This is a genomic window from Streptomyces sp. 150FB (assembly GCF_000818195.1).
GTDB lineage: Bacteria > Actinomycetota > Actinomycetes > Streptomycetales > Streptomycetaceae > Streptomyces.
Window position 1 is genome coordinate 8,352,063 of sequence record NZ_JTHL01000001.1, and the last position, 57,316, is coordinate 8,409,378.

51 protein-coding genes (1 of these 51 running past the window's edge) are annotated in these 57,316 nt (G+C 70.6%); 20 read left to right on the top strand and 31 right to left on the bottom strand.

Annotation, left to right across the window (positions count from 1 at the left end):
- Positions 1-48 precede the first annotated feature (48 nt).
- The gene (locus QR77_RS35765; protein ID WP_040029239.1) at positions 49-468 is read right to left on the bottom strand and encodes a hypothetical protein; all 420 of its coding nucleotides are present in this window, start codon (positions 466-468) and stop codon (positions 49-51) included.
- Complete coding sequence (locus tag QR77_RS35770; protein ID WP_040026155.1) at positions 462-920, bottom strand: ATP-binding protein; 459 nt, start codon at positions 918-920, stop codon at positions 462-464. The genes QR77_RS35765 and QR77_RS35770 overlap by 7 nt, the downstream gene beginning before the upstream one ends.
- A gap of 206 nt (positions 921-1,126) precedes the next feature.
- On the opposite strand from QR77_RS35770, the gene QR77_RS35775 reads away from it, so the two are divergent.
- A complete protein-coding gene (locus QR77_RS35775; RefSeq protein ID WP_040026157.1) occupies positions 1,127-1,990 on the top strand; it encodes a helix-turn-helix transcriptional regulator in 864 nt (287 codons plus the stop codon).
- A complete protein-coding gene (locus QR77_RS35780; RefSeq protein WP_040026158.1) occupies positions 1,991-2,227 on the top strand; it encodes a DUF397 domain-containing protein in 237 nt (78 codons plus the stop codon).
- Between the two features lie 234 nt (positions 2,228-2,461).
- Here the strand turns inward: QR77_RS35780 and QR77_RS35785 are convergent, their stop codons facing one another.
- The 7 genes from QR77_RS35785 to QR77_RS35815 form a co-directional block, all read right to left on the bottom strand.
- Positions 2,462-3,832, bottom strand: a complete 1,371-nt coding sequence (locus QR77_RS35785) for a 6-phospho-beta-glucosidase (protein WP_040026159.1) — start codon at positions 3,830-3,832, stop codon at positions 2,462-2,464.
- 76 nt (positions 3,833-3,908) lie between these two features.
- Positions 3,909-5,093, bottom strand: coding sequence for a multiple monosaccharide ABC transporter permease (gene mmsB, locus QR77_RS35790; protein WP_201778851.1), 1,185 nt, complete (start codon positions 5,091-5,093; stop codon positions 3,909-3,911).
- Between the two features lie 5 nt (positions 5,094-5,098).
- The gene (gene mmsA, locus QR77_RS35795) at positions 5,099-6,640 is read right to left on the bottom strand and encodes a multiple monosaccharide ABC transporter ATP-binding protein (RefSeq protein ID WP_040026160.1); all 1,542 of its coding nucleotides are present in this window, start codon (positions 6,638-6,640) and stop codon (positions 5,099-5,101) included.
- Positions 6,637-7,749, bottom strand: coding sequence for a multiple monosaccharide ABC transporter substrate-binding protein (gene chvE, locus QR77_RS35800; protein ID WP_040026161.1), 1,113 nt, complete (start codon positions 7,747-7,749; stop codon positions 6,637-6,639). The genes mmsA and chvE overlap by 4 nt, the downstream gene beginning before the upstream one ends.
- Positions 7,750-7,756: 7 nt before the next feature.
- Positions 7,757-8,773 carry a hypothetical protein gene (locus QR77_RS35805; protein WP_052489305.1) on the bottom strand — a complete coding sequence of 339 codons (1,017 nt, stop codon included), beginning with the start codon at positions 8,771-8,773 and terminating at the stop codon, positions 7,757-7,759.
- Between the two features lie 62 nt (positions 8,774-8,835).
- Entirely contained in the window at positions 8,836-9,876 is a 1,041-nt protein-coding gene (locus QR77_RS35810; RefSeq protein WP_040026162.1) for an alcohol dehydrogenase catalytic domain-containing protein, read from the bottom strand.
- On the bottom strand, positions 9,873-11,036 hold the full coding sequence (locus tag QR77_RS35815; protein ID WP_040029242.1) for a mandelate racemase/muconate lactonizing enzyme family protein: 1,164 nt from the start codon (positions 11,034-11,036) through the stop codon (positions 9,873-9,875). Before QR77_RS35815 ends, QR77_RS35810 begins: the two co-directional genes overlap by 4 nt.
- Before the next feature lie 200 nt (positions 11,037-11,236).
- Here QR77_RS35815 and QR77_RS35820 point away from each other — a divergent pair, with 200 nt between their 5' ends.
- Both QR77_RS35820 and QR77_RS35825 read left to right on the top strand, forming a co-directional pair.
- Entirely contained in the window at positions 11,237-12,007 is a 771-nt protein-coding gene (locus QR77_RS35820) for an IclR family transcriptional regulator (RefSeq protein WP_040026163.1), read from the top strand.
- The gene (locus QR77_RS35825) at positions 12,004-12,858 is read left to right on the top strand and encodes an SMP-30/gluconolactonase/LRE family protein (protein ID WP_040026164.1); all 855 of its coding nucleotides are present in this window, start codon (positions 12,004-12,006) and stop codon (positions 12,856-12,858) included. Before QR77_RS35820 ends, QR77_RS35825 begins: the two co-directional genes overlap by 4 nt.
- Positions 12,859-12,877: 19 nt before the next feature.
- Here QR77_RS35825 and araD read toward each other — a convergent pair whose 3' ends face one another.
- The 4 genes from araD to QR77_RS35845 form a co-directional block, all read right to left on the bottom strand.
- The gene (araD, locus tag QR77_RS35830) at positions 12,878-14,596 is read right to left on the bottom strand and encodes an L-arabinonate dehydratase (protein WP_173476478.1); all 1,719 of its coding nucleotides are present in this window, start codon (positions 14,594-14,596) and stop codon (positions 12,878-12,880) included.
- Entirely contained in the window at positions 14,593-15,504 is a 912-nt protein-coding gene (locus QR77_RS35835) for a dihydrodipicolinate synthase family protein (protein ID WP_040026167.1), read from the bottom strand. Before QR77_RS35835 ends, araD begins: the two co-directional genes overlap by 4 nt.
- Positions 15,501-16,169 (bottom strand): GntR family transcriptional regulator, encoded by a 669-nt coding sequence (locus QR77_RS35840; RefSeq protein WP_040026168.1) that lies wholly within the window; start codon positions 16,167-16,169, stop codon positions 15,501-15,503. The genes QR77_RS35835 and QR77_RS35840 overlap by 4 nt, the downstream gene beginning before the upstream one ends.
- A 143-nt stretch (positions 16,170-16,312) precedes the next feature.
- A complete protein-coding gene (locus tag QR77_RS35845) occupies positions 16,313-16,702 on the bottom strand; it encodes a cupin domain-containing protein (RefSeq protein ID WP_040029243.1) in 390 nt (129 codons plus the stop codon).
- Positions 16,703-16,753: 51 nt separating this feature from the next.
- Here QR77_RS35845 and QR77_RS35850 point away from each other — a divergent pair, with 51 nt between their 5' ends.
- Both QR77_RS35850 and QR77_RS35855 read left to right on the top strand, forming a co-directional pair.
- Complete coding sequence (locus QR77_RS35850; protein WP_078877562.1) at positions 16,754-17,818, top strand: helix-turn-helix domain-containing protein; 1,065 nt, start codon at positions 16,754-16,756, stop codon at positions 17,816-17,818.
- 30 nt (positions 17,819-17,848) lie between these two features.
- Positions 17,849-18,304, top strand: a complete 456-nt coding sequence (locus QR77_RS35855; protein ID WP_040026169.1) for a YchJ family metal-binding protein — start codon at positions 17,849-17,851, stop codon at positions 18,302-18,304.
- A gap of 14 nt (positions 18,305-18,318) precedes the next feature.
- On the opposite strand, the gene QR77_RS35860 is transcribed toward QR77_RS35855, so the two are convergent.
- The 6 genes from QR77_RS35860 to QR77_RS35885 form a co-directional block, all read right to left on the bottom strand.
- Positions 18,319-19,035 (bottom strand): methyltransferase domain-containing protein, encoded by a 717-nt coding sequence (locus tag QR77_RS35860; RefSeq protein ID WP_040026170.1) that lies wholly within the window; start codon positions 19,033-19,035, stop codon positions 18,319-18,321.
- A complete protein-coding gene (locus QR77_RS35865) occupies positions 19,032-19,667 on the bottom strand; it encodes a DUF2064 domain-containing protein (RefSeq protein WP_040026171.1) in 636 nt (211 codons plus the stop codon). The genes QR77_RS35860 and QR77_RS35865 overlap by 4 nt, the downstream gene beginning before the upstream one ends.
- The gene (locus QR77_RS35870; RefSeq protein ID WP_269084346.1) at positions 19,664-20,443 is read right to left on the bottom strand and encodes a glycosyltransferase family 2 protein; all 780 of its coding nucleotides are present in this window, start codon (positions 20,441-20,443) and stop codon (positions 19,664-19,666) included. Before QR77_RS35870 ends, QR77_RS35865 begins: the two co-directional genes overlap by 4 nt.
- Positions 20,444-20,566: 123 nt before the next feature.
- Positions 20,567-21,628, bottom strand: coding sequence for an NAD-dependent epimerase/dehydratase family protein (locus tag QR77_RS35875; RefSeq protein ID WP_040026174.1), 1,062 nt, complete (start codon positions 21,626-21,628; stop codon positions 20,567-20,569).
- A gap of 168 nt (positions 21,629-21,796) precedes the next feature.
- A complete protein-coding gene (locus tag QR77_RS35880) occupies positions 21,797-22,186 on the bottom strand; it encodes an SCP2 sterol-binding domain-containing protein (protein WP_078877930.1) in 390 nt (129 codons plus the stop codon).
- A gap of 281 nt (positions 22,187-22,467) precedes the next feature.
- Complete coding sequence (locus tag QR77_RS35885) at positions 22,468-23,538, bottom strand: ATP-dependent DNA ligase (protein WP_040026176.1); 1,071 nt, start codon at positions 23,536-23,538, stop codon at positions 22,468-22,470.
- A gap of 75 nt (positions 23,539-23,613) precedes the next feature.
- Here QR77_RS35885 and ligD point away from each other — a divergent pair, with 75 nt between their 5' ends.
- Positions 23,614-24,627 (top strand): non-homologous end-joining DNA ligase, encoded by a 1,014-nt coding sequence (ligD, locus tag QR77_RS35890; protein WP_040026177.1) that lies wholly within the window; start codon positions 23,614-23,616, stop codon positions 24,625-24,627.
- Between the two features lie 60 nt (positions 24,628-24,687).
- On the opposite strand, the gene QR77_RS35895 is transcribed toward ligD, so the two are convergent.
- Complete coding sequence (locus QR77_RS35895) at positions 24,688-26,904, bottom strand: family 16 glycoside hydrolase (RefSeq protein WP_040026178.1); 2,217 nt, start codon at positions 26,902-26,904, stop codon at positions 24,688-24,690.
- A complete protein-coding gene (locus QR77_RS35900; RefSeq protein ID WP_052489306.1) occupies positions 26,901-29,339 on the bottom strand; it encodes a ThuA domain-containing protein in 2,439 nt (812 codons plus the stop codon). Before QR77_RS35900 ends, QR77_RS35895 begins: the two co-directional genes overlap by 4 nt.
- A gap of 253 nt (positions 29,340-29,592) precedes the next feature.
- Here QR77_RS35900 and QR77_RS35905 point away from each other — a divergent pair, with 253 nt between their 5' ends.
- The 3 genes from QR77_RS35905 to QR77_RS35915 all read left to right on the top strand — a co-directional run bounded on the left by QR77_RS35905 (position 29,593) and on the right by QR77_RS35915 (position 31,961).
- Positions 29,593-30,678, top strand: coding sequence for a multicopper oxidase domain-containing protein (locus QR77_RS35905; protein ID WP_052489801.1), 1,086 nt, complete (start codon positions 29,593-29,595; stop codon positions 30,676-30,678).
- Between the two features lie 131 nt (positions 30,679-30,809).
- Complete coding sequence (locus QR77_RS35910) at positions 30,810-31,604, top strand: VOC family protein (RefSeq protein WP_040026179.1); 795 nt, start codon at positions 30,810-30,812, stop codon at positions 31,602-31,604.
- An 84-nt stretch (positions 31,605-31,688) separates the two neighbouring features.
- The gene (locus tag QR77_RS35915; RefSeq protein WP_040026180.1) at positions 31,689-31,961 is read left to right on the top strand and encodes a WhiB family transcriptional regulator; all 273 of its coding nucleotides are present in this window, start codon (positions 31,689-31,691) and stop codon (positions 31,959-31,961) included.
- Between the two features lie 70 nt (positions 31,962-32,031).
- On the opposite strand, the gene QR77_RS35920 is transcribed toward QR77_RS35915, so the two are convergent.
- Entirely contained in the window at positions 32,032-32,952 is a 921-nt protein-coding gene (locus QR77_RS35920) for a chitosanase (RefSeq protein ID WP_040026181.1), read from the bottom strand.
- A 56-nt stretch (positions 32,953-33,008) separates the two neighbouring features.
- A complete protein-coding gene (locus tag QR77_RS35925; RefSeq protein ID WP_040026182.1) occupies positions 33,009-33,983 on the bottom strand; it encodes an acyl-ACP desaturase in 975 nt (324 codons plus the stop codon).
- Between the two features lie 200 nt (positions 33,984-34,183).
- Here QR77_RS35925 and QR77_RS35930 point away from each other — a divergent pair, with 200 nt between their 5' ends.
- Positions 34,184-35,047 carry an alpha/beta fold hydrolase gene (locus QR77_RS35930; RefSeq protein WP_040026183.1) on the top strand — a complete coding sequence of 288 codons (864 nt, stop codon included), beginning with the start codon at positions 34,184-34,186 and terminating at the stop codon, positions 35,045-35,047.
- A gap of 20 nt (positions 35,048-35,067) precedes the next feature.
- Here the strand turns inward: QR77_RS35930 and QR77_RS35935 are convergent, their stop codons facing one another.
- Entirely contained in the window at positions 35,068-35,484 is a 417-nt protein-coding gene (locus tag QR77_RS35935) for an SsgA family sporulation/cell division regulator (RefSeq protein ID WP_040026184.1), read from the bottom strand.
- Between the two features lie 196 nt (positions 35,485-35,680).
- Here QR77_RS35935 and QR77_RS35940 point away from each other — a divergent pair, with 196 nt between their 5' ends.
- Positions 35,681-36,814, top strand: coding sequence for an oxidoreductase (locus QR77_RS35940; RefSeq protein ID WP_173476397.1), 1,134 nt, complete (start codon positions 35,681-35,683; stop codon positions 36,812-36,814).
- Positions 36,815-36,863: 49 nt separating this feature from the next.
- On the opposite strand, the gene QR77_RS35945 is transcribed toward QR77_RS35940, so the two are convergent.
- On the bottom strand, positions 36,864-37,163 hold the full coding sequence (locus QR77_RS35945) for a YciI family protein (RefSeq protein WP_040026185.1): 300 nt from the start codon (positions 37,161-37,163) through the stop codon (positions 36,864-36,866).
- A 234-nt stretch (positions 37,164-37,397) separates the two neighbouring features.
- Here QR77_RS35945 and QR77_RS35950 point away from each other — a divergent pair, with 234 nt between their 5' ends.
- On the top strand, positions 37,398-38,078 hold the full coding sequence (locus tag QR77_RS35950) for an endonuclease V (protein ID WP_040026186.1): 681 nt from the start codon (positions 37,398-37,400) through the stop codon (positions 38,076-38,078).
- Between the two features lie 43 nt (positions 38,079-38,121).
- Here the strand turns inward: QR77_RS35950 and QR77_RS35955 are convergent, their stop codons facing one another.
- Positions 38,122-39,312: a saccharopine dehydrogenase NADP-binding domain-containing protein gene (locus QR77_RS35955; protein ID WP_040026187.1), complete on the bottom strand. Its 1,191-nt coding sequence runs from the start codon at positions 39,310-39,312 to the stop codon at positions 38,122-38,124.
- 220 nt (positions 39,313-39,532) lie between these two features.
- Between QR77_RS35955 and QR77_RS35960 the strand changes: the two genes are divergently transcribed.
- The 3 genes from QR77_RS35960 to QR77_RS35970 all read left to right on the top strand — a co-directional run bounded on the left by QR77_RS35960 (position 39,533) and on the right by QR77_RS35970 (position 44,176).
- Positions 39,533-40,657, top strand: coding sequence for a CaiB/BaiF CoA-transferase family protein (locus QR77_RS35960; RefSeq protein WP_052489307.1), 1,125 nt, complete (start codon positions 39,533-39,535; stop codon positions 40,655-40,657).
- A gap of 68 nt (positions 40,658-40,725) precedes the next feature.
- Complete coding sequence (locus tag QR77_RS35965) at positions 40,726-41,940, top strand: acetyl-CoA C-acetyltransferase (RefSeq protein ID WP_040026188.1); 1,215 nt, start codon at positions 40,726-40,728, stop codon at positions 41,938-41,940.
- Between the two features lie 61 nt (positions 41,941-42,001).
- Positions 42,002-44,176 (top strand): 3-hydroxyacyl-CoA dehydrogenase NAD-binding domain-containing protein, encoded by a 2,175-nt coding sequence (locus tag QR77_RS35970; RefSeq protein ID WP_040026189.1) that lies wholly within the window; start codon positions 42,002-42,004, stop codon positions 44,174-44,176.
- Positions 44,177-44,215: 39 nt separating this feature from the next.
- Here the strand turns inward: QR77_RS35970 and QR77_RS35975 are convergent, their stop codons facing one another.
- From QR77_RS35975 to QR77_RS35985, 3 genes are all read right to left on the bottom strand, one after another.
- Positions 44,216-44,611 carry a VOC family protein gene (locus QR77_RS35975; protein WP_040026190.1) on the bottom strand — a complete coding sequence of 132 codons (396 nt, stop codon included), beginning with the start codon at positions 44,609-44,611 and terminating at the stop codon, positions 44,216-44,218.
- 40 nt (positions 44,612-44,651) lie between these two features.
- The gene (locus tag QR77_RS35980; protein WP_040026191.1) at positions 44,652-45,752 is read right to left on the bottom strand and encodes a LacI family DNA-binding transcriptional regulator; all 1,101 of its coding nucleotides are present in this window, start codon (positions 45,750-45,752) and stop codon (positions 44,652-44,654) included.
- A 162-nt stretch (positions 45,753-45,914) separates the two neighbouring features.
- Positions 45,915-47,414, bottom strand: coding sequence for a M1 family metallopeptidase (locus QR77_RS35985; protein WP_040026192.1), 1,500 nt, complete (start codon positions 47,412-47,414; stop codon positions 45,915-45,917).
- A 202-nt stretch (positions 47,415-47,616) separates the two neighbouring features.
- Between QR77_RS35985 and QR77_RS35990 the strand changes: the two genes are divergently transcribed.
- The 4 genes from QR77_RS35990 to QR77_RS36005 all read left to right on the top strand — a co-directional run bounded on the left by QR77_RS35990 (position 47,617) and on the right by QR77_RS36005 (position 54,381).
- Positions 47,617-49,617: a Xaa-Pro dipeptidyl-peptidase gene (locus QR77_RS35990; RefSeq protein WP_040026193.1), complete on the top strand. Its 2,001-nt coding sequence runs from the start codon at positions 47,617-47,619 to the stop codon at positions 49,615-49,617.
- A complete protein-coding gene (locus tag QR77_RS35995; RefSeq protein WP_040026194.1) occupies positions 49,614-50,900 on the top strand; it encodes a M14 family metallocarboxypeptidase in 1,287 nt (428 codons plus the stop codon). The genes QR77_RS35990 and QR77_RS35995 overlap by 4 nt, the downstream gene beginning before the upstream one ends.
- A 186-nt stretch (positions 50,901-51,086) precedes the next feature.
- Positions 51,087-52,730 carry a BCCT family transporter gene (locus QR77_RS36000; protein WP_236711207.1) on the top strand — a complete coding sequence of 548 codons (1,644 nt, stop codon included), beginning with the start codon at positions 51,087-51,089 and terminating at the stop codon, positions 52,728-52,730.
- 13 nt (positions 52,731-52,743) lie between these two features.
- Positions 52,744-54,381, top strand: a complete 1,638-nt coding sequence (locus QR77_RS36005) for an ABC-F family ATP-binding cassette domain-containing protein (RefSeq protein WP_040026195.1) — start codon at positions 52,744-52,746, stop codon at positions 54,379-54,381.
- Between the two features lie 49 nt (positions 54,382-54,430).
- Here QR77_RS36005 and QR77_RS36010 read toward each other — a convergent pair whose 3' ends face one another.
- Positions 54,431-54,724, bottom strand: a complete 294-nt coding sequence (locus tag QR77_RS36010) for a DUF4190 domain-containing protein (RefSeq protein WP_052489309.1) — start codon at positions 54,722-54,724, stop codon at positions 54,431-54,433.
- Positions 54,725-54,880: 156 nt separating this feature from the next.
- A protein-coding gene (locus QR77_RS36015; RefSeq protein WP_040026196.1) for a Tex family protein crosses the window boundary here: on the bottom strand, positions 54,881-57,316 show its 3' portion. Its footprint extends 24 nt past the window's final position; only the last 2,436 of its 2,460 coding nucleotides appear in the window; its start codon lies off the right edge, out of view; the stop codon is at positions 54,881-54,883.

The following is a 57,316-nucleotide window of genomic DNA, read 5'->3' on the forward strand; positions in this document are numbered from 1 at the left end:
GGCAGCGGGGGTACGGCCGTCCTGCTCAGCCGTGGCCGGAGCCACGGCTCAGCGCGCGGGTACGGTTCCGGGCGCTTCGGCCGCCCACGACGGCGCCGTACCCGCCAACTGGCAGACCATCAGATAGAACGGGATCGGCGGCGTGTACGGCGAACGGTCGTCCGGCCAGTGGATCAGCCGGGGCCGCACGGCGGGGACGCTGGTTCCCGCCACGTAACTGGCGGGCGAAGGCCAGTCCAGTTCGAAGTCGGAGCCGGCCGGGACGATCCACCACCACCGGTCGTCGTCCGCGAAGACGCAGCCCGTCCTCGGCAGCCGCGCCATCAGCCGGAAGCCGTGCCGCGCGGGCACGCCGACGGCGTCGCAGCCCAGCGAGGCGCTCAGGGTGGTGGGGAGCGGCAGGCGCACCGTGCGGGTCCCCTCGCCGAGGAGACCGCGGGAGAGACGGTGCAGGGTCGTTCTCAGCACGGGCACTCCGCTCCGTGCGGCAGCTCGGCCCAGACGACACGCCCGCAGCCGTACCCGGATGTGCCGTGCGCTCCCCAGCCGGTGCACATCGAGTCGACGAGGAGCAGTCCCCGGCCGCCCTCGTCGGGCGCCCTGTGGTGCAGCTCGGGCCCGGTCGGACCGTATCCCTGGTCCTCGACCGCTATCCGCAGCCGGCCCTCGCCCTCCCGTATCTCACAGACGACGTGCTCACCCGCCGCGTGGACGATCGCGTTGGTGACCAGTTCCGAGACGATCAGGACGGCGGTCTCGCAGGTGTCGTCGTCGACCCCCCACTTCACCAGCCGGTCGCGGGTCAGCTCTCTCGCACGGCCCACCGATTCCGGGTGGGCGGGCAATTCGAATCCGTAGCGTTGGACAACGTTGCCAAGGCACGCGGTGAGCTGGGGGGTGAGCGCGTTACCAGGTGCCACGACCGATTCCTAACGGTGGGGAAGCGGTTGCGGCACGCAAAACCTCTCCCTGGCAGAGCGTGACAACCGCGTGAACTGGTTCACGGATCCACTGTCCACCCGTCGGGGACACTTGGCAAGTGGCACTCTGAAATTTCCAGAGTGGCGTGTTCTTCGATGTGCGGACATGGCAGACTGCACGCAATCGTGCTTGGGGAGGTCCCAAAGTGAGTGAACCGCGGTCCGCCCCGACCGTGGGTCAGGTCGTACTCGGCAGGCGTCTCCATGACCTGCGTGAGCGCTCCGGCCTGAAACGCGAGGAAGCTGCCAAGCTTCTGAGAGTGGCTCCCGCCACGATCCGACGCATGGAGACCGCCGAGGTCACCCTCAAGATCCCGTACGTTCAGGTGCTGCTCAAGGCCTACGGGGTCGCCGGGGAGGAGTCGGACGCGTTCGTCGAACTCACCGAGGAGGCCAACAAGCCCGGCTGGTGGCAGCGGTTCCACGACGTGCTGCCCGGCTGGTTCAGCGTCCATGTGAGCCTGGAAGGCGCCGCCTCCCTGCTCAGGTCGTACGAGCCGCACTTCGTGCCGGGGCTGCTCCAGACCGAGGAGTACGCCCGCGCCGTCATGCTCGCCGGGGCCGTGGGGCAGTCCTCGCCGGCCGACATCGAGCGGCATGTCGCGCTCCGGATGGAACGCCAGTCGCTGCTCACCCGTGAGGACGCGCCCAGATTCTGGGTGATCATGGACGAGACGGTGCTCCGCCGCCCCGTCGGTAACACCCCGGACGTCATGAGGGACCAGATCGACCGGCTTCTCGAAGCGACGGAACTGCCCCATGTGACGTTGCAGATCGCGGAGTTCTCAAGCGGACACCATCCGGGAACCTACGGACCGTTCGTGATCTTCCGCTTCGCCGTACCCGAGCTGCCGGACATGATCTACAGCGAGTACCTCACCGGCGCGATCTATCTCGACTCGCGCCTGGAAGTGGCCACTCATCTGGAGGTCATGGACCGGATGGCGGCGCAGGCCGCAACTGCACAACGCACGAAGGAGATCCTCCGGGACCTCCGCAAGGAGCTGTGAATGCATCCCATATACAACGGCATGCCCGCCACCGACCTCGGTCACGACGGCTGGCACAAGCCGTGGAGCGGTGGCAACGGCGGCAACTGCATCGAGGCCATGAAGCTGGCCGACGGCAGAGTCGCTGTGCGCCAGTCCGCCGACCCGGGCGGCCCCGCGCTGATCTACACCACCAACGAGATCGCCGCCTTCATCCAGGGCGCCAAGTCGGGCCAGGCGGACTTCCTGCTGACCTGATCGACCGGGCTGACCCTGACGACCTGAACGACCTGAACGACTGATCCGCCTGACCGACCCGGCACGACCCCGATCGCGCCCGTCCCGACCCGCCCCCGGTCGCCGGTCCCGCTCTCCCCACCCGGGGAGCACCCAAGCCATACCGCAGGGGGGCAGGGGGCGCGCGGCGCCGCAGCACTTTTCAGGTGCGCTGCGGCGCCGCGCGCTTTCCGTCTCCGGGCGCCGGCCGCGCGCTTACGCCCGCAGGTAGGCGAGCCCCGGGTGCGCCGCCGTGTAGCCGTCCAGCAGCCGCCTGGCCACCGCCACCGAGTCGACCAGCGGGTGCAGGGCGAACGCCTTCACCGCGCTCGCCCGTGAGCCGCTCTCCGCCGCCGCCAGCACCTCGCGCTCCACCGCCTTGACCGCGGTGACCAGGCCGACCGCGTGGTACGGCAGCGGGTCCACCGCCACCGGCAGCGCGCCGTTCCTGTCGACGTGGCACGGCACCTCGATGACGGCGTCCGCGTCCAGCACCGAGAGCGTGGTGCGGTTGCGTACGTTCAGGATCAGCGTCGTGCGCTCGCCCTTCGCGATCGCCCGCATCAGGGCCAGCGCGACCTTCTCGTAGCCGCCCGACTCCAGGTCGTCGGCGTCCCGCTCGCCGATGCCCGCCGCGTCGCGGTTCGCCGCCATGTAGGTGGCCTCGCGCTCGGCGAGCGTACGGTTCCAGGCGCCGAGCGCGGCCCCCGCACCGGTCCCGGTGCCCGCCCCGCCGTCGCCACGCGTCAGTTCGTCGTAGAAGCCCGCCTGCTGGTCACGGAGGAACGCTCCCCGGGTCCGCTCGGCCCGCTGGTACGCGTCCACCGCTTCCCGGTTGAAGTAGTAGTAGTGCAGGTACTCGTTGGGGATCGCCCCGAGCGAACTCAGCCACTCGGGGCCGAAGAGCCTGCCCTCCTCGAAGGAGCCGAGCGCCACCGGATCGGCCAGCAGGCGCGGGAGTTCGTCGCGCCCGGCGACGCGCAGCCCGCGCAGCCAGCCCAGGTGGTTGAGCCCCACGTAGTCGATCCAGGCGTCGTCCGGGTCCGCCCCGAGCACCCTGGCCACCCGGCGCCCGAGACCCACCGGGGAGTCGCAGATCCCGATGACCCGGTCACCGAGGACATGGGACATGGCCTCGGTGACGAGCCCCGCCGGGTTGGTGAAGTTGATCACCCAGGCGTCGGGGGCCAGCGCGGCGACCCGGCGCGCGATGTGGACGGCGACCGGGACCGTACGCAGCCCGTACGCGATCCCGCCCGCCCCGACCGTCTCCTGGCCGAGCACCCCCTCGGCCAGCGCGACCCGTTCGTCGGCAGCGCGGCCTTCGAGGCCGCCCACCCGGATCGCCGAGAAGACGAAGTCGGCGCCGCGCAGCGCCTCGTCCAGGTCGGTGGTGGCGGTGATCTCCGGCGCGCCTTCGACGCCGGCGGCCTGGTCGGCCAGGACCCGGGCGACGGCCCCGAGCCGGGCCGTGTCCACGTCGTACAGCGTGACGTGGCTGACCCGGCCCTCCCCGCGGTCGCGCAGCAGCGCCCCGTACACCAGTGGCACCCGGAAACCGCCGCCACCCAGAATCGTCAGCCTCATACCCGCTCCGCCTTCGCCTCGGTCGTCCGCATGGAACGATCATCCCCGAGGCGGGGCGGCGCGGGGCAGGCCAGGGTCAGGCACCCACCCTGCGTTTGTTCCAGACGTCGAAGCCGACCGCGGCCAGCAGCACAAGACCCTTGATGACCTGCTGGTAGTCCGTGCCGACCCCCACCAGCGACATGCCGTTGTTGAGGACGCCGAGAACGAGCCCGCCGATGATCGCGCCGAACACCGTGCCGACTCCGCCGCTCATCGATGCGCCACCGATGAACGCGGCGGCGATGGCCTCAAGTTCGAAGTTCACCCCGGCCTGCGGCACGCCCGCGTTGAGCCGGGCCGCGTACACGATTCCGGCGAGAGCCGCGAGCACCCCCATGTTGACGAAGACGAGGAAGGTGACGCGCTTGTCCTTGACCCCGGAGAGCTTCGCCGCCGCCTGGTTGCCGCCGAGCGCGTACACATGCCGGCCGACGACCGCGTTCCGCATGACGAACCCGAAGCCGATGAGCAGCGCGGCGAGCAGCAGCAGGACCACCGGGACACCCCGGTAGCTGGCGAGGGTCATCGTGAAGGCGAGGACGGCCGCCGCCAGCGCCACACACTTGATGAGGAAGAGGTTGCGGGGCAGCACGTCGAGGTCGTACGCCCGCTGCCTGCGCCGGTCCCGCACCTCCTGGAACAGCGCGAAGGCCAGCAGCACGAGACCCAGCACGACGGTCGGGTTGTGGTAGTTGGTGGAAGGGCCGACATCGGGGAGATAGCCGGTCGATATCTTCTGGAACCCCTCGGGGAACGGACCGAGCGAGCGGGAGCCCAGGAAGATCTGGGTGGCGCCCCGGAAGAGCAGCATCCCGGCGAGCGTGACGATGAACGACGGAATGCCCACATACGCGATCCAGAACCCCTGCCAGGCCCCGGCGACGGCCCCGATGATCAGGCCGAGGACCAGGGCGAGGACCCAGGGCACCTTGTGCTCGACCATCATCACCGCGCAGGCGGCGGAGACGAAGGCGGCCAGCGAGCCCACGGAGAGATCGATGTGTCCCGCGATGATGACGATCATCATGCCGATGGCGAGCACCAGGATGTAGCTGTTCTGGAGCACCAGGTTGGTGACGTTGTTCGGCATGAGGAGCACGCCGTCGGTCCAGATCTCGAACAGCACGACGATCAGACAGAGCGCGATGAGCATCCCGTACTGCCGCATGTTGCGGCGGGCGGCTTCCAGGAGCAGCGCCCCGGTGGTTCCCGGACTCATGTCGACTACCTCGTGTTCTTGGTCATATGGCGCATCAGGACTTCCTGGGTCGCTTCCGCCCGGGGGATCTCACCGGTGAGCCGGCCGGCCGCCATCGTGTAGACGCGGTCGCACATGCCCAGCAGCTCGGGGAGTTCGGAGGAGATGAAGACAACGGCCTTGCCCTGCGCGGCGAGTTGGTCGATGACGGTGTAGATCTCGTACTTCGCGCCGACATCGATGCCCCGGGTGGGTTCGTCGAGGAGCAGCACATCGGGGCCCGCGAAGATCCACTTGCTGAGGACGACCTTCTGCTGGTTGCCGCCGGAGAGCCGGCCGACCTGCTCGAAGACCGTCGGTGCCTTGATGTTCATGGACGCGCGGTACGACTCGGCGACCCTGGTCTCCTCGTGCTCGTCGACCACCCCGTGCCGGGACACCTTGGACAGCGCGCCCAGGCTGATGTTCCTGCCGATGGTGTCGATGAGGTTCAGCCCGTAGCGCTTGCGGTCCTCGGTGACGTACGCGATGCCGTGCCCGACCGCCTCGGGCACGGTTCTCGTACGGATCTCCCGGCCGTCCTTGACGACCGTCCCGCTGATGTTGCGGCCGTACGAGCGGCCGAACACACTCATCGCCAACTCCGTGCGGCCCGCGCCCATCAGCCCCGCGATGCCGACGATCTCCCCTCTGCGGACATGGATCGAGACGTTGTCGACGACCTTGCGCTGCTGGTCGATGGGGTGGTGCACGGTCCAGTCGCGGACCTCCAGCGCCGGGTGCTCGCCGGGATCGCCCTCGTACGGGGTGCGTTCGGGGAAGCGGTGGTCGAGGTCGCGGCCGACCATGCCACGGATGATCCGGTCCTCGGTGGTCGTCTCCGCCTTCACGTCGAGGGTCTCGATGGTCCTGCCGTCGCGCAGGATCGTGACGGAGTCGGCGACCTCGGCGATCTCGTTCAGCTTGTGCGAGATGATGATCGAGGTGATGCCCTGTTCCTTCAACTCCAGGATGAGGCGCAGGAGCTGGGCGCTGTCACCGTCGTTGAGCGCGGCGGTCGGCTCGTCCAGGATCAGCAGTTTCACCCGCTTGGCGAGCGCCTTCGCGATCTCCACGAGCTGCTGTTTGCCGACGCCGATGTCGGTGATCCGGGTCTGCGGGTGCTCGGCGAGGCCGACCCGCTTGAGCAGCGCCGCCGCGTGCTGGAGCGTGCTGCTCCAGCTCACGATTCCGCGCCTGGCGTGCTCGTTGCCGAGGAAGATGTTCTCCGCGATCGACAGGAACGGGATCAGCGCCAGCTCCTGATGGATGATCACGATGCCGCGCGACTCGCTGGCCCTGATGTCCTTGAACTCGCAGGGCGAGCCCTCGAAGAGGATCTCACCCTCGTAACTCCCGTGCGGATGCACGCCGCTGAGGACCTTCATCAGGGTGGACTTGCCCGCGCCGTTCTCCCCGCAGATGGCATGCACCTCCCCGGGGGCGACCGTGAGGGTGACGTCGGAGAGCGCCTTGACCCCGGGGAAGGTCTTCACGATGGAGCGCATCTCCAGTACGGGAGCGCTCACTTCAGGTCACTCGCCTTGATGTAACCCGAATCCACCAGCTCCGCCTTGTAGTTGGACTTGTCGACGCTCACCGGCTGCAACAGGTAGGTCGGGACGACCTTGGACTCGTTGTTGTACGTCTTCGTGTCGTTGACGTCGGGCGTCTTGCCGGTCAGGACGGCGTCGGCCATCTGGACGGCCCGCGCGGCCAGCGCCCTGGTGTCCTTGTATATGGTCTGCGTCTGCTGGCCCGCGATGATCGACTTGACCGAGGCGACCTCGGCGTCCTGGCCGGTGACGACCGGGTAGGGCTTGGCGGCCGTACCGTACCCGTCCGACTTGAGCGAGGACAGGATGCCGATGGACATGCCGTCGTACGGGGAGAGGACCGCGTCCAGGTCCTGCGAGCCGTACGCCTTGGTCAGCAGGTCGTCCATCCGCTTCTGCGCGGTGCCGCCGTCCCAGCGGAGCGTGGTGAGCTGGTCGAGCTTGGTCTGGCCGCTCCTGACGACGAGTTGCTTGCTGTCGAGATACGGCTTCAGGGTCTTCATCGCGCCCTGGAAGACGTAACGCGTGTTGTTGTCGTCGGGCGATCCCGCGAACAGCTCGATGTTGAACGGGCCCTTCTTGCTGCCGTCCTTCAGGCCGAGCTTGTCGATGAGGTAGGTCGCCTGGAGCACGCCGACCTTCTCGTTGTCGAAGGACGCGTAGTAGTCGACGTTCTTGGTGCCGAGGATCAGCCGGTCGTAGGAGATGACCTTGATGTTCTTGTCGGCGGCCTGCTGGAGGACGTCGCTGAGCGCCCTGCCGTCGATCGAGGCGATCACCAGGACGTCGACGCCCTTGGTGATCATGTTCTCGACCTGGGAGACCTGCTGGTCGACGTCGTCCTCGCCGTACTGGAGATCGGTCTTGTAACCGAGCTTCTTGAACTGGGCGACCATGTTGTTGCCGTCGGCGATCCAGCGCTCCGACGACTTGGTGGGCATGGCGATGCCGATCGTCGACTGCTCCTTGCCCTTCGCCTTTCCTTCCTGCTTGCTGCCGCCCTCGCTGCTCTGCCCGCAGGCGGCGAGGGAGAGGACGAGGGACGCGGCGGCGACGGTGAGTGCGGCTCGGCGGGTGCGCATGAGGTCATCAGTCCTTGTCGTGGGTGGGAGTGGCGCTGGGTGTGGTGGTGTCTGTGCCGCTGGTGTGGGGGAAGCGGTCGAGCGGGCCCGGCAGCCGTGAGCCGAGCGGCGACATTCCGCCGTCGGCCCCGTGCCGGGCGAGCAGGTCGAGCACGAGGCGCCCCCGGCGTACCCGCTCGCGCGCGCTGCTGAGAGCGGTGTCGCGGAGCTGCGCGCCGTACGGATAGATGCCGGGGGACTTCGACAGGCCGAACTTGAGGTACAGCGGGGCGCCGCGCCGGATCAGCTCGGCCGTCTCGTACATCCGGACGTAGCCGCCGAGGTCGTCGGGCGCCTCGATGTAGAGATCCATCGGGGCGCGGGCGGCGCGCCGGATCTCGGTGAGATGCGCGAGCGAGAGGTCGGAGGGGATGTTCACCGAGTCGGCCCCGAGCCGCTCGATCACCGCGTACGAGGCCGGGTTGACCGGGCCGACGAGGGCGGAGACCTTCAGGGTGGTGTCGGCGGGCAGCACTCCCTGGGCGCGCAGCCGGTGCAGCGACCACAGCACGCCCTCGTCGGCGACGAGCAGGCAGCGCACGCCGAGTTCGGCCGCGCGCAGCGCGTCCTCGACACAGCCGGCCAGCGCGTCGTGGCCCCTGGCGCGCAGGCCGGCGCCGCCGGAGTCCGTACGGGTGGAGCCGCCGGTGTCCCAGGTGCCGCGCGGCCCCGTGAACAGGCACAGCTCGACGGAGTGGGCGGCGCACGCGTCGACCATGTCGGTGATGTCGGTGTCGGTGAGCATCCAGACACCGCTGCCCTGGCTGACGCGGTGGACGGGCACATCGAGGCGCGTGGACTCCTTGAGCACCTCGGCGAGCGCTTCGGGGCCTTCGACGGAGGGGATCTCGGTGCGCCAGCGGCCCCCGTCGGGGAAGGAGTGCGGGGAGGCGTCCGCGGGGTCGGCCTCGGGCGCCGCCAGGCCGAGCGCGGCGAGTGCCCGCTCGCCGGGGCGGCGGAGCGTGAGGGGTGATGCGTCGGTCACGGACGAGTCCTTCGGTCGGGGGCAGGGTGTACGGGGGTGTCGCGCGCCGCTTTCCGTCCCGGTCAGGGGCGCAGCAGGACCTTTCCGGTGCCGGGATCACCGCCGCCGACCAGCGCCACGGCCTCGGCGTAGCGCTCCAGCGGGAACTCATGGGTGATCAGCGGGCCCGGGTCGAGCAGCCCGGTGGTGAAGGCGCGTACGGCGAACGCCCAGGCGCCGGACGAGGCGCCGAAGACGCTGCGCACCGTCAGCTGGCTCAGCGAGAGGTGCGCCGGATCGATGCCGGTGGCGTCGGGCCCGAACATCCCGGCGAGGACGACGCCCCCGCCGCGCCGTGCCAGCAGGCAGGCGGAGGCGGCGGTGGAGGGGGCCCCGGCGCTCTCCACCACCAGGTCGTAGTGGGCGGTCAGCTCCTTGGCCTCCTCGGGGGTGCGGACCCCGGTCGCGCCGAACTGCTCGGCGAGATAGGCCCGTTGGACGCGGGGGTCGATGACGGTCAGCTCGGCGGGGGAGGAGGCCCCGAGGAGCTGGACGGCGAGCAGGCCCAGGGTTCCGGCGCCCACGACGGCGATCCGCATGCCCGGCTCGGGGACTCCGGCCCGTACGGCCGCCGCCGCCACGGCGGCGGGCTCCAGCAGGGCGGCGGACCGCAGGTCGGAATCGTCGGGGAGGAGGTGCAACAGGCGGGCGGGGACCACGACATGGTCGGCGAAACCCCCGGGGCGGGTGAAGCCCGTCTCGTCGTAACCGGCCGAGCACAGCGAGGTCTCACCGGTGCGGCAGCGGTCGCAGGTTCCGCAGGCCCGGAACCCCTCGGCGACGGTCCGGCGGCCGGTCAGCGCGGGGTCGACGCCTTGGCCGACCGCTTCGACGGTGCCCGACCACTCGTGCCCGGGGGTGACGGGGTAGCGGACATAGGCCGCGTCGCGCCGGCCGTCGTACACCTCGCGGTCGCTCATGCAGATACCGGCGGCAGCGACCCGTACGCGCACCTCCCCGGGGCCCGGCTCCGGCGGCTCGCCGCTCACCAGGCGGTGGGCGCCGGGGCGTTCGACGACGATCGACCGGCTGCCACGGGGCGCGGCGTCCGACCGGCCGCTCATCGGGGCGCCTTGGGGTCGCGTTTCTCCCAGCCCTCGGCCCAGAGGTCGAACCGCGCCTGCTGCTGCGGGAATTCGGCCGCCGCCGCCTCGTCGAACTCGACGCCGAGGCCCGGCGCGTGCGACACCTCGAAGCAGCCCGTCGCGGGATCGACCTGGGGAGCGCCCTTGACCACCTTCTTGATCTCGGCGTCCGCGAAGTCGTTGAAGTGCTCAAGGATCTTGAAGTTCGGTGTGCAGGCGGCCAGTTGGAGGCTCGCTGCGGTCAGGACCGAACCGCCGACATTGTGCGGCGCGATCATCATGTAGTGGGTCTCGGCGGTGGCCGCGAGCTTCCTCGCCTCCAGGATGCCGCCGATGTGCCCGACGTCCGGCTGAATGATGTCGGCCGCCTGCGACTCGAAGAGTTCCCTGAACTCGATGCGGTCGTGCAAGCGTTCACCTGTGGCGATGGGCAGTTCGACCTTTTCGGCGACCTTGCGCAGCGCCTTCAGGTTCTCCGGCGGCACCGGCTCCTCCAGCCAGGCCGGCGCGTACGGCGTCATCTCGCGGGCGAGCCGTACGGCGGTGGACGGGCTGAACCGCCCGTGCATCTCCAGCATCAGCTCGGTGTCGGGCCCGATCGCGTCGCGTACGGCCTCGATCAGCGCCACCGCTTCATTGGAGGCGGCGCGGTCCAGCTCGAAGTGCCCGGTGCCGAACGGATCGATCTTCAGGGCCCGGTAGCCGCGCTCGACGACCGCCCGGGCCGCCTTGTGGTAGGCGTCCGGGGTGCGCTCGGTGGTGTACCAGCCGTTGGCGTACGCCTTGACCCGGTCGGTGACCTTGCCGCCGAGCAACTGCCACACGGGTACCCCGAGCGCCTTGCCCTTGATGTCCCAACAGGCCATCTCCACCACGGCGATGCCCGACATGACGATCTCGCCGGCCCGGCCGAAGTCGCCGTACTTCATGCGGCGTACGAGGTCCTCCACCGCGAACGGGTCGGAGCCGGCTATGTGGTTGGTCTCCGCCTCGCGCAGATAGCCGCGCAACGCGTCGGTCCTGCCGAGCATCCGGGTCTCACCGACGCCGGTGAGCCCCTCGTCGGTGTGGACGAGGACGTACGTGAGGTTGCGCCAGGGCGTTCCCACGACGTGTGTGCTGATTCCCGTGATGCGCAACGCGGTTGCTCCCAGCATGTGTTGGCGGCTCGCTCGTCGGTGGTGCCGCGCGTCGTTCGATATCTCGTCACGCGTTCGAAATTGTGGGCGTGACCGTATTCATGCGTTCCAGGGGTGTCAATGGGTTGCGCACGGGCTAGCCTGTGTTCGTCATACCGGTCACCGGCCGAAGCACCGAACAAGAGGGGGGATGGTCGCACATGGGACGGCTTGTTCCCGCGGTCACCCGGGCCCTGGACATCCTGGAACTGTTCCTGGAGGGCGACGGGACGCTGTCGGCCCCGGACGTGATCCGGCGGCTCGGACTGCCCCGCACCACCGTGCACGAACTGCTCACCACACTCGCGGCCCGCTCGTACCTGGTGGCCGTGCCCGCGCGGCCCGGTCACTACCGGCTCGGCGTACGGAACTACCAACTCGGCAGCAGGTACGCGGAACAGCTCGACCTCGCGGCCGAGGGGCAGCAGGTCGCCCGCGAGGTCGCCGAGACCTGCGACGAGACGGTCCATGTCGCCGTCCTGGAGGACGCCGACGTGATCTACATCGCGAAGGTGGACTCCACCCACGCGGTCAGAATGGTCTCGGCCGCCGGCCGCAGGCTGCCGGCACACTGCACCTCGGTCGGCAAGATGCTGCTTGCCTCGCTGCCCGAGACGGAGTTCGAAGCCCGCCTCGCCGGACGGGAGTTGATCGCGATGACACCCGACAGCGTCACCGATTACGCGGTGCTGCGGACGGAACTGACCTCCATCAGGGAGCGCGGTGTCGCCGTCGAGCACCGCGAGTCCAACCCCGATGTGAGCTGCGTCGCCGCGCCGGTGCGCGACAGCGCGGGACGGGTGGTCGCCGCGCTCTCCATCTCCGTACCGATGATCCGCTGGAGCGCCGAGCGCGAGCGGGAGCTCGCACGACTTGCCGTCGAGGGCGCGGGCACGCTCTCCGCCCGTCTCGGGCACCGGGGGCCGGCATGAGAGCGGGCGGTGTGAAACCGGAGGTCGCCGTACCCGAGCAGGCCAGACTCGGCGAAGGGCCCACCTGGGATCCGGCGACCGGCCGGCTGATCTGGGTGGACATCCTCTCCTCCCGCATCCACACCTTCGCCCCCGCCGACGGACGCCGTACGCTCACCCTCGCCGAACAGCACGTCGGTGCGGCCAAGCCCCGGGCGGGCGGGGGTCTGGTGGTCAACCTCCGCGACGGCGTGGGCCTTTACTCGGCCGACGGCGCCTTCTCCTGGCTGGTCCACGACCCGGTGGCGGGACGCAGGGGCAACGACGCGGCGATCGCGCCCGACGGCGCGCTCTGGGCGGGCAGCATGCGCTACGACGAAGCGCCGGGCGGGGGCAGACTGATCCGGGTCGCGCCGGACGGCACGGTCACGGAACACCTCACCGTCGGCGTCGGCAACGGCACGGGCTGGAGCCCCGACCGGCGGACGATGTACTACATCGACACCCCCACCGGCCGCATTGAGCAGTTCGCCTTCGACGGTGAACGCATCACCGGGCGGCGGACGTTGGCCGAGATCGAGCACGGCGCAGGCTCCCCCGACGGACTCACCGTGGACGCCGAGGGCTGCGTCTGGGCCGCCCTGTGGGACGGCGGCCAGATCCGCCGGTACACACCGCGCGGCGCGCTCGACCGTACGATCCACCTGCCCGTACGCCGCCCCACCTCCTGCGCCTTCGGCGGTCCCGGCCTGCGGGACCTCTACATCACCTCGGCCCGCACCGGCCTCGACCGCCCCCACCCGCTCTCCGGCGCACTGCTCGTCCTGCCGGACGCGGGGGAGGGACTGCCCGGCACCCCCTTCGGCGGCTGACCGGGCCGCTCAGGGCCGCTCAGCCGGCGTACGGCTCCGGCACGTCGCCCTCCCTGGCGAGGAAGGTGAAGTCGCAGCCCGTGTCGGCCTGGGTGACCTGGTCGTTGTACAGCGCGCCATAACCCCGCCCGTAACGCTGGGGCGGGGGCGTCCAGTCGGCCTTCCTCCGCGCCAACTCCTCGTCCGGTACGTCGAGTCGAAGCAGCCGCTCCTCGACGTCCAGCGTGATCAGGTCGCCGGTCCGCACGAGTGCGAGCGGGCCCCCGACGTACGACTCCGGCGCGATGTGCAGCACGCACGCGCCGTAACTCGTCCCGCTCATCCGGGCGTCGGAGATCCGCACCATGTCCCTGACGCCCTGCCGCAGCAGATGGTCGGGGATCGGCAGCATGCCGTACTCGGGCATGCCGGGACCGCCCTTGGGCCCGGCGTTGCGCAGCACCAGCACATGGTCGGCCGTGATGCCGAGATCCGGGTCGTTGATGGTGCGCTGCATGGTCCGGTAGTCGTCGAACACCACGGCGGGACCGGTGTGCCGGAGCAGCGCGGGCTCGGCGGCGATGTGCTTGATCACCGCGCCGTCCGGGCAGAGGTTGCCGCGCAGCACGGCGACACCGCCCTCATCGGCCAGCGCGTGGTCACGGTCCCGGATCACATCGGTGTTGTGGACGCGCGCTCCGGCGAGCTGCGCGCGCAGCGTGGGGTGCGCGACGGTGGGCCGGTCGAGATGCAGCAGATCCGTCAACTGGGCGAGGAGACCCGGCAGTCCGCCCGCGAAGTGGAAGTCCTCCATCAGATACCGGCCGCCGGGACGCACATTGGCGAGGACCGGCACCCGCCGGGCCGTGCGGTCGAAGTCGTCCAGCGTCAGCTTGATCCCGCTCCGCCCGGCCATGGCGATCAGATGGATGACGGCGTTCGTCGAACCGCCGAGCGCGAGAACGGTGGTGACGGCGTCCGCGTACGCCTCCCGGGTCAGGATCCGTGACAGCTTCAGGTCCCGGTGTACGAGATCCACCACCAGGCGCCCCGACGCGGCGGCCATCCGCTCATGGCCCGAGTCCACCGCCGGGATCGACGAGGCGCCCGGCACGGTCACCCCCAGCGCCTCGGCCGCCGCCGTCAGGGTGGACGCCGTGCCCATCGTCATGCAGTGGCCGGGGGAGCGGGCGAGCCCGCTCTCCAGCTCGGCCAGCTCGCAGTCACCGATCAGACCGGCGCGCTTGTCGTCCCAGTACTTCCACATGTCCGTGCCGGAGCCGAGGACTTCGTCGCGCCAGTGCCCCGGCAGCATCGGCCCGGCCGGCAGGAACACCGCGGGCAGATCAACGCTCGCCGCGCCCATCAGCAGCGCGGGTGTGGTCTTGTCGCAGCCGCCCATCAGCACCGCGCCGTCCACCGGGTAGGAGCGCAGCAACTCCTCGGTCTCCATGGCGAGAAGGTTCCGGTAGAGCATCGGGGTCGGCTTCTGGAACGTCTCCGACAGGGTGGAGACCGGGAATTCCAGCGGAAAGCCGCCGGCCTGCCACACACCGCGCTTCACCGCCTGGGCCCGCTCCCGCAGATGGACATGGCAGGGGTTGATGTCGCTCCAGGTGTTGAGGATCGCGATCACCGGCTTGCCGAGGTGCTCCTCGGGGAGATAGCCGAGCTGCCGGGTGCGGGCCCGGTGGCTGAACGACCGCAGGCCGTCCGTCCCGTACCACTGATGACTGCGCAGCTCCTCGGGCGTCTTCACAGTCCCCACCCGCGCACCAGCGCGGCGACCTCTTCGCGCACGGGGTCAGGGAGTTGGCGGCTCGGTGGGCGCACCTCGGCGCGGCACAGGCCGAGTTCGGCGAGGGCCGCCTTGACCACCGTCACGTTGTCGGCGGACTGCCGGGCCGCGCGCAGCTCCTCGAACGGGCGGATACGCTCCCACACCCGCATCGCCTCGGCGAAGTCCCCGGCGCGCAGCGCGGCCAGCATGCCGGTCGACACCGAAGGGGCGACATTGACCAGCCCCGAGGTGAATCCGGTGGCGCCGGCCGACCAGTAGGCGGGCGCGTACAGTTCGGCGAGCCCGGCGACCCAGACGAAGCGGTCGAGGCCCGCGTCGCGCGCGAAGGCGGCGAACCGCGCCGCGTCACGGACCGCGTACTTCACCCCCACCACATTGGGGCAGAGCGCCCCGAGCCGATCGAGCGTCCGGCCGTCGAGTGCGGGGTCGCGGATGTACGGGACGACGCCAAGTCCGGGGACGGCGTCGGCGATCGACCGGTGGTAGTCGATCCAGCCGTCCCGCGCGACATAGGGGTGCACCGGCTGATGGATCATGATCATCGAGGCGCCGGTGTCCCTGGCGTGGCGGGCCGAGGCGATCGCCGTGGTCAGGTCGTGGCCGACGCCGGCCAGCACCTCGGCCCGGCCGCCGGCCTCCGCCACCGTCAACTCCGTGACCAGCAGCCGTTCTTCGGGCGAGAGCGCGTAGAACTCGCCGGTGTTGCCGTTCGGTGTGAGCGCCCGGATTCCGCCGTCCAGCAGGCGGCGCAGCAGCATCCGGTAGGCGTCCTGGTCGACGGTCCCGTCCTCGGCGAAGGGCGTCACGGGAATCGCGACGACATCGGCCAGGGCGGAACGGCACGGGTCAAGATCCGGCGCGTTCACGCGGCGGCTCCTTCCGGGAAGGCGCGGCCGACGAAGCCCGCGATGTGGTCGTGCACGGCGCGTGCGGCGCCCTCGCCGTCACCGTCCTCCGCGAGCCGCAGGATCTCCCGGTGCTCCGCCGCCTCCCGGTCCCATGTCGGCGCCGCCGCCCAGGCGACGGCGGCCACCAGGGCCGACTGGTCACGGACCTCGTCCAGCATCCGCACCAGCAGCGGGTTGCCGCAGGGCAGATAGAGCGCGCGGTGGAAGTCCCGGTTCGCCAGGGAGCGGCTCGCCGTGTCGGCCGCCGCCTCGGCGCGTACGAGGGCGTCCGCCGCCTCCCGCACGCCGGTACGGGAGGCGGCGGACGCGCCGGAGGCGACCGTACGCCGTACCGCCTCGGGTTCGAGCAACAGCCGCACGTCGTACACCTCGTGGGCCATCGCCGCGTCCACCGTGCGCACCGTGACGCCCTTGTACTGGCTCGTCACCACCAGACCGCTGCCCGCGAGCGTCTTGAGCGCCTCGCGCACCGGTGTCTTCGACACCCCGAAGTGCGCGGCGAGTTCGGCCTCGACGAGCGGCCGCCCCGGACTCAGCTCACCCGTCAGGATGCCGTGTCTGACCGCGTCCAGCACGTACTGGGTACGGGAAGGGATCGTGGCCGGGGCGGGTGCGAAGGTCATCGGCGTTCCTCTCACGGAAACGGTGCGGGGTCATACTTCATATATGACGTATGAAGTATGACCGAGAGGGACGCTAGGCGCCCGGCACCGAATCCGTCAACGGCGCGTGCCGCCGACGGGTCCGCCCGGCCGATGGGCACGCCTCAGAGGGCGTGCCCGGTCGTGGCGTCGACATGGTCGGGGATCTCGTCGTGCTGATCGCCGACCGACAGCGTCCCGGCCGGCTCGAAGAGCAGCAGCGAGGCGCCCCCCGGTGACGACGGCCGGTGCCAGACGCCGCGCGGGACGACGAACACGGAACCGCGCGCCAGCGTGACGGTCCGCTCGCCGCCGTCCTCGCGCAGGCCGATCGCCAGGTCGCCGTCCAGCACCTGGAAGAACTCGTCGGTGTCCTCGTGCACGTGCCAGATGTGGTCGCCGAGCACCTTGGCGACACGTACGTCGTAATCGTTCACGCGCGTCACGATGCGCGGGCTCCACACGGCGTCGAAGGAGTCGAGGGCCGTGCTCAGGGCGGTGGGTTCTGTAGGCATGTCAGCATCGTCCGCCTGGCGCGCGGCGGAGGCGAGTGCTATGAATCGCATATGTCGCAAGGATCCTCTCACCGTTCCCCCCAGGGCTTCTCCCACCGGGTGGTGATGATCGTCGCCGAGGGCTCCAACCCGTTCGAGATGGGCATCGCGACCGAGCTGTTCGGCCTCGAACGCCCGGAGCTGGACCGGCGCTGGTACGACTTCGAGTTGTGCGCCGCGACCCCGTCGGTCCCCATGCACTCCGGGTTCTTCCAGCTCTCGGGGGTGGCCGGTCTGGACGCGGTGGACCGGGCCGACACCGTGATCGTCCCCAACCGTCCCGACCCCTGGAACGACCCCGAGCCCGCCGTGCTGGACGCGGTGCGCCGCGCCTCGGCACGCGGGGCCAGGATGGTCAGCTTCTGCACGGGGTCCTTCACCCTGGCCGCCGCCGGGGTCCTGGACGGCCGCAGGGCGACCACGCACTGGCGCTGGGCCGAGATGTTCGCCGCCCGCTTCCCCGCCGTACGGCTCGAACCGGACGTGCTCTTCGTCGACGAGGGCGACCTCGTCACGGCGGCGGGCAGCGCGGCCGCCCTCGACACCTGCCTGGAGCTGATCCGCAAGGACCACGGCGCCGCCACGGCCGTCGCTGTCAGCCGCCGACTGGTCTTCGGGCTGCACCGCGAGGGCGGCCAGCGGCAATTCGTCGAACAGCCGCTCCCCGCCGTCCCCGACACCTCGCTCGGACCGCTGCTGGCCTGGGCGGAGGAGCGGCTCGCCGGCCGGCTCTCGGTGCCGGAGCTGGCCGTACGGGCCGGCGTCAGCCAGGCCACGCTGCACCGCCGCTTCCGCGACCGTCTCGGCACCACACCGCTGGCCTGGCTGACCGCGCGGCGGGTCGCGCTCGCCTGCCGGCTGATGGAGCAGGGCGAGGTGCGGCTGGAGCGGGTGGCGCGACTGAGCGGCCTCGGTACGGCGGCGAACCTGCGCGCCCAGCTCCGCCGGCGTACGGGGCTGCCGCCCAGCGCGTACCTCCGCCGCTTCGGACCGGCGGCATCCGAGCCGGAGACACCGTCCGGCGAGCGCTCCGACACGCGGTCCGTTACGCGATCCGGGGCGCGCCCGGGGGCCTGATCGGAGGCCCGTCGGAGGCACAATGGAGGCATGTCACGACGCCCCAAGCGTGCACCGCGCACGACACACCCCGCGCGCTCCGCACCCCCTGCCGACACCCCGGAGTCGCCCTGCCCGTGCGGTCTGCCCGCACCGTACGGCGAGTGCTGCGGGCGCTTCCACGTCGGCCTGGCTGTCGCGCCGACCGCCGTCCTGCTGATGCGCTCCCGCTACAGCGCTTTCGTGGTCCTCGACGAGTCGTATCTGCTGAAGACCTGGGACCCGGCGACCCGCCCCTCCGGCATCGACCTCGACCCGTCGATGCGGTGGACGGGCCTGGAGATCCAGGACACCACGGAAGGCACCGCCTTCCACACCCACGGCACGGTCACCTTCCGGGCGGGCTACACCACCCTGGGGCAACCGGGCGCCCTGCACGAGCGCAGCCGCTTCGCGCGCGACGACAAGGGTGCCTGGGTCTATGTGGAGGGCACCCACCTCGACTGACGGCAGGCAGGTCCCTACCTGCCGAGTACGGCCGTCCGCCGCAGCGCGACAAAGGTGCGTCCGTCCGCCGTCCACTGCTCGGCCGGGCTCCAGCCCGCCGCTCCGGCGTGTCCGAGGAGTGCGCGCGAGCCGACCCGGGCCCAGGGAAAGGCCGCCGCGGCGAACCCGGCTCCGTCGCTCCCGCCGCCATCACCCCTGCCGTTGTCGACCCGGACGTGGACGCGCTCGTCCAGATCCACGCCCATCCCCGCGGGCGCCGCCTCGACGATCAGCGAACCGGCGGGGCCGACGACCCCGGCCATCCTGCTGAGCAGCGCGGGCGGGTCGCCGTCGATACCGATGTTGCCGTCCATCAGCAGCGCGGTGTCCCAGCTCCCCTCGCGCGGCAACGGCTCGAACACCGAACGGACCAGGGCGCTGCCACCCGAGCGCAGCGTGTGCGCCACGGCCGCCGGGCTGACGTCGATGCCCAGCGACATACGGCCGCGCGCGGCCAGCGCCGCGACCAGCCGCCCCGGGCCGCAGCCGATGTCGAGCACCGAGCCGTGGCAGCGGTCGAGCACCGTGAGATCCGCCGGGTCGGGCCCGGCGCACCAGCGCTCCACCTCAAGCGGCAGCAGCCAGCCGTCCGTACGCCGCAGGAACAGCGGACCGCGCCCCGCGCGCAGCGCCTCGGTGTACGGTTCCGCCCCCCAGGGCGCCGGAACTGTCGTTATGTCGACGGTGGTCATCGCACCCCCGCCCAGGCGAGCCGGGAAAGGGCGGCGGCGAACCGGCTGTCCGGCGCCTCGGCCGCGACCAGCCCGGCATCGCGCGCGGTGTCCACATCCCGTACCAGCGGCAGGTTCCGTACGGCGAGCCCAGCGGCGACGAGACGCCCGCGCTGTACGGCACCGGTCCGCGACACCGACATCGGCACCCCGAGCACCAGCGCCGGGTCGGGCTCGGCCAGGCCCAGCGCCCAGAACCCGCCGTCCACGGCCGGACCGAACCACGCGTCGCACCCGTCCCACGCGTCCGGCGCCAGCGCGGGCGCCAGCAGGGCGGGAGCGGTGACCTGGGGGGTGTCCATACCGACCAGCACGGCCGGCCCCGAGCAGAGCGCGAAGGCGGCGGCGATACGTTCGTCGAGGCCGCCGCCCGACTGCGGGACGACCTCGATGCCCGGCGGCAGCCAGGGCCCCGGGGAGCCTTCGAGGACCAGCACCCGACGCCGTACGGGCGCCGCCAGCACGGCTGCGAGCGTGTCGCACAGCGCGGCCTCGGCGAGCAGGGCGGCCTCCTCGGGAAGGAACGGCGGCGTCAGCCGGGTCTTCACCCGGCCCGGCACCGGCGCCTTGGCGATGACGAGCAATGTGGTCATCGGCCGGCCTCCGGGTCCGCGCCGGTCGCGGCCGATGGGGCTGCCGGGGCCGGCTGGCTTGTCGGGGCTGCCTGGGGCGCCGGAGCGGTGGCACCCGCGCCGCCGGCCGGGGCTGTCAGCACGCCGCGCATGTCCCGTACGGCGTGCCAGGTGCCCCGCCAGGTCCCGGTGACCTTGGATTTCCCGGCGCGCGGCAGATACGGCACGTCCCGCTCGGCGACCCGCCAGCCCGCGTCGGCCGCGCGTACGACCATCTCCAGCGGATAGCCGCTGCGCCGGTCGGTCAGGCCCAGCGAGAGCAGCGCGTCGCGGCGCGCCGCCCGCATCGGACCGAGGTCGTGCAGCGCGATGCCCGTCCTGCGCCGCGTCATGCGCGCCAGCGCCAGATTCCCGGCCCTGGCGTGCGCGGGCCACGCCCCGCGCCCCTGCGGGCGCCGCCGCCCCAGCACCAGATCGGCCCGGCCCGCCGCCACCTCCTCGACGAAGGGGACCAGCCCCCCGGGGTCGAGCGTGGCGTCGCAGTCGCAGAAGCAGATGAACTCCGCCTCGGCGGCCAGCAGTCCCGCATGGCAGGCGGCCCCGAAGCCGCGCCGCTCCTCCCGCACCACGTGCGCGCCGAGTCCGGCCGCGATCTCGGCGGAGCCGTCGGAGGAGCCGTTGTCGACGACGATCGCCCGCCATCCGGCGGGCATGCGCTCCAGCACCCAGGGCAGGGCCAAGGCCTCGTCCAGGCAGGGAAGTACGACGTCAACGGTCGTAAGGGTCGAATCAGTCACGTTCATCACCGTATGGACAAAGAAATCGACAGAGGGACTGCGGCGTCGTCGCTGAACACAGGAGAACGCCGCTTCGGCGGGGTGCGGGGCGGCCCGGCCAGGGCACGGGAGCCCGGACGGCGCTCAGGACGCCGCGCCTGCCCGCTGGCCCGATCGGGCGAACTCCGACATCCCCTCGGCGAACCCGACCTCGGGGCGCCAGCCGAGCTGCTCCCCGATCCGCCGGGACGACGCAGTGATGTGGCGGACGTCGCCGAGCCGGTACTCACCCGTGATCACGGGGTCGGGTCCGCCGTGCGCGGCGGCGAGCGCGGTGGCCATCTCGCCGACCGTGTGCGGGTCCCCGCTGCCGGTGTTGAAGACGCTCAGCGCGCCGGGCTCCCGGCCGGACACCGCAGCCAGGGCCAGCGCGTTGGCCGCTGCCACATCCCGTACGTGTACGAAGTCCCGGCGCTGCCCGCCGTCCTCGAAGACCTGCGGGGCCTCGCCCCTGGCCAGCGAGGAACGGAAGAACGACGCGACCCCCGCGTACGGGGTGTCGCGCGGCATACCGGGCCCGTACACGTTGTGGTAGCGCAGCGACACGGCGCGCCCGCCGGTCGCCCGCGCCCAGGAGGCCGCCAGGTGCTCCTGGGCCAGCTTGGTCGTCGCGTACACATTGCGCGGGTCGGTCGGCGCGTCCTCGCCGATCAGCCCGGGCGCCAACTCGGCGCCGCAGCGCGGGCAGCCGGGCTCGAAGCGCCCGGCCGCCAGGTCGGCGGTGGCGCGCGGCCCGGGGGCGACCCGGCCGTGGAGGGGGCAGTCGTAGCGGCCCTCGCCGTAGACGACCATCGAGCCCGCCAGCACCAGATCCCGCACCCCCGCCTCGGCCATGGCCGCCAGCAGGACGGCTGTGCCCAGGTCGTTGCAGCTCACGTACTCGGGAGCGTCGGCGAAGTCCTTGCCGAGGCCGACCATGGCCGCCTGGTGGCAGACCGCGTCCACACCCCGCAGCGCGCCGGCCACCCCCTCCCGGTCCCGTACGTCGCCGTGCGTCCACCCCGCGCCCTCCGGCGGCCGGGGCGGCACCGGATGGGCCGACGGCAGCAGGGCGTCGAGGACAAGAACTTCATGGCCGCCCGAGGTGAGAGCGGTGACGATGTGCGAGCCGATGAAGCCCGACCCTCCGGTGACAAGTACACGCATGCCGGGGACGTTATGCGCTGTAAGGCGCGGGCGTCCCGGTCCGCGCCGGGCTGTCACAGGTACGTAAGATCGCCGGGATCGCCGTCCCCGGGGCACCACCTGTCGAACACGCGTCGAACATCCGGTGAACAGCTCCCGCGCTCCCGTGCACGGACCGGGTGGCCGGCCTCAGGGCCTGGGGATGTCGAAGTACCGGGTCAGCCCGGCGGCGACCGTCAGATCCCCGGTGATCCGGACCTTGCGCCTCAGATACATCACCACCGGGCTCGCGTTGCCGGAGGCCAGCCGCAGGAACTCGACGTCGCCGAGCACGAAGGTCGTACGCGGCCGCTCGTCCCCGGCGTACGCGCGGACCGTGCAGCGGCCGTGGTCGATGACCGTCTCGAAGACCTCGTCCTGCTCGCCGGTGATCCGCCAGCGAATGACCGCGCTGAGCGCCCCCGCGTTCTCCGGGCGGAACTGCTCCCGCATCCGGCCGAAGATCTCCCGCAGCACCCGCTTGCGCAGATCACCCCGCAGGGCGTCGGTCAGCTCCCGGCCCGACAGCCCCTTGACCATCCTCGCGAACTCGCCCGGCGAGACCGCCGAGAAGTCGAGGCCGGCGAGCTGCTCGCGGATGTCCTTCGCCACGCCGGATCCCTGCCGTTGAGCCAACTGACGACCTGACCGCGACAGCGGAGGGGCTTCCGCGGAGCAGGTCGTTACTTGCCAGTAAGGCTAGAACTCGCCGTTCCGCTCGGCAAGTGCGTGATCATCGCCGCGATCTGACGCGGCGATCCGCGGCCGCCGTCCGCGGCCGCCGTCCGCAGCCGCGATCCGCGCACCCACCGGGCGCCCCGTCAGTGGTCCGGCGGCGCGAGCACCTGCCTCAGGTCGTACCGCACGGGCTCCTCCAACTGCTCGTACGTGCAGCTCGCCGGCGTCCGGTCGGGGCGCCACCTGCGGAACTGCGCGGTGTGCCGGAACCGGTCGCCCTCCATATGGTCGTACGCCACCTCGCACACCCGCTCAGGACGCAGCGCCACCCACGACAGGTCCTTCTTCCCGCTCCAGCGGCTCGGCGCGCCCGGCAGCCTGGCCCCCTCGTGCGCCGACTCCTCCGCCCAGGCGGCCCACGGATGGCCCTCGGCCGAGTCCATCCGCAGCGGCGCCAGCTCCTCGGCCAGTTCGGCCCTGCGCTTCATCGGGAACGCGGCGCACACCCCGACATGCTGGAGCGCCCCGTGCGCGTCGTGCAGCCCGAGCAGCAGCGAGCCCACCACGGGGCCGCTCTTGTGCGGGCGGTAGCCGGCGACGACCACATCAGCCGTCCGCTCGTGCTTGATCTTGAACATCAGCCGGGCGTCGGAGCGGTACGGCAGATCCAGCGGCTTGGCGACGATCCCGTCCAGCCCGGCGCCCTCGTACTGCTCGAACCACTCACGCGCCACCTCGATGTCGGTGGTGGCGGGCGCGAGGTACACCGGGGGTCCGGAGCCGATCATGACCGCCTCCAGCGCCTCTCTGCGCGCGGCCTGCGGGGTGTCGAGCAGCGAGGCGTCGCCCTTGGCGAGCAGGTCGAAGACGACAAAGCTCGCCGGGGTCTTCTCGGCGAGCAGCCTCACCCGCGAGTCGGCGGGGTGGATGCGCTCGGTCAGCCGGTCGAAGTCGAGCCGGTTCTCATGGACGATCACGATCTCGCCGTCCACCACACAGCGCTCCGGCAGGTGTCTGAGCAGGGCGGTCACCAGCTCGGGGAAGTAGCGGGTGAGCGGCTTGCCGTTCCTGCTGCCGATCACCACCTCGTCGCCGTCGCGGTGCACGATCGCCCGGAAGCCGTCCCACTTGCCCTCGTACTGCATCCCCGGCGGGATCCTGGCGACGGATTTGGAGAGCATGGGTTTCACGGGTGGCATCACCGGCAGATCCATGTCCCCGATTGTGCTCGGGAATGCCCGGCGGTGCCCGATATGCGCCGCCCGGCCGTGCGGCCTACGGTGACGGACATGGGTGGTGCAGCGGTGGAGCTGGAGGCGGGCGGCAGAACCGTACGGCTGTCCAGCCCCGACAAGGTCTACTTTCCCGAGCCCGGCTACACCAAGCTGGACGTGGCCCGCTACTACCTGGCCGTGGGGGAGGGGATCACCCGGGTCCTGCGCGACCGGCCGACCATGCTGGAGCGCTACCCCGAAGGGGTCGGCGGCGAGTCGTTCTACCAGAAGCGGGCGCCGAAGAACCTGCCCGACTGGATCCCGACGGCCCACATCACCTTCCCCAGCGGGCGCAGCGCCGACGAGATCTGCCCGACCGAGCCCGCAGCCGTGATCTGGGCGGCGAACCTCAGCACGCTCACCTTCCACCCCTGGCCGGTACGGCGCGGACGCCTCGACCACCCCGACGAACTCCGCATCGACCTGGACCCGCAGCCGGGCACCGACTTCGGCGACGCGGTCAGGGCCGCGCACGCACTGCACGCGTTCCTCGACGAACAGGGCCTGCGCGGCTGGCTCAAGACGTCCGGCGGGCGCGGCCTGCACATCTTCGTACCGATCGAACCGCGCTGGACCTTCACCGAGGTGCGCCGCGCCGCCATCACCGTGGGGCGCGAACTGGAGCGGCGGATGCCGGACCAGGTGACCACCGCGTGGTGGAAGGAGGAGCGCGGCGAGAAGATCTTCGTCGACTACAACCAGACGGCCCGCGACCGGACGATGGCCTGCGCCTACTCCGTACGCCCCCGGCCGCACGCGCCGGTCTCCGCGCCGCTGCGCTGGGACGAGCTGGACGCGGTCGACCCGCGCGACTTCGACATCGTCACCATGCCGGTGCGCTTCGCCGAACTCGGCGACGTACACGCGGACATGGAGCTGCATCCGTACAGCCTGGAAGGCCTGCTGGAGCTGGCGGACCGGCACGAGAGCGATCACGGCGTCGGCGACCTGCCGTATCCGCCGGACTATCCGAAGATGCCGGGGGAGCCGAAGAGGGTCTCGCCGAGCCGCGCCAAGAACAAGAAGTGACCGGACACGCGAGGGCCCACCCCTCCGTGCGGAGGGGTGGGCCCCGTAACTGCCTTGCGGTTAAAGCTCCTTGATGCGGACATCCCGGTACGAGACCAGGTCCGACGTGCTGTGGACCTGGAGCCCGACGTAGCCGGACGCCCACCTGCGGCCGTCCGTGCCCGGGTCACCGGCACGCGGGGGATCGAAGACCTGACCCCCGTTGTTGTCGAACTCGTTGATCAGGACACCGTTGCGCAGGATCTTGAAGTGCTGGTCGACCACGCGGATCTCGTAGTCGTTCCAGGTGCCCTTCGGTGTCACCTGCGCGCCGGCCAGACCCACACGGTCGAAGCCGTAGACCGAGCCGGTCTTGTACATGTCGCCGCTCGGGCTGTCGAAGATCTGGATCTCATGCCCGTAGTTGATGGCGACCCACTCGGGGCGGGACTCCTCCGGGTTGTTGTGCGGGTTGGGGAAGCGGACGAACACGCCGCCGTTGGAGTTGTACGTGCCCGCGCCGTCGTCCCGGAACTGGAGCTTCAGGGAGAAGTTCTCGTACGTGCGCTCCGGGTACCACTGCATGCCCAGGCCGTTGCCGACGGTGCTGCTGCTCTTCATCACACCGTCGTCGGTGAGATCGAACGCACCGCCGCCGACATGCTCCCACTTGTCGAAGGACGCCTGGGTGCCGTCGAAGATCGTCTTGTAGCCCTTGGTCTGGCCGGGAAGCCCGATCTTCGACTGCTTGGCAGCCTTGTTGATCTTCTTGAACTCGCGCTGGTCGATGACGTTGCCGGCGAGGAGCTTGTCGGTGACCCCGTCGACGTGCTTGAGGAAGAGGGCCTGTGAGGTCCACTCCTTCTCGTCCTCGATCAGCTCGTTGATGGTGCAGCGGTTGGGCGTGATCCGGTTCGGCACACCCGTGTCGACCGTACCGACGATGACCGTCAGCCGTTCGTCGAACTCCGCGCAGGGCGGCGGGGGAACACCGCCGCCCGAGGCGACGGAGAACGAGACCTCCTTGGCCTCCGAGGTGTTGCCGGCCTTGTCGGTCGCACGGTGGGCGAGCGTGTGCGCGCCGACCCGGTCGACGATGACGGGCGTGGTGTACGCCAGGTAGGGACCGGCGTCGAGCGAGTACTCGACCTTGTCCACACCCGAGTCGTCATCGGTGGCCGCGAGCGTCACCTTGGCGCTGGTGATGTACGCGCCGTTGCTGTTCTTGTCGCCGGTCACGGCCGCCGTGCTGACGGGCGCGGTCGTGTCCTCGGCGGGCGCCTCGACGACGGTGAAGGCGACGGACTTCTCGGCCGCCGCGTTCCCCGCCTTGTCGGTGGCGCGGTAGCGGACGGTCTGCGCCCCGACGTCGTGGACCATCACCGGAGCGGTGTACGGCTGCCACGCGCCGCCGGCGCCGATCGCGTACTCGATGGTGTTGACGCCCGAGCCGGTGTCGGAGGCGGTCACGGTGACCGTGGCCATCGTGAGGTAGTTGCCCGCCTCGTCCTTCTCACCACTGACGGTCGCCGAGGTCTCCGGCGCCGTCGTGTCGTCGGTCGGCGGCGCCACGACGGTGAAGTCGAGTGACTTCTCCGCCGCCACATTGCCGGCGGTGTCGGTGGCCCGGTAGCGGACCGTCTGATCGCCGACCTGGTCGACGACCACCCCGGTGGTGTACGGCTGCCAGGCGCCGTCCGCCCCGACGGCGTACTCGATGCTCTTCACACCGGAGCCGCCCTCTTCGTCGGTCGCCGTGACGGTGACCGTCGCGGCGCCCACGTACGCGCCGTCCGCGTTCTGCTGTCCCTCGGCCTTGGCCGAGGTGACGGGGGCTGTGGTGTCCGTACCGCCGTCACCGCCGTCGGTCACGGTCAGTACGCCGGTCATCATGATGTGGCCCGGCATGGAGCAGAAGAAGCGGTACTTGCCCGGCGTCAGAGTGACCTCGGCGGTGTGCTTGCCGCCCGTGTCGTCACCCGGGTTGGCCAGGATGTTCAGCGGTACGTCGTTGTTGTACTGGGGGTCCGACACGTCGAACGTCAACGTGTGCGGCATCCCCGTGGTGTTGCCGGTGGCCGCGCTGTTCTCGAAGACGATGGTCGTGGCACCGGCCACCGCCGTGGTGGGGAAGCTGAGGAAGTGGTCGGTGGGGTCGCCCGCCGTCCAGGTGAGTGTCTGGGCGGCAGCCGCCTTGCTGTCGTCGGTACGTCCGTAGGCGGCCGTCGAGGTCAGCCCCAGCACCAGCAGCAACGCGCCCACCAGGGACGCCCACAGGCGTAGAGGTCGCTGTCTCACTTCGCTGCCTTCCTGACCAGGTCCTTGGCGGCCGGGGTCGGCGCGCCACCCTTGTACGTCACGCGCCACAGCGCTGACTGGGCGTCGGAGGTGAAGAAGCCGCGCCCGTAGTCGAGGACGTAGAGCGAGCCGTCCGGGGCGAACTTCCAGTCCATCAGGTTGCGGATACCGCCGTCACCGATCGGAATGATCTTCCGCAGTGAGTCGGCGTGGATGGGCAGGCCGCCGGCGCCCGCGTTGGCGGGGTTCATCTGGACGGCGTGGCGCGGGTTGGACGCGTCGTAGAAGTCGGCGACGAACCACTTGCCGTCCCAGTACTCGGGCCACTTGACGTCGCTCTTGACCGTCGGGTCGAACCGGTAGACCGGTCCGTCCATGGTCGCCTGGCCGCCACCCTTGAGCCACGGCAGCAGGTAGGTCGACTGCTTGACGTCGTAGCTCGGAACGCCGTCGGCGTTCCGCGGGTAGTCGGGGGCGCCGCCCTGCGGCGAGTACCAGATGTTGTTGGCCTCGGCCGGCGGGATGTTCACCAGGCCGTCGTTGTTGGGCGACTCGTTCTTCAGGTGGTCGCAGTCGTACCAGCCGAGCGGCTTCGTCGGGTCCGGCAGGTTGCGGTCACGGAAGGGCTGCTTGTTGCCCATGCAGTACGGCCAGCCGCGGTTGCTCGCGTGGTCGATGACCGCGAAGGTGTCGTACTTCGCCGGACCCCACGTGGTGCTGGGGTCGTTGGCGTCCGGGCCGACCCAACCGGCGTACAGCACGTCGGTCTTGGGGTCGATGGAGATACGGGACGGGTTACGGACACCCATCGCGTAGATCTCGCCGCGGGTCTTGCCGCCGCCCTCGGCCGTCTCCTTGCCGGTGAAGAGGTTGCCCTCCGGCAGCGAGTACGTGCCGTCCTGCTCCGGGTGGATGCGCAGGATCTTGCCGTTGAGGTTGTTGGTGTTGCCTGCCGTGCGGCGCGCGTCGGCGAACGAGACACCCTTGTAGTTGGGCTGCGGGTTGTTGCCCGAGTAACCGTCGCTGAAGCCGGACGAGTTGTTGTCGCCGACCGCGACGTACAGGTTGCCCTTCGAGTCGAAGGCCATCCCGCCGCCCGCGTGGCAGCAACTGTGGATCTGCATCGGCCACTGGAGGAGGACCTTCTCGGAGGTCATCTCCACCTTGTTGGTGGTCGAGTTGAGGGTGAAGCGCGAGATGCGCCGCTTGCCCATCTGGGTGTCCCGGTTGATCTCCGAGTGCGGCGACCAGTAGACGTAGATCCAGCCGTTGGACTCGAAGTCGGGGTCGAGCGTGATGCCGAGAAGACCTTCCTCGGTCTTGTTCAGCTCGTCACCGCCGCCCCTGTTGCCGAAGATGGTCAGGGACCCGGCGAGGGCCGTCTTCTTCGTCTTCGGGTCGTAGATGTAGATGGTGCCCTGGCCCTTGCCCACGTTCGGGTCGGCCCAGTCGGTCACCACGGGGTCGGTGTTCGTGCCGCCGCCGCGCCCGATGTAGAGGACACGTCCGTCGGGCGCGATCGTCAGGCCGTGCGGCTCGGCGATCTGGTCCTGCTTGCCCGGCTGGTTCGGCTGGGTGACGCGCTCCGCCGTGTAGTTGGCGTCGATCGTCGCCTTGCAGTCGGCACGCGAGATCCGGGTCGTCCATTCGAGGGCGCCGCGCAGGTGGTCGCGGAAGTCCGCTTCCCCGAACGAGTCGGCCGTACCGCCCATACCGGTGTAGAAGGACCGGCCGCCGTCGTAGTCACGGCACCAGGAGATCGGGTGGTCGGCGCCGTTGGCGCCGGCGCCCGGCTTGTAGGTGCTCTCCCGCACGCTGGCCACGGTGTGCACCGAGCCACTGGGGTTGGTGGCCCAGTTGAACCAGGTGTCGGGCCGCTTCCACTCCAGCGGGAGATTCTTGGTGGCCGGGTTGATCCGGTCGGCGACCTCGACGGTCGCGCGCTGCACGTTCGTCGGACTCGTGTCGGCCGGGCGGGCCCCGATGAGGCCCGTGAACCAGTCGGAGTACGGCTCGGTGCGGGCGGCGTCATGGATGCCGAGGAAGCCGCCGCCCGCCTTGACGTACGACTCCAGGCCGGCTTCCTGGTCGGGGTCGAGCACATCGCCGCCGCCGGTGAGGAAGACGACCGCGTTGTACTTGCCGAGCTTGGTGGCGTTGGTGAAGACCGAGCCGTCGGCCGTGGCCTCGGTCTTGAATCGTTTCGCGGCCGGACCCGACTGGCCGATGGCCTCGATCGCCTCGATGCCGGCGTTGACGGCCGGCGTCTCGTCGGTGTCCGAGGCCGTGAAGACGAGCACCTTGACGTTCTCGCCGCCGGGCGGCGACGGAAGAGCCAGTGCGGTCGCCGAAGGCTCCGGATACGGCTTGGCCACGGCGGCGGTCCCGCCCAGCAGTGACGCGGCCATGGCTCCCGTCACCAGGGCCACGGTCATCCCACGCCTGGATCTCGACCGGTGATGTGGTGCGCGCTGCATGTGTTCACCCACCCCTCTTTGGTCACAGCAACAGCCTGGAAGCTAGACCCCTTTCCGTGACTCGCCAATAGGTATGACTCGAATGGCGCCAACTTTGTCCTGAGTGTGGATAAACGAAGATCTCTGGTCTACCGTGTGGCCGTCCGGGGTGTCATGCACCTTGCAAGGTGCCCCGTAATCTCCGCACGGGACTTGGGGAGTTGGTATGGCCATGGACAGAAGGAGCTTCAACCGGCGCTTGCTGGCCGGTGGCGCCGTCGCGACCGGGGTCACCTCAATGGCGGTCGCCTCGGCCCCTGCGGCGACCTCGGCGGAGGCCCCGCCGAAGACCGCGCCGGCGGGCGGGCAGGTACGCCACATCACCCTGTTCGCCGAGACGCTCGCCGACGGCTCGATGGGCTACGGCCTGGAGAAGGGCAAGGCCAGCACCCCCGGGCCGCTGATCGAGCTGACCGAGGGCGACACCCTCCACATCGACTTCGAGAACACGACCGCCGGCGAGGTCAGCCTCCACGCGCACGGCGTGGACTACGACGTCGCCAGCGACGGCACCAGGATGAACAAGAGCATCGTGGAGCCTGGCGGCAAGCGCACGTATACCTGGCGCACCCACCTCCCCGGCAAGCGGGCCGACGGCACCTGGCAGCCGGGCAGTGCGGGCTACTGGCACTACCACGACCATGTCGTCGGCACGGATCACGGCACCGGAGGCATCCGCAAGGGCCTCTACGGTCCCCTGGTGGTCCGCAGGAAGGGCGACATCCTGCCCGACAAGCAGTTCACCATCGTCTTCAACGATCTCCAGATCAACAACAAGCCGGCCGCCGAGACACCGAATTTCGAAGCCACGGTCGGCGACCGCGTCGAGATCATCATGATCACGCACGGTGAGTACTACCACACGTTCCATGTGCACGGTCACCGCTGGGCGGACAACAGGACGGGCCTGCTCACCGGCCCCGACGACCCCAGCAGGGTCATCGACACCAAGATCGTGGGGCCGGCGGACTCGTTCGGTTTCCAGGTCATCGCGGGCGAACATGTCGGCGCCGGTGCGTGGATGTACCACTGCCATGTGCAGAGCCACTCCGACATGGGCATGGCGGGGCTGCTGCTGGTGGCGAAGCCGGACGGCACCATCCCCGGGTACGAGCCGCATCACCCCGACCCGGCGGCGGCGAAGAAGGCGGAGAAGACGGCCAAGGAGACCGCCAAGCCCATGGGCGCCATGGGCGCGACGGACGACGGCACGGCGGGAATGGACGGCATGGATGGCATGGCCGGCATGAAGCACTGAGGCCGCCCGGCCGAGGGGCATGGGCAGGGGAGCATGGGGGCGGGGCCCTGGCGGGTCTTCTGCGGCGACGCCCTATCCGGTGGAGACTGGTGAGGAGCAGGAGAAAACGGGCTTCCACGAAGGGGCACACCATGCTCACCACCCGTTATGTCACCGGCTCCCCGAACTGGATCGACGTCGGCACACCCGACATGGAGGGGGCCACCGCCTTCTACCAAGGCCTCTTCGGCTGGCAGTTCCAGACAGCCGGGCCCGACGCCGGCGGCTACGGCATGATGCAGAAGGACGGCGGGACCGTCGCCGGCGCCATGACCGTACCGCCCGACCAGTCCTCGGCCGCCTGGTCGGTGTACTTCCAGACCGGGGACGCCGACGCCACCGCCAAGGTTGTCCAACTCGGCGGCGGAAAAGTTGAGTTGGCACCGGTGGACGTCATGGACATGGGCCGGACGGCGGTCTTCGCCGATCCGGAGGGCGCCAGGTTCGCCGTCTGGCAGCCCGGCACCAACAAAGGCCTCGATGTCGTCGGCGACCCGGGCAGCCTCTGCTGGGCCGAGCTGTACACCCCGGACGAGGTCGCGGCGACCGGCTTCTACGGCTCCGTCTTCGGCTGGGAGACGAACACCATGCCGATGCCGGACGGCGAGAGCACGTACCGCTTGGTCAACCCCACCGGACAGGGCCCGGACGGGATGTTCGCCGGGCTCGTACCGATCGGCTCCGATCCGACAGAAACCGGCAGCGCGCCGTACTGGCTCCTGTACTTCGCCGTCGAGGACTGCGACGCTGCTGTGGCAAGGGCGCGGAGTCTGGGCGGGAGCGTACGGGCGGAGCCGGTGCACGTCGAAGGTGTCGGCAGGTTCGCCAAGCTCGCCGATCCCTACGGGGCGCCGTTCGCGGTCATGCAGGGCGAGGATCTCGGCTGAGCGCAGGGGCGCGTGCCAAGCTGTGGCAAGGCCGTTGCAGTCTCATCAATCGAATGTTTATCGCGGCGGGGCACGCTGTCAGGCATGCCGATCAACATCAGCACCCGCATCGCCGAGACGTCCCACCGCACCGAGGACGCGCTCTCCTGGCAGGAGAGCGCGCTGTGCGCCCAGACCGGGCCCGAGTTCTTCTTCCCGGCCCCCGGCTCCTCCACCCGCGAGGCCAAACGGCTGTGCGGCGCCTGCGAGGGGCGGGAGGCGTGCCTCGCCTACGCCCTTGAGCACGACGAGCGCTTCGGCGTGTGGGGCGGGCTTTCGGAGAAGGAGCGGCAGCGTCTGCGGCGCAACGGGAACTGACGCCCGCGTACGCCCCGCGCGCACCGACGTCTCGTGCGTACCGACGTCTCGTGCGTACGTCCCGCGCCGCTCAGAGCGCGGTGATCCGGAAGGTCTCCCCGTACATCTGCCAGGTCAGCGGCAGATCGAGGGCCAGGTTGCCGTCCCGCAGGAAGACCCGCTGAGCGGTGTCGACGCGGGAGGAATCGCGCTGCGCGTTGTTGAGCTTCGTCTTCATCACGGCCCGGCCCGCGTCCAGGAACGCGTTCAGATACGCCTCCTCGTCACCGCCCTCCGCAGCCGTCCTCGCCTTCTTCGTAGCGGCGTCGCGGATGCCGTAGAAGCCGTCCGGGTCGAGCCCGGGGCCGTGCAGCACCATCGCGTCGTAGTAGACGAACTGTCCGAGTGTGCCCAGCCCGTCGGCCTTGGCCAGCTTCACGGCCGGATCGAAGTAGAGCCGGTCGCGGGTGCTGTCCTGCTCGGCGCGGAACGCGGGGTCCTCGGCCGCACGCGCCCAGGCGTCCCGGAACCCGGGGTCCAGCCCCTGGTGCGAATCGGTTCCGTTCACCTCACGCAGCGCGGGCAGATAGCCGGCGAGCGGATTGCCGGGGTGCTTGCCGGTGTACGACTCGACGAGCTGCAGCATGTCGTCGGTGCCGGAGCAGAAGCCGATGACACCGGCCGTGTAGCCGTTGCCGTCGCCGATGTCCTCGATCGCGCCGTACTGGCTCCGCCAGTCCAGAGTGGAACTCTCCGCGCTGGCCACGAGCCGCGCGGCGATCTCCTTCTTGCCCGGTGCGGCGAGCCCCGGCGGCATCTTCCTGACGCGCTGTTCCAGTTCCGCCCTGTCGTCCGCACCCCCGGAGGCGAGCGGGTCGCTCGCGCCGCCGTGCCCGGGATACGAGGGCGGGTGGTCGGCGAGAGCGCCGGAGTCGCCGCCGCCACCGAAGACCACGGCGGCGACGACGACCAGAGGCGCGCCGATGAGAAGGAGACGGGTGACGGGCTTCACCCGGCACAGCGTACGGCGCACCGGCGCGCCCCGATGGTGACTGCTGAAAGACGGCGTCAGCCGGCGAGACGGGCGGCCATCCGCGCCTTGCGGGCGGCCAGCTTCTCGTCGAACGTACGCGCCTCGCTGTCCAGGCCGTTCATGTACATGCCCAGCTCTTCCTGTGCCCGCAGCCCCTCCGGACCGAGCCCGTCGATCTCCAGGACCTTGAGGTAGCGCAGCACCGGCTGGAGCACGTCGTCGTGGTGGATGCGCATGTTGTAGATCTCGCCTATGGCCATTTGCGCGGCGGCACGCTCGAAGCCGGGGATGCCGTGGCCGGGCATCCGGAAGTCCACGACGACATCGCGTACGCACTTCATGGTCAGGTCGGGGGCGAGCTGGAAAGCGGCCCCCAGCAGATTCCGGTAGAAGACCATGTGCAGGTTCTCGTCGGTGGAGATCCGCGCCAGCAGCCGGTCGCAGACCGGATCGCCGGACTGATGCCCGGTGTTGCGGTGCGAGACCCGGGTCGCCAGCTCCTGGAAGGTGACGTACGTGACCGTGTGCAGCATCGACTGGCTGTTGTCGGACTCGTACCCCTCCGACATGTGGGACATCCGGAACCGCTCCAGCTTGTCCGGGTCGACGGCGCGGGCGGCGAGCAGATAGTCGCGCAGCACGATGCCGTGCCGGCCTTCCTCGGCGGTCCAGCGGTGCACCCAGGTGCCCCAGGCGCCGTCGCGGCCGAAGAGTGCGGCGATCTCGTGGTGGTAACTGGGGAGGTTGTCCTCGGTGAGGAGGTTGACCACGAGCGCGGTCTTGCCGATCTCGGTGACCTTGGACTGCTGGGGGTCCCAGGCCTCGCCGTTGTCGAAGATGCCCGGGAAATTGCGGCCGTCGGACCACGGCACGTACTCGTGCGGCATCCAGTCCTTGGCGACGCCGAGATGGCGGTTCAGTTCCTTCTCCACCACCTCTTCCAGCGCGTACAGCAGTCGGGCGTCTGTCCACGCCTCCGAACTGCTCCGGTGGGGAGAGGTGAGCGTCACGGGTACTCCTGGGGACGGGAGAGTTGTACCTACGGATTCGTAGGTTACGAAACCGTAGGTTAAAGCCGCCGTAAGCCTCTGGCCAAGCCCGTGGAGGGAACAAGGAACCGCCGCTTCCGCTCCCGGCGGGCCGATCGAAGATCCAATACCATCCCCGAAAGGGATGAAAAGCGTATCTTTAGGTTGAAGCTGGAGTGGTCATGCCCTCACTTGCCCCACCCCCGATCGTGTTGCTCCCCGGCTTCTGGCACGGCACCTGGTGCTGGGCCCCGGTCGCCGCCGAACTGGCCGCGCGCGGCAGGTCGTCGGTGGCCGTCGACCTGGCGGGGCACGGGCTGCACGCCAGACGTCCGTCCACGGTCCGGGAACGTCCCTTCAGCACGGAGGAGTTCGCCACCGAGCACTCGCCGGTGGGCCATGTCTCGCTGGAGGACGCCGCCGAACTGCTGGTGTCCCAGATCAAGAAGGTGGGCGCGGGGCGGCCCTGTGTCCTGGTGGCGCACAGCATGAGCGGTACGGTCGCGGGCCGCGCCGCCGAGCAGGCGCCCGGGCTGATCTCCCACCTGGTGTACGTCTGCGCCTTCATGCCCGCGACTGCCACCCCAGCCGCCGGCTACCTCGACGCACCGGAGAACGACGGAGCCCTGGTGGGCGGCCTGCTCCTGGCCGACCCCGCCGAGGTCGGCGCCCTGCGGCTCGATCCCGCGTCCCCGGACCCCGACTACCGGGGACTGCTGCGCCACACGTTCTACAACGACCTCGACCCGGTCACGGCCGACGCGTCGATCGCGCTGCTGAGCTGCGACGCCCCCGCGCGTATCGCGGGCGGCGCCACCGCTCTCACCGCGCAGGGCTGGGGATCGGTGCCCCGTACGTACGTATGTACCGGACGGGACAATGTCTGCCGCCCCGCGCTCCAGCGGCGCTTCATCGCCGAGGCCGACGCGGCCTTTCCCGGCAACCGCACGCACGTCGCCCAACTCGACGCGTCGCACTCGCCGTTCCTGTCGATGCCCGGCGCGCTCGCCGGGATCGTCGCGAACGCGAGCTGCGGGCCGGTGTAAGTGCGCGCCGGGGAGGCGCTTCAGCAGGCGTCGCGCAGCAGTTCGTCGAGATCGTGGTCCAGATTCAGATAGAGATGCTCGCGCCCCGCCGGGACCAGCCCCTGCACCCGCTCCAGGAAGCGGCGCAGCTCCGACGTGCGCAGGTGCACCATCGCCGTCCCCTCGGGGGCGTGGAACTCGACGACGGTCCTGCCGTAGCCGAAGGGCCGTACGCGCACATCGCCCACACCGGCGGGCTCGTCCACCCCCAGCGCCAGCAACTCCCGGGAGAACTCCCAGGTCACCTCGGTGCCCTCCAGCGTCGCCAGGGGAGGGAACGCCATATGTACGGTAAACGGGTCCGTCCGGTCGTAGCGCAGCGTCGCCGGGACGCTCTCCATCCGGGGGACGGACGCGACCAGGCGGGCCTGAACGGCCTGCTCGATGACAGGTGACATGGCCTGTACCCCTTCGACTTCGACGGACCAGTTTCGCCAGTGGTCCTCCGCTACTTGTTAAGACGAAGGAAAGGCCCTTTCCGTGCACCCCGGGGGTGCGTGAGGTGTGTCACCGTCGAAGCGGGAACCGAACGGCGGGCCCCGAACGTCTGGACGGGGCACGGCCGGTGGGTTAGCTTCCAGCGCCATGAGGCCCATGGGAAAACTGAGATCAGTGGTGCGTGCGGGACTGGCCGTGGGGGCGTGCGGGGCGGCGCTCGCCCTGGCGATGAGCACGGCCGTACCGGCGAACGCTGAGGCCCACGCCAAGTCCACGCCGGAGGCGAAGCCCGTGCCCGACACGAAGTCCGGCGCGTACAGCCCGCGCTGGCACCTCACCGACACCGGCACCGACGCCAGGTTCCGCGGTCTCGCCGCGGTGAGCCGGAAGGCCGCGTGGGTCGCCGGCACCGGGGGTACGGTGCTGCGCACCGCCGACGGCGGCCGTACCTGGCGCGACGTCTCGCCGCCCGCGGCTTCCGGTCTTGAGTTCCGCGACATCGAGGCGTTCGACGGGCGGCGCGCCGTGGCTCTGGCCATCGGCGAGGGCGAGGCGTCGAGGATCTTCCGGACGGAGAACGGCGGGGCGAGCTGGACCGAGTCCTTCCGCAACACCGATCCCAGCGCGTTCTACGACTGCGTCACCTTCTTCGACAGCCGCAACGGGCTCGCCATGAGCGACCCCGTGGACGGCAAGTACCGCATCCTGTCGACCGGCGACGGCGGCGCGTCCTGGAAAGTGCTGCCCGACGCCGGGATGCCCGCCGCGCTGCCGGGCGAGGCGGGCTTCGCCGCCAGCGGCCAGTGCCTGGTCAGCTCAGGGCCCAGGGATGTCTGGCTGGCGACCGGCGGCGGCGCGACCGCGCGCGTGCTGCACTCCTCGGACCGGGGAGTGCACTGGACGGCCTCCGAGTCGACGATCCCGGCGGGAGACCCGGCGCGCGGAGTCTTCGCGCTCGCCTTCCGCGACCGGACGCACGGGATCGCGGTCGGCGGTGACTTCGGGGCCGGACAGCCGTCCCCGAAGGCCGCCGCGGTCAGCGGCGACGCGGGCCGCACCTGGACGCAGGCGAAGAACCCGCCCGCCGCCTACCGCTCCGGGGTGGCCTGGCTGGCGCACAGCCGTACGACGGCGCTCGCCGTCGGCCCCACCGGGACCGACCTGACCACGGACGGCGGGCGCGACTGGCGCACGGTGGACACCGGTTCGTACGACACCGTCGACTGCACCCCGGACCTCGGGTGCTGGGCGGCGGGCGAGCAGGGCCGCGTGGCGCGGCTGGGGTTCTAGCGACAGGGACCGTCGCCGGCGCCCGCGCCGGGAAGCGCGTCGCCCGCGCTCAGCCCCGTACCCGCTGGCGGTACGGGGCCAGCGCGGGCGCGGTCTTCGTCGCCGTGAACTCGGTGATCCGGTACGCGCAGACGCCGCCGGTGACGAAGGGGTCGGTCGCCGTGAGCCGTTCGATGTGTGCCCGGTCCTCGCCGACCGCCAGGATCACCCCGCCGTCGCGCGGGTTCTTACGGCCCGACGCGATGAAGACGCCGGACTCGTACCCCGCGTCCAGCCAGGTCACATGGGCGTCGAGCAGTTGGTCGACGTGCTCGACGGGGGCGGTGTAGGTCAGCTCGAGTATGAACATGAACCCCACGCTATCCATGATCCCCGGCTGTCGCGCGGTCGTACGGACGGGCCCTGAGGGCTGTCCCGCAATCCCCGGCGGGCGCACGAAGACAGCTACGGCACCTCGCCGCGTTGTCGGATCGCCCGAATACGCCCAGTATGAGGACGACCCTCCGCCTTGCGATGCACCGCATCTGACGCCGCGCGCTGATCCACCGGGGATTACGGGACAGCCCTTAGGCTGGCACCCACCATGACCATGATGAAGATCCCCGCCGACGAGGCCGAAGCGCGCGCGATCCAGGACGAGTTGCGTGCGCGAGTGGTGCTGGACGAGCCCGGCCCGCCGCCCGGTACGGGGCTGGTGACCGGGGTCGACGTGGCGTACGACGACGAGCGCGACGTCGTCGCCGCTGCCGCCGTCACGCTCGACGCGGCGACCCTCGCCGTGGTCGGCGAGGCCACCGCCGTCGGCCGGATCGCCTTCCCCTACGTCCCCGGCCTGCTGGCCTTCCGCGAGATCCCGACCGTGCTGACGGCGCTCGACTCGCTCACCGGGGACCCGGGCCTGATCGTCTGCGACGGCTACGGCAGGGCGCACCCGCGCCGCTTCGGGCTCGCCAGCCACCTCGGCGTCCTCACCGGGCTTCAGGTGATCGGTGTGGCCAAGAACCCGTTCACCTTCTCGTACGACGAGCCGGGCCCCCTGCGCGGTGACTCCTCGCCGCTGGTGGCGGGCGACGGCGAGGAGGTCGGCCGGGCGCTGCGTACCCAGCCGGGCGTCAAGCCCGTGTTCGTGTCGGTCGGCCACCGGGTCGATCTCGCCAACGCCTGTGCCCACACCCTGCTGCTCGCCCGCGACTACCGCCTCCCCGAATCCACCCGCAGGGCCGACGCGCTGTGCAGGCGGGCGCTGCGCGCGGCGATCGCCTGAACGGGAGCCTGTCGTACGGGCGTTGAGCGCGCCCGGCGGCCGCTCAGCGCGCGTCCACGACGCGGAAGCGCAACCCCGCCCGCTGAAGCCGCGCCAGCAGCGCTTCGCCCATCGCCACCGCCGTCGTGACCTGCCCCGAGGTCTCGGGCAGATCGTCGTACACCAGCGAGAGCACCGTGTGCGACAGCATCTTCGACGTCTCGTCGTAGCCCGGGTCGCCGCCCGAGACCTCGGTGAACACCCGGCGTCCGCCGCCCGAGCCGACGAAGCGCACCGCGAACCAGCTCGCCCGCCTGCGCTCGGCGTCCGGGCCCTCGCCCGACCCGTACCGACCGAGCAACCAGCGCCGGGCAGGCGGCAGTTGGGCCACGGCGAGCAAGGCCCCCGCCGCCAGCGGCGCCCCGATCGCCAACGGCGTCGAGCGGATACCGGCGAAGGCCCGGTAGCGGAAGTCCGGGCCGTACCGGCCGAGGGCCGCCGCCGAGCGCGCCACGATCTGCGGGTCGAGCGTCGGCAGCGGCAGCGCCCAGAGCCCGGTCTCCTTGCTGAAGTGGGGTGCGCCGAAGGCCGCTTGGGCCCGGCGGTCGACCAACCGGGGCTCGTGCAGCCGCCGTTCCTTCGCCGCCCGCGTCATCTGCGGACCCCGGCTCATGGCATTCGCCGTGGAGGCGAACGTCCCGCCGGAGAAGTAGGCGTTGGTGCGGACGAAGGCGTCCACGCGCAGCGGTACGTCCTCGGGCAACTGCGCCACGGTGAAGTAGGCACCGAGGTCCTGCGGTACGCAGTCGAAGGCGCAGGAGTGCAGCAGCCGCGCCCCCGTCTCGCGCGCCCGGGCGTCGTACCGGACGTACATCCGGTCCACGAACTCCGACTCGCCGCACAGGTCCGCGTAATCCGTGCCCGCCTCGGCGCAGGCGGCGACCAGCTCCTCGCCGTACCAGAGGTAGGGGCCGACCGTGGAAGCGACCACATGGGCGGACTCGGCCAGCGTCCGCAGCGCGGCGGTGTCCGTCGCTTCGGCGTGCAGCAGCGGGAGCGTGGCGCAGGCGGGGGAGATCTCGCAGAGGCTTTCCCGGAGCTTCTCAAGCCGCCCGAGGTCGCGGCCGGCGAGCGCCCAGCGGCAGTCGTCGGGCGCGTGCGCGGCGAGATACTCGGCGGTGAGCCTCCCGACGAACCCCGTCGCGCCGTAGAGCACGAGGTCGTACGGACGCCGCTCCCCGTTTTTCCTGATCATTGACCCTCCGTCATTGATCCCGGGGCAACTGGCCCCGGGCTGATACCACGTCGTGTCGGTGGCTGAGGCTAGCGTGAGGGTCGGTTCGGCCGGGAACGTAACCTCGTAACGACAGAGAGCTGAGCGCTTGCTTGCCACGATCTTGTGGGCGGCGGGGCGCGTTGCTGGCATCATCACATCGTGCTGTTCACAGCACGTGCGTCACAGTTCGAGGAGCTCCATGGCAGGGACAGGGAACGGCCCGCTGAGCGGTGTCCGGGTGGTCGAGCTGGCGGGGATCGGACCAGGCCCGTTCGCCGCCATGCTGCTGGCCGACCTCGGCGCCGACGTCGTACGGATCGACCGGCCGGGCGGCGCCGGGCTGGGCATCACCCCGGAGTACGACCTCACCAACCGCAACAAGCGGTCCGTACTGATCGACATCAAGGCGCCGGACGGGCCCGCGCGCGTACTCGATCTGGTCGAGCGCGCCGATGTGCTCATCGAGGGGTACCGCCCCGGCGTCACCAAACGGCTCGGCATCGGCCCCGAGGAGTGCCTCGGCCGCAACCCGAAACTGGTCTACGGCCGGATGACCGGCTGGGGCCAGGACGGACCGCTCGCGGCGACGGCAGGCCACGACATCGCCTACATCGCCCTCGCGGGACCGCTCTCGATGATCGGCCAGGCCGGCGAGCCGCCGGCGATCCCGGCGAATCTGGTCGGCGACTACGCGGGCGGCTCCCTCTATCTGGTGGTCGGCGTGCTCGCCGCACTCCAGCACGCGCGCACCCCCGGCGGCGCGGGACAGGTCGTCGACGCGGCGATCGTCGACGGCGCCGCCCATCTCACCACCATGATCCACGCGATGATGGCGGCGGGCGGCTGGCAGGACAGGCGCGGCGCCAACCTGCTGGACGGCGCCAGCCCCTTCTACGGCTCGTACGCGACCGCCGACGGCGAATACATGGCCGTCGGGGCGCTGGAGCAACGGTTCTACAACGAGTTCATCGAGCTGCTCGGCATCAAGGACGAGGTCCCGGCCCGGAAGGACTTCGCGCGCTGGGAGGAGCTGCGGACCGCCGTCGCCGCGCGCTTCAAGGAGAAGACCCGGCAGGAGTGGACCGAGGTGTTCGACGGGTCGGACGCCTGCGTCGCCCCCGTACTCTCGCTGCGCGAGGCCCCCGCCCACCCCCATCTCGCGGCGCGCGGCACCTTCACCGAACACGCCGGAGTGACCCAGCCCGCGCCCGCGCCGCGCTTCTCCGCCACGCCCACCTCCGTACGGAGCGCGCCGCCGCTGCCGGGCGCCGACACGGCGGAGATCGCCCGCGACTGGGACGTACCGAGCATCGCCACCGGCTGAGCAGCCGACCCACCCGACCGATCCATCCGACCGATCCATCCGACCGACCACGTCGAAAGGCACCTGTCGTGACCACCGAAGCGTATGTCTACGACGCGATCCGCACCCCGCGCGGGCGCGGCAAGCCCAACGGCGCCCTCCACGGCACCAAGCCGATCGACCTCGTCGTCGGCCTGATCCATGAGATGCGCGCCCGCTTCCCCGGACTCGACCCGGCGGCCATCGACGACATCGTGCTCGGCGTGGTCAGCCCGATCGGCGACCAGGGCTCCGACATCGCGAGGATCGCCGCCGTCGCCGCCGGACTGCCCGACACCGTCGCCGGAGTACAGGAGAACCGCTTCTGCGGCTCGGGTCTCGAAGCCGTCAACCTGGCGGCCGCCAAGGTCCGTTCCGGCTGGGAGGACCTGGTGCTCGCCGGCGGGGTCGAGTCGATGTCGCGGGTGGCGATGGGATCCGACGGCGGCGCCTGGGCCATGGACCCGATGACCAGCTTCGCGACCGGTTTCGCCCCACAGGGCATCGGTGCCGATCTGATCGCCACGATCGGGGGGTTCAGTAGGCGCGATGTTGACGAGTTCGCCGCCCTCTCCCAGGAACGCGCGGCGACCGCCTGGAAAGAGGGCCGCTTCAAGCGCTCGGTGGTGCCGGTCCTCGACCGCAACGGACTCACCGTCCTCGACCACGACGAGCACATGCGCCCCGGCACCACCGCCGACACGCTCGCCGCGCTGAAGCCGTCGTTCGCCGGGATCGGCGAGGCGGGCGGCTTCGACGCCGTGGCGCTCCAGAAGTACCACTGGGTCGAGAAGATCGACCACGTCCACCACGCGGGCAACTCCTCCGGCATCGTGGACGGCGCCGCCCTCGTCGCCATCGGCTCGAAGGAGATCGGCGAGCGGTACGGGCTGACGCCCCGCGCCCGGATCGTCTCGGCCGCCGTCTCCGGATCGGAGCCGACCATCATGCTGACCGGCCCGGCCCCGGCCACCCGTAAGGCCCTCGCCAAGGCCGGGCTCTCCATCGGCGACATCGACCTGGTGGAGATGAACGAGGCGTTCGCCGCCGTCGTCCTGCGCTTCGCCGCCGACATGGACCTCTCCCTGGACAAGGTCAACGTCAACGGCGGTGCGATCGCGCTCGGCCACCCGCTCGGGGCCACCGGCGCGATGCTGCTCGGCACCCTCGTCGACGAACTGGAGCGCCAGGACAAGCACTACGGCCTCGCCACGCTGTGCATCGGCGGCGGCATGGGCGTCGCCACCGTCATCGAGCGTCTCTGAACTCGTCACTTCCAACTCCCGGGAATCGCCGGTCAATCCCCCCTCAGTACGGAGCAGCAGCATGAGCGAGTCCACCACCATCCGCTGGGAGCAGGACGGGACCGGCGTCGTCACCCTCGTACTCGACGACCCGGACCAGTCGGCCAACACCATGAACGAGGCGTTCCACGCCTCCCTCGCCGCGACCGCCGATCGCGTGGAGGCCGAGGTCGACACCATCCGGGGCATCATCGTCACCTCGGCCAAGAAGACCTTCTTCGCGGGCGGCGACCTCAAAGAGATGATGCGGATGGGGCCGGGCGACGCCGAGCGGGTCTTCGACCGCACCATGGCGATGAAGCGCGCCCTGCGCCGTATCGAGACCCTCGGCAAGCCCGTGGTCGCCGCCATCAACGGCGCTGCCCTCGGCGGCGGTTACGAGATCGCCCTCGCCTGCCACCACCGCGTCGCCCTCGAAGCGCCCGGATCGAAGATCGGCCTGCCCGAGGTCACGCTGGGACTGCTCCCCGGCGGTGGCGGCGTCACCCGTACGGTACGGCTGATGGGCATCGCCGACGCCCTGCTCAAGGTGCTGCTGCAAGGCACCCAGTACACACCGAAGCGGGCACTCGACGCCGGTCTGATCCACGCGGTCGCCGCCACCACGGACGAGATGCTCGCCCTGGCCCGCGCCTACATCGACGACCACCCCGAGTCGTGGCAGCCCTGGGACGTCAAGGGCTACCGGATCCCGGGCGGTACGCCCTCCACCCCGCGCTTCGCGGCGAACCTGCCCGCCTTCCCCGCGACCCTGCGCAAGCAGATCGCCGGCGCGCCCTACCCCGCCCCGCGCAACATCCTCGCCGCGGCCGTGGAGGGCTCCCAGGTCGACTTCGAGACCGCGATGGCCGTCGAGGCGCGCTACTTCACCGAACTGGTCACAGGACAGACCGCGAAGAACATGATCCAGGCGCTGTTCTTCGACCTCCAGGCCGTCAACTCCGGCCTCAGCAGGCCGGCCGGCATCGCGAAGCGCGAGGTCAGGAAGGTCGCGGTGCTCGGCGCCGGAATGATGGGCGCGGGAATCGCGTACTCCTGCGCACGCGCCGGACTCGACGTCGTACTCAAGGACGTCTCGCGCGAGGCCGCCGACAAGGGCAAGGAGTACGCGCGGAAGGTGCTCGACAAGGCGGTCTCGCGCGGCCGTTCGACCGGTGCCGAGCGCGACGAGGTGCTCGCCCGTATCACCCCGACGGACGTCCCGGCGGACCTCGCCGGCTGCGACGCCGTGATCGAGGCGGTCTTTGAGAACACCGCGCTCAAGCACACGGTGTTCCAGGAGATCCAGGACATCGTGGAGCCCGACGCGCTGCTCTGCTCCAACACCTCGACCCTGCCCATCACGGCCCTCGCCGAAGGCGTCGCACGGCCCGCCGACTTCATCGGGCTGCACTTCTTCTCGCCCGTCGACAGGATGCCGCTCGTCGAGATCATCAAGGGGGAACGGACGGGCGACGAGGCCCTGGCGCGCGCCTTCGACCTGGTCCGGCGGATCAGGAAGACCCCGATCGTCGTCAACGACTCACGTGGCTTCTTCACCTCGCGTGTCATCGGCCGGTTCATCACCGAGGGCGTCGCCATGGTCGGCGAGGGCATCGAGCCCGCCTCCGTCGAACAGGCCGCGGCGCAGGCCGGCTACCCCGCCAAGGTCCTCTCCCTGATGGACGAACTGACGCTGACCCTGCCGCGCAAGATCCGCGACGAGGCCAGGCGCGCCGCCGAGGACGCCGGCGAGGCGTGGGCGGGACACCCCTCCGACACGGTCATCGACCGGATGGTGGACGAGTTCGGCCGCCCGGGACGCAGCGGGGGAGCGGGCTTCTACGAGTACGGCAAGGACGGCGCCAGGACGCGCCTGTGGCCGGGCCTGCGCGAGCACTTCACCACGGCGGACGCGGACGTCCCGTTCACCGACATGGTGGAGCGCATGCTCTTCTCCGAGTCGCTGGACACCGTCCGCTGCCTGGAGGAGAACGTCCTCACCTCGGTCGCCGACGCCAACATCGGCTCCATCATGGGCATCGGCTTCCCGGCCTGGACGGGCGGTGTGCTCCAGTACATCAACGGCTACGAGGGCGGCCTGCCCGGCTTCGTGGCGCGCGCCCGCGAACTGACGGAGCGGTACGGCGAGCGGTTCGAACCGCCGGCGCTGCTGGTGGAGAAGGCGGCGAAGGGCGAGACGTTCAGCGACGCGTAACGGGCGGGCTCCCGGGGAGCGACCGGCTGTGGCGTGCCCTCACGGCAGGTCGCTCCCGGGGTTCTCCGGGTACCAGCGCAGCTCGACGGTATTGCCGTCCGGGTCCTGGACGTAGACCGACAGGGCGGTGCCGCGTGCGCCGAAGCGCTTGACCGGGCCGTCCAGCACGGTGAACACGCCCGAGTCGATGACCTCCTGCCAGTCCAGCGGATCGACGACGAGGCAGATGTGGTCCACGTTCGACTCGCCGCGCGGGCCGCTGTTCAGGTCGATGATCGTGGACGGGCTCACTCGCGCCGACGGGAACGGGACCTGACCGGCCCGCCACTCGTCCACGCGGACCGGGGCCAGGCCCAGCGTTCCGCAGTAGAAAGCGAGCGCGCGCTCGACGTCGCTCACATTGAGCACGACATGATCGAAATCCTTGACCCGCATGGGCGAGGCCTTTCAGACGGTGTTGTTCCGGGCGGCGGGCTCAGGCCGAGGCGCGCCGTACCAGGGTGGTCGGCATGATGACCGATCCCTGATCCGGTGCGTTTCCGCCGTCCCGGGCGTCCCGGTGACTGTGGTTGTCGTGGCCGTCGGGGGCGGCGTCGTCCCCGCCGTCGTCCCTGCCGAGGCGCCGCAGCAGTAGCCGCGCCATCAGCCGGCCCTGGCCCTCCACATCCTGCTGGACGGTGGTCAGGGGAGGCTCGGTGGTCTCGGCGACCGAGTCCATGTTGTCGAAGCCGACCAGTGCCACATCGCCGGGCACCGTGCGGCCCCGCTCCTTGAGGACGCGCAGCGCGCCCGACGCCATCAGGTCGTTCGCCGCGAAGACGGCGTCGAGATCCGGACATCGGTCCAGCAGCTCCGCCATCGCCAGCGCGCCGCTCTCCGCCGTGAAAGCGCCCTGGGCGACCAGCGCCGGATCCCCGCCGGCCAGCACGTCCCGGTAGCCGTCGAGCCGGTCCGTCGCCGACGTCTGGTCGGGCGGACCCGCGATATGCGCGATCCGGCGCCTGCCGAGGTCACGCAGATGCCGTACGGCTGCCCGCGCGCCGCCCCGGTTGTCGGCGTCCACGTACGGCACCGCCTGGTCGTCGGGGGCCACGGTCCACAGGGGCCGCCCGCCGTAGACCGTGGGTACGCCGGTCCTGCGGGCGATCGCCGGCACCGGGTCGTCGGTGTGCAGCGAGAAGGCGAGCGCGCCGTCGACATGGCCGCCCGCCAGATAGCGCGCGATCCGGTCGTAGTCGCCGCCCTCGACCAGCAGCAGTACCAACTGGGTGTCGTGCGCGGTCAGTTCCTTGCTGATGCCCCGGATCTGCAGCGAGAAGAAAGGATCGGAGAATATCCGGTCCTCGGGCTCCGCGATGATCACGGCGACGGCGCCGGTTCTGCGGGTGACCAGGGTGCGGGCCGCGTGGTTCGGTACGTAACCCAGCTCCTCCACCGCCCGCCGCACCTTCTCGACGAGCGACTCCCGGACGCCCGTGCTGCCGTTGACGACCCGGGAGACCGTGGCGCGCGAGACACCCGCGTACGCCGCGACGGCTTCCAGGGTGGGGCGGTCCCCAGGGAACGGATCGGGCAAGGCATGCGCTCCTCGTCGGCGGGCGGGTCGGCTACAGCGTAATCCTGTCACGGACCCCAGAGAGCGCTTCCATGGCTTTCACCAGCGACAGCGGCGTGCCGCGCCGGCCCCGGGGGGCGGACGCGGCACGGTGGGCGGTGTCGGGCGTTCAGTGGCGGGCGCTCAGTGGCGGGCGCCGCCCCGCATCGCGTGCGAGGCCGCGATCTCCTTCCACGAGGCGGGCTGGGCGGGCGCCGCCGCCGACCGGGCGATGCCCGCTCCCGCGGCCGCCGGGGAGGCGGGCTTCGACGGCTGGTAGAGCCAGGTGTCGAAGAAGTCGGCGAGCGGCTCGCCGGAGATCCGCTCCGCGTAGCTGACGAAGTCGCTCACCGAGGCGTTGCCGTACGCGTGCTCGGTGGGCCAGCCCTTGAGGATCGCGAAGAAGTCCTCGTCGCCGATCTTGTTGCGCAGCGCCTGGATCGCCACGGCGCCCCGGTCGTAGACGGCCGCGTCGAACTGGTTGTCGGGGCCGGGATCGGCGGGCTTCACCGTCCAGAACGGGTCGTCCGCCGGGTGCGACGCGTACACGTAGTCGGCCAGTTGCTGCGCCGTGCCCTCGCCCTCCTTCTCAGACCAGAGCCACTCGGCGTAGGAGGCGAAGCCCTCGTTGAGCCAGATGTCCTTCCAGCCGTGGACGGAGACGTCGTCGCCGTACCACTGGTGTGCCAGCTCATGGACGACCACGGAGACGTTCGCGCCGTTCTTGAACCCGGACGGGCTGTAGTAGGGCCGGGTCTGCGTCTCCAGCGCGAAGCCGCTCGTCACATCGGGTACGTAACCGCCGGCCGAGCTGAACGGGTACGGGCCGAAGACGCCGCTCAGGAACTCGACGGCCTCGCCGGTGCGCTCGACGCTCGCCCGGGCGGCGCCCGCGTTGGCGCCCAGGTTCTTGCTGTACGCGTTGATGATCGGCAGTCCGTCGGCGGTGGTGTCGGTCGTGATGTCGAACTTGCCGATGGCCAGGGTCGTCAGATACGTCGCCTGCGGCTTGTCCGAGCGCCAGTTGAACCTGGTCCTGCCCAGCTCGGAGGTCTGCGACTGGAGCACACCGTTGCTGATGACCTGGGTGCCGTCGGGCACCGAGACCGAGATGTCGTACGTCGCCTTGTCCAGCGGGTGGTCGTTGGACGGGTACCACCAGACCGCCTGGTCCGGCTCCTGGGCGCCGACGCCGCCGTCCGGGGTGCGGTGCCAGGCCGTATAACCGTTTATCTCCAGCTCCGACGGCTTGCCCGCGTAACGCACCACCACCGTCGCGGCCTGGCCCTTCGTCAGCGGCGCGGCGGGGGTGATCTCCAGCTCCTGGGTGCCCGAGGTGGCGAACGCCGCCTTCTTCCCGTTCACCCGGACCTCGCTGACCTTCAGACCGAAGTCGAGGTCGAAGCGGGAGAGGTCCTGAGTGGCGGTGGCGATGAGCGTCGCCGTGCCCTGGAGCAGGTCGGTGGACGGCTCGTAGTTCAGCCTCAGGTCGTAGTGGGACACGTCGTACCCGCCGTTGCCACTGACCGGGTAGTAGGGGTCGCCGATACCGGGCGCGCCCGGGGTGAAGTCGGCGGCCGAGGCCGGGACCGCCAGCAGAAGGGAAGCCGCGAGGACACCCGGAACGATGATTCTGCGGTGCACTGATGCTCCAAATCGTGGGGGAGTGGGGGATCGGAAGATCTCTGCGACTCTATTGAGCCCTGGCCTGCATAGTCATGTCCATGGCGCCCTGTGTCACACGATTGCCACGCGGCGGATACGCGGGTGTGCCTCCGGCCTCTTCGCCCCCGGCGCCCCGACTGCCCTCTGTCGCACAGGAGTTGACCGGGGTACCTTCCGCCACATGGAGATCCGTGCGCAAGGAGCCCGCCGGTCGTTCAGAGCGCTGGTCGCGATCGCCGCGGTCACACTGCTGGGGATGCTGCTGACCCCGACAGGGGCCCAGGGAGCACAGCTCACCTCGGGCGCGCCACCCTCCCGCGTGAGCGAACCCGTCTACTCCTACGAAGGGGCGATCCGCGAGTCCGTCTGGGTGGACACCGGACTCGACGGCGACGCCGACGGCAAGAAGGACCGCGTCGCCGTCGACATCGTACGGCCGCGTGAACCCGCCCAGCAGCACCGGAAAATACCGGTGATCATGGACGCCAGTCCGTACTACTCCTGCTGCGGCCGGGGCAACGAGAACCAGCTCAAGACCTACGACGCGCAGGGGAACCCGGTCGGTTTCCCGCTCCACTACGACAACTACTTCGTGCCGCGCGGCTACGCCTTCGTCGCCGTGGACCTCGCCGGCACCAACCGCTCGGACGGGTGCGTCGATGTCGGCGGCCCCTCCGACATCGGGTCGGCCAAAGCCGTCATCGACTGGCTGAACGGCCGCGCCACGGCCTACTCCAGCCGTACCGGCACGGCCAGGGCACGGGCCGACTGGACCAACGGCGCCACCGGCATGATCGGCAAGAGCTACGACGGCACCATCGCCAACGGCGTCGCCGCCACCGGGGTCAAGGGCCTGCGGACCATCGTGCCGATCAGCGCCATAAGCTCCTGGTACGACTACTTCTTCGCCCAGGGCGCGCCGCTCTACGACTCGGGACCCGACTGGCTCGCCGGTTACGTCGAGAGCCCCGAGGCGGCGGACCGCTGCCAGGCCGTCCAGCGGAGCCTGGTCGAAGGCGCGCCCCGCACCGGCGATCTGACGAAGCTGTGGACCGACCGGGACTACGTACGGAACGCGGACAAGGTCACGGCCAGTGTCTTCGCCGTCCAGGGCATGCAGGACCTCAACGTCCGCACCAAGCACTTCGGCCAGTGGTGGGACGCGCTGGCCGGCGCGGGCGTCGAGCGGAAGGTGTGGCTCTCCCAGACCGGACACGTCGACCCCTTCGACTACCGGCGCGGCGCCTGGGTCGACACCCTGCACCGCTGGTTCGACCACACACTCCTCGGCTACGACAACGGTATCGACCGCGAACCCATGGCGGACATAGAACGTGCCCCCGACCAGTGGTCGACCGACCGGGAATGGCCGCCGCGCACCACGGCCACCACCACACTGCGCCCCGGTACGGGAGCCACGGCGGGCGTCGGCACACTGACCCGTACCCAGGCGAAGCCCGGTGCGGCCGAGACCTTCACCGACGACCCGGGGCTCGACGAGGACGACTGGGCTGCGTCCGTCGACTCGTCCACCCCGGCCAAGGCCGGATTCACCACCCGGCCGCTCAGCCACGACCTGCGGCTGTCCGGTTCCTCGACGGTGACGGTCACCGCCACCCCCTCGACCACAACCGCCCACCTCTCCGCCGTCCTTGTCGACCTCGGACCCGCCACCATCCGGAACTACTCCGCGTCCGGCGAAGGCATCACCACCCTGACGAACCGCACCTGCTGGGGACCGAGCACCGCCGGCGACAGCTCCTGCTACAAGGAGACACAGGCGGCGACGGCGGACGTCGGCCACACCGTCTTCAGCCGTGGCTGGGCCGACCTCGGCACCGCCACCTCACCCGGCCACGGACAGCCGCTCACCCCTGGGGAGCCGTACACGATCACACTGGCTCTCGCGGCCAGTGACCATGTCGTCCCCGCCGGACACCGCCTGGCCCTGATCGTCGCCGGCACGGACCGGGGCCTCATCGACCCGCCGTCCACCACCCCCACCCTCACCGTCGACCTGGCCCGAACGGCCGCACGGCTCCCGCTCGTCGGCGGGGCCGGCGCGTTCACGCGCGCGACCACCGGTACGGTCCCGGCGTACAGCGCACCCCCCGAGTCCCGTCCGAGGGGCGTGGCGTCCCAGCCGCGCCCGACGCATCCGATACCGGGAGACCGCCGATGACACACCGATTCCGTACCGCCGTCCTGGCAGCGGCAGCCGTCGCCCTTGCCGCACCGCTGCTCACCGTGCCGGCCGAGGCCGCGAGCGCCGCGCAGCCGCCCCGCACCGAGTTCGAGACCACCCACGGAGCCCGGTGGACCGGACTCGACGAGGAACAGGACTTCCTGAAAGCCGTCGACCGGGGCGGTGACCGGGTCTCGCTCAGCACCATCGCCACCACCAAGCAGGGCCGTCCGATGAGACTCCTGCGGATCGGCGCCGAACACGCCGCCACCACCGTGCTGCTCGTATGCAGCCAGCACGGCAACGAACCGTCGGGGCGCGAGGCGTGTCTGACCGAGGCGCGCGACCTCGCCTACGCCAAGGACCCGGCGACCCGCCGCTACCTCGACCGTACGACGGTCCTGGTCATACCGAACGCGAACCCCGACGGGCACGCCGCCGACACCCGGGGCAACTCCGACGGCGTCGACATCAACCGGGACCACATCGCGCTCAAGACCGCCGAGGGCCGCGCGATGGCGGCGGTCATGCGCGACCGGCAGCCCGACGTGATCTACGACCTGCACGAGTACGGCGCCACCCCGCTCTACTACGACAAGGACCTCTTCGACCTCTGGCCGCGCAACCTCAACACGGACCAGCGCGTCCACGACGAGTCCGAGACGCTGTCCGAGCAGTACGTACGGCCGGCCGCCCGCGACGCCGGTTTCAGCATCGGCACGTACGGCATCTGGACCGACCCCGAGACCGGCGACCCGATCAAACAGACGGCGGGCGACGGCCAGGAGCGCATCCTGCGCAACGCCGCAGGTGTCAAACACTCCCTCGGCCTGCTCATCGAGAGCCGCGTCGACCCGATGACCGACGCCGAGAAGGCCGACGAATCCCTCAACAACCGGCGCCGGGTGACCAGCCAACTCGACTCCCTGCAAGGGCTGTTCTCCTTCACCGACGCACACAGGGCCAAGATCGTCACCGCCACGGCGGCCGCCAGGCTGGCCGGCCTGCGGGACAGCGGACCCGTCTATGTCGGCGGCGGGGACAACGAGCCCGCGACCCCCGAGCAGACCATCCAGAACCCGCCCTGCGGATACCGGCTCGACGCCGCCCAGTTCGCCGACGTGAAGGACGAACTCGCACTGCACGGTGTGCACGCCCTGCCGCTCGGCAAGGGAGCCTTCGTGCCGCTGCGGCAGTCACAGCGGGCACTGGTCACACTGCTGCTCGACGAGCGGGCGCAGTACCACCTGACGGCCGGACAGCCGGTGACCGCCTGTTGATCCCCGGGGGCACGGCTCACCTGTGGTAGGGCGTAACAGAGCGCCGGATCCGGCTCTGTGAAACCCCGAAAGGTGTCGCTCGTGCCGCTGGACGAACAGAAGCCCGGAGACGGGAGATCTGGAGACGGGGGAGGGCCGCCGGTCACGGAGGCCTTCCCCGGTCAGCCCGAAGGCGGCGGCCACCCGGTGACCGACCGGGTGGTGTTCGGTGTGACAGCCGTCCTCACACTCGCCTTCGTGCTCTGGGGCTCCCTCGCCACCGACTCGCTGGAGGACGTGTCGAGCGACGCGCTGGCCGGCCTGATCCACACCGCGGGCTGGGCCTTCGTGCTGGCGGCGACCGGCTTCGTCATCTTCGCGCTGTGGCTGGCCGTCAGCCGCTACGGGCGGATCACACTCGGCCGCGAGGGCGAGAAACCCGAGTTCCGTACGGTGTCCTGGGTCGCGATGATGTTCAGCGCCGGCATGGGCATCGGGCTGATGTTCTACGGGGTGAACGAACCGCTCACCCACTTCACCGTCCCCCCGCCCGGCACCCACCCCGTATCCAGGGCCGAGGCCCTGGAGCACGCGATGGCCACCACACTCTTCCACTGGACCCTGCACCCCTGGGCCATCTACGCCGTGGTCGGTCTCGCCATCGCGTACAGCACCTTCAGGCGCGGGCGGCGCCAGACGGTCAGCGCGGTGTTCGTCCCGCTCATCGGCAGGAAGCACGCGTACGGGACCCCTGGCCGGATCATCGACATCCTGGCGATCTTCGCCACGCTCTTCGGCTCCGCGGCCTCGCTGGGTCTCGGCGCCCTCCAGATCGGCAGCGGATTCGAGGAGCTCGGCTGGCTGGACGACGTGAGCACCGGCCTCCTCGTCACCGTCATCGCCGTCCTGACCGTGGCCTTCGTCGCCTCGGCCATCTCCGGGGTCGAGAAGGGCATCCAGTGGCTGTCCAACATCAACATGGTGCTGGCAGGGCTGCTCCTGGTCTTCGTCTTCGTCGTGGGCCCGACCGTCTTCGTACTCGACCTGGTGCCCACCTCGATCGCGTCCTACGTCGGTGACCTGGCCCAGCTCGCCGGGCGGACCGACGCAACGGGCGGCAAGGACGTCGCCGACTGGCTGAGTAGCTGGACCGTCTTCTACTGGGCCTGGTGGATCTCCTGGACCCCCTTCGTGGGCATGTTCATCGCACGCATCAGCCGCGGCCGCACCATCCGGCAGTTCATCGGCGGAGTCATCGTCGTGCCGAGCACGGTCAGTCTGATCTGGTTCGCCGTCTTCGGCGGCACAGCCATCAGACTGCAGGAGGAGAAAGGCCAGTTGGCCGACGAGGCCACCTCGGAGGGCCAGCTCTTCGCGCTGCTCCAGCAGTATCCGCTGGCGACGGTGACCAGCATCCTGGTCATGGTCCTCGTCGGGATCTTCTTCGTCTCGGGCGCCGACGCCGCGTCCATCGTCATGGGCACGCTCTCCCAGAGGGGCGCCTTCGACCCCAGCAAGTACGTGGTCACCTTCTGGGGTGTGGTCACGGGCGCCGTCGGAGCGGTGATGCTGCTCGTCGGCGGCGGCGGCAACGACGCGCTGGAAGGCCTCCAGAACCTGACGATCCTGGTGGCAGCCCCGTTCGCCGTGGTCATGATCGGCCTCTGCGTGGCCCTCGTACGTGACCTGCGCGGCGACCCGGTGATCGTACGGGGCGAGCTCGGCGCCGAGGCCGTGGAGTCGGCCGTGATCGCCGGCCACGAGCGGTACGACGGCGACTTCGAACTGCGCATCGGCCCCACCGACGAGGGCACCCCACGCGAGGAAAGCGGCGTTCCCCGCGGACACTAGAATCGCTGTCCTGATGACTGCCACTCTCGTAGCCAAGGATCTCGCCGCAGGACACGGCGACCGCTCGCTCTTCACCGGGCTCGACCTGGTGGTCGCCCCCGGCGATGTGATCGGTCTCGTCGGAGCCAACGGCGCGGGCAAGTCGACCCTGCTGCGGCTCCTCGCGGGCCTCGACACCCCTGAGAACGGGGAGCTGCGGCTCTCACCGCCCGGCGCCGCCGTGGGGCATCTGCCGCAGGAGCCCGAGCGGCGCGCGGGGGAGACCGTACGGGACTTCCTCGGCCGGCGCACCGGGGTCACCGCGGCGCAGGCCACCCTGGACGAGGCCACCCAGGCGCTGGTCGACGGTGCCCCCGGCGCCGACGACGCCTACGCCGCGGGGCTGGAGAGCTGGCTCGCGCTCGGCGGCGCCGACCTCGACGAGCGGGCCGAGGAGGTCGCCGCCTCACTCGGCCTGACCGTGGACCTCGACCAGCCGATGACCACACTCTCCGGAGGCCAGGCCGCCCGCGCCGGCCTCGCGTCGCTGCTTCTCTCGCGCTACGACATCTTCCTGCTGGACGAGCCGACCAACGACCTCGACCTCGAAGGACTTGAGCGGCTCGAAGCGTTCGTGAGCGGGCTGCGCGCCGGTACGGTCGTGGTCAGCCACGACCGCGAGTTCCTCGTCCGCACCGTCACCAAGGTGCTCGAACTCGACCTGGCCCAGCAGCAGATCACCCTCTTCGGCGGCGGCTACGAGGCGTACCTCGAAGAGCGCGAGACGGCCCGCCGCCACGCCCGCGAGGAGTTCGAGGAGTTCGCCGACAAGAAGTCGTCGCTCGAAGCGCGGGGCCAGATGCAGCGCGCCTGGATGGACAAGGGCGTCAAGAACGCCCGCCGCAAGGCGACGGACAACGACAAGATCGGCCGCAAGCTCCGCACCGAGTCCACCGAGAAGCAGGCGGCCAAGGCGCGCCAGACACAGCGCATGATCGAACGCCTCGACGTGGTCGAAGAGCCGCGCAAGGAGTGGGAACTGCGGATGGAGATCGCCTCGGCCGAGCGCTCGGGCGCCGTCGTGGCGACCCTGCGCGAGGCCGAGGTACGCCGGGGCACGTTCACGTTCGGCCCGGTGTCGCTCCAGATCGACCGGGGGGACCGGGTGGCGATCACCGGTGAGAACGGCGCCGGCAAGTCCACACTCCTCGCCGCGCTGCTGGGCCGCCTGCCCCTGGACGAGGGGCACAGCACACTGGGCTCCGCCGTGGTGGTGGGCGAGGTCGACCAGGCTCGCGGGCTGTTCGGCGGCCAGGACGCCCTGCTGGACGCGTTCCGCCCGGCCGTCCCCGACCTGGAACCCGCCGAAATCCGCACCCTGCTCGCCAAGTTCGGTCTGAAGGCCGGGCATCTCACCCGCCCGGCCGCGTCGTTGTCACCGGGCGAGCGCACCAGGGCGGGGCTCGCGCTGCTCCAGGGGAAGGGCGTCAACCTGCTGGTGCTCGACGAGCCGACCAACCACCTCGACCTGCCCGCCATCGAGCAGTTGGAGTCCGCACTCGACTCGTACGACGGCACGCTTCTGCTGGTGACACACGACCGGCGGATGCTGGACGTGGTCCGTACGACACGCCGCCTCGACGTCAAGTCCGGGCGTGTGGTGGAGCGTTGACGCCGAGGGGTGTGCGCCCCTTTCGTACGTACGCACACCCCGCCACGGGTCAGGCCGCTGCCGCGATGATGGCGATGAAGGCCACGGCGAGCACGATGCCCACGATGCCGAGGACCATGCCGGAGGTCGCCGCGCCCCGGTTGGTGGCCTCGCCGCGTGCGGCCTTCTTCCGGCCGACGACGCCGAGCACGATGCCGACGATGCCGAGGGGCAGCGCGGCGACCCAGTACCACGACATCACCACTGCGATGATGCCGAGGACCAGCGCGGCGGTGCCCGTGCCGTTGCTCACCTGGCCGTGCGCGCCGGTATCGGCCTTGCCGGTGTTGTAGGTGTCAGTCATCAGATCCTCGTTTCCGCGTAGGTGATATCCCGGTTACCCCGGGACATCACCTCCACGCAGAGCGTCGCCGAGAGTGTTCGTCGATCGCCGGACACCACTGACGCCGCTGACACCACTGACGCCGCTGACACCGCCGACACCGCGCCCCGGATCACCTCATCCGCGCCTGCGGCCCCCGCCGCCACCGGACTTGGGGTCGACCAGACCCGCCCGGCGCAGCGCGTCCGCCATCGCGCTGTTCCCGGGAGCAGGCGCCTTCGACGCCCCGCCGCCCGAGCCCGAACCAGCGCCCGCGCCCGACTGACGACGCGCGCCGCCGCCACCGGAGTTGCCGCCTGAGCCACGCTGCCTGGGCGGTCGCGACCCGCCCTCACGGCCCCCACCGGACGAACCGGCCCCGGCCGCACCCGCGCCCGAACTCGCGCCCTGCTCCTCGTCGTCCAGCCGCAGTGTCAGCGAGATCCGCTTGCGCGGGATGTCGACCTCCCGCACCTTCACCTTGACCACATCGCCCGGCTTCACCACGTCCCGCGGGTCCTTGACGAACGTCCTGGACATCGCCGAGACATGGACAAGACCGTCCTGGTGGACACCGATGTCGACGAACGCCCCGAAAGCGGCGACATTCGTCACCACCCCCTCCAGCACCATCCCGGGCGCCAGGTCGCCGAGCTTCTCGACACCGTCCTTGAACGTCGCCGTCTTGAAGGCCGGACGGGGGTCCCGGCCCGGCTTCTCCAGCTCACGCAGGATGTCGGTGACGGTCGGCAGGCCGAAGGAGTCGTTCACGAACTCCGCCGGCTTCAGCGAGCGCAGCACCTGGCTGTTCCCCATCAGGGACGCCACATCCGTCCCCGTGGTCTTCACCATCGACCGCACCAGCGGGTACGCCTCGGGGTGCACACTGGACGCGTCCAGCGGGTCGTCACCGTCGCGCACCCGCAGGAAGCCCGCACACTGCTCGTACGCCTTCGGGCCGAGCCGCGCCACCTCCTTGAGCGCCTTGCGCGAGCGGAACGGGCCGTTGGCGTCGCGGTGGGAGACGATGTTCTCGGCGAGGCCCGCCCCGATGCCGGACACCCGTGAAAGCAGCGGCGCCGAAGCGGTGTTGACGTCCACACCCACACCGTTCACACAGTCCTCGACCACCGCGTCCAGCGACCGCGACAGCTTCACCTCGGACAGGTCGTGCTGGTACTGGCCGACACCGATCGACTTCGGGTCGATCTTCACCAGTTCGGCCAGCGGGTCCTGGAGCCTGCGCGCGATCGAGACCGCGCCACGGATGGAGACATCCAGATCGGGCAGCTCCTGCGAGGCGAAGGCCGAAGCGGAGTACACGGAAGCGCCCGCCTCCGAGACCATCACCTTGGTGAGCTTCAACTCCGGGTGCTTCGCGCAGAGTTCGGCGGCGAGCTTGTCGGTCTCGCGGGACGCGGTGCCGTTGCCGATGGCGATCAGGTCGACCGAGTGCTCCTTGGAGAGCCGCGCGAGCTTCGCCAGCGACTCGTCCCACTTGTTCGCCGGGACATGCGGGTAGATGGTGTCGATGGCGACGACCTTGCCGGTCGCGTCGACGACGGCGACCTTCACTCCCGTACGGAACCCGGGGTCGAGCCCCAGCGTCGCGCGGGTCCCGGCGGGCGCGGCCAGCAGCAGGTCACGCAGGTTCGAGGCGAACACCCGAACGGCCTCGTCCTCGGCGGCCGTCCGCAGCCGCAGCCGCAGATCGATCCCGAGGTGCACCAGAATCCTGGTCCGCCACGCCCAACGGACCGTGTCCGCAAGCCACTTGTCACCGGGGCGGCCCCGGTCGTTCACCTCGAAGCGCCGCGCGACCATGTTCTCGTACAGCGTGGGGCCCGGCTTCCCGGACGGCTCGTCCGACGGCTCCTCGGGCTCCAGGACCAGGTCGAGGACCTCCTCCTTCTCACCCCGGAACATGGCGAGCACACGGTGCGAGGGCAGCGCCGTGAAGGGCTCGGCGAAGTCGAAGTAGTCGGCGAACTTCGCGCCCGGCTCCTCCTTGCCCGTGCGCACCTTCGCGGTGAGCCGCCCGCGCGTCCACATCCGCTCACGCAGCTCCCCGATGAGGTCGGCGTCCTCGGAGAACCGCTCGGTGAGGATGGCGCGCGCGCCGTCCAGCGCGGCCGCCGCGTCGGCGACGCCCTTGTCCGCGTCGACGTACGCCCCGGCGGCGGCGAGCGGGTCCACCGAGGGATCACCGAGCAGGCCGTCGGCGAGCGGCGCGAGACCCGCCTCGCGGGCGATCTGCGCCTTCGTCCGCCGCTTGGGCTTGAAGGGCAGATAGATGTCTTCGAGGCGCGCCTTGGTGTCGGCGGCCCTGATCTGCGCCTCCAGGGCCTCGTCGAGCTTGCCCTGCTCGCGCACCGACTCCAGGATCGCGGTCCGCCGCTCCTCCAGTTCCCGCAGGTAGCGCAGCCGCTCCTCCAGGGTGCGCAACTGCGTGTCGTCGAGCATCTCGGTCGCTTCCTTGCGGTAGCGAGCGATGAACGGCACGGTCGATCCGCCGTCGAGCAGCTCGACGGCCGCCCTCACCTGCCGCTCGCGTACGCCGAGTTCGCCGGCGAT

Bases quoted from the DNA above. Each gene is read 5' to 3' on its own strand.
- QR77_RS35780 (WP_040026158.1), top strand. From the start codon at position 1,991: ATGCATCCCATATACAACGGCATGCCCGCCACCGACCTCGGTCACGAC.
- QR77_RS35785 (WP_040026159.1), bottom strand. From the start codon at position 3,832: ATGAGGCTGACGATTCTGGGTGGCGGCGGTTTCCGGGTGCCACTGGTG.
- mmsB (WP_201778851.1), bottom strand. From the start codon at position 5,093: ATGAGTCCGGGAACCACCGGGGCGCTGCTCCTGGAAGCCGCCCGCCGC.
- chvE (WP_040026161.1), bottom strand. From the start codon at position 7,749: ATGCGCACCCGCCGAGCCGCACTCACCGTCGCCGCCGCGTCCCTCGTC.
- QR77_RS35810 (WP_040026162.1), bottom strand. From the start codon at position 9,876: ATGAGCGGCCGGTCGGACGCCGCGCCCCGTGGCAGCCGGTCGATCGTC.
- QR77_RS35820 (WP_040026163.1), top strand. From the start codon at position 11,237: ATGGGACGGCTTGTTCCCGCGGTCACCCGGGCCCTGGACATCCTGGAA.
- QR77_RS35825 (WP_040026164.1), top strand. From the start codon at position 12,004: ATGAGAGCGGGCGGTGTGAAACCGGAGGTCGCCGTACCCGAGCAGGCC.
- QR77_RS35840 (WP_040026168.1), bottom strand. From the start codon at position 16,169: ATGACCTTCGCACCCGCCCCGGCCACGATCCCTTCCCGTACCCAGTAC.
- QR77_RS35845 (WP_040029243.1), bottom strand. From the start codon at position 16,702: ATGCCTACAGAACCCACCGCCCTGAGCACGGCCCTCGACTCCTTCGAC.
- QR77_RS35850 (WP_078877562.1), top strand. From the start codon at position 16,754: ATGTCGCAAGGATCCTCTCACCGTTCCCCCCAGGGCTTCTCCCACCGG.
- QR77_RS35855 (WP_040026169.1), top strand. From the start codon at position 17,849: ATGTCACGACGCCCCAAGCGTGCACCGCGCACGACACACCCCGCGCGC.
- QR77_RS35860 (WP_040026170.1), bottom strand. From the start codon at position 19,035: ATGACCACCGTCGACATAACGACAGTTCCGGCGCCCTGGGGGGCGGAA.
- QR77_RS35865 (WP_040026171.1), bottom strand. From the start codon at position 19,667: ATGACCACATTGCTCGTCATCGCCAAGGCGCCGGTGCCGGGCCGGGTG.
- QR77_RS35875 (WP_040026174.1), bottom strand. From the start codon at position 21,628: ATGCGTGTACTTGTCACCGGAGGGTCGGGCTTCATCGGCTCGCACATC.
- QR77_RS35880 (WP_078877930.1), bottom strand. From the start codon at position 22,186: ATGGTCAAGGGGCTGTCGGGCCGGGAGCTGACCGACGCCCTGCGGGGT.
- QR77_RS35885 (WP_040026176.1), bottom strand. From the start codon at position 23,538: ATGGATCTGCCGGTGATGCCACCCGTGAAACCCATGCTCTCCAAATCC.
- ligD (WP_040026177.1), top strand. From the start codon at position 23,614: ATGGGTGGTGCAGCGGTGGAGCTGGAGGCGGGCGGCAGAACCGTACGG.
- QR77_RS35900 (WP_052489306.1), bottom strand. From the start codon at position 29,339: ATGACCGTGGCCCTGGTGACGGGAGCCATGGCCGCGTCACTGCTGGGC.
- QR77_RS35905 (WP_052489801.1), top strand. From the start codon at position 29,593: ATGGACAGAAGGAGCTTCAACCGGCGCTTGCTGGCCGGTGGCGCCGTC.
- QR77_RS35910 (WP_040026179.1), top strand. From the start codon at position 30,810: ATGCTCACCACCCGTTATGTCACCGGCTCCCCGAACTGGATCGACGTC.
- QR77_RS35915 (WP_040026180.1), top strand. From the start codon at position 31,689: ATGCCGATCAACATCAGCACCCGCATCGCCGAGACGTCCCACCGCACC.
- QR77_RS35930 (WP_040026183.1), top strand. From the start codon at position 34,184: ATGCCCTCACTTGCCCCACCCCCGATCGTGTTGCTCCCCGGCTTCTGG.
- QR77_RS35935 (WP_040026184.1), bottom strand. From the start codon at position 35,484: ATGTCACCTGTCATCGAGCAGGCCGTTCAGGCCCGCCTGGTCGCGTCC.
- QR77_RS35940 (WP_173476397.1), top strand. From the start codon at position 35,681: ATGGGAAAACTGAGATCAGTGGTGCGTGCGGGACTGGCCGTGGGGGCG.
- QR77_RS35945 (WP_040026185.1), bottom strand. From the start codon at position 37,163: ATGTTCATACTCGAGCTGACCTACACCGCCCCCGTCGAGCACGTCGAC.
- QR77_RS35950 (WP_040026186.1), top strand. From the start codon at position 37,398: ATGACCATGATGAAGATCCCCGCCGACGAGGCCGAAGCGCGCGCGATC.
- QR77_RS35955 (WP_040026187.1), bottom strand. From the start codon at position 39,312: ATGATCAGGAAAAACGGGGAGCGGCGTCCGTACGACCTCGTGCTCTAC.
- QR77_RS35960 (WP_052489307.1), top strand. From the start codon at position 39,533: ATGGCAGGGACAGGGAACGGCCCGCTGAGCGGTGTCCGGGTGGTCGAG.
- QR77_RS35970 (WP_040026189.1), top strand. From the start codon at position 42,002: ATGAGCGAGTCCACCACCATCCGCTGGGAGCAGGACGGGACCGGCGTC.
- QR77_RS35975 (WP_040026190.1), bottom strand. From the start codon at position 44,611: ATGCGGGTCAAGGATTTCGATCATGTCGTGCTCAATGTGAGCGACGTC.
- QR77_RS35990 (WP_040026193.1), top strand. From the start codon at position 47,617: ATGGAGATCCGTGCGCAAGGAGCCCGCCGGTCGTTCAGAGCGCTGGTC.
- QR77_RS35995 (WP_040026194.1), top strand. From the start codon at position 49,614: ATGACACACCGATTCCGTACCGCCGTCCTGGCAGCGGCAGCCGTCGCC.
- QR77_RS36005 (WP_040026195.1), top strand. From the start codon at position 52,744: ATGACTGCCACTCTCGTAGCCAAGGATCTCGCCGCAGGACACGGCGAC.
- QR77_RS36010 (WP_052489309.1), bottom strand. From the start codon at position 54,724: ATGACTGACACCTACAACACCGGCAAGGCCGATACCGGCGCGCACGGC.